This is a genomic window from Streptomyces sp. NPDC005774 (assembly GCF_042871645.1).
Classification (GTDB): domain Bacteria; phylum Actinomycetota; class Actinomycetes; order Streptomycetales; family Streptomycetaceae; genus Streptomyces; species Streptomyces pratens.
In genome coordinates this window covers 1-56,193 of sequence record NZ_JBIAIV010000040.1, presented here as the reverse complement: position 1 = coordinate 56,193, position 56,193 = coordinate 1, and the positions used below count along the sequence as shown (strand labels likewise).

Annotated in this window: 53 protein-coding genes and 4 pseudogenes (1 of these 57 only partly in view); 43 read left to right on the top strand and 14 right to left on the bottom strand. The window is 69.9% G+C overall.

What is annotated here, in order from left to right:
• Together ACFYQA_RS28825 and ACFYQA_RS28820 are read left to right on the top strand one after the other, a co-directional pair.
• A protein-coding gene (locus tag ACFYQA_RS28825) for a helix-turn-helix transcriptional regulator (RefSeq protein WP_388923788.1) crosses the window boundary here: on the top strand, window positions 1-39 show its 3' end. Its footprint begins 174 nt before the window's first position; the window shows 39 of its 213 coding nt (coding positions 175-213); its start codon lies off the left edge, out of view; it ends in the stop codon at window positions 37-39.
• The gene (locus ACFYQA_RS28820; RefSeq protein ID WP_388923785.1) at window positions 32-544 is read left to right on the top strand and encodes a hypothetical protein; all 513 of its coding nucleotides are present in this window, start codon (window positions 32-34) and stop codon (window positions 542-544) included. Before ACFYQA_RS28825 ends, ACFYQA_RS28820 begins: the two co-directional genes overlap by 8 nt.
• 287 nt (window positions 545-831) lie before the next feature.
• Here the strand turns inward: ACFYQA_RS28820 and ACFYQA_RS28815 are convergent, their stop codons facing one another.
• The 4 genes and pseudogenes from ACFYQA_RS28815 to ACFYQA_RS28800 form a co-directional block, all read right to left on the bottom strand.
• Window positions 832-1,569, bottom strand: a complete 738-nt coding sequence (locus ACFYQA_RS28815) for a DUF5701 family protein (protein ID WP_388923829.1) — start codon at window positions 1,567-1,569, stop codon at window positions 832-834.
• A 141-nt stretch (window positions 1,570-1,710) separates the two neighbouring features.
• Window positions 1,711-1,860, bottom strand: a pseudogene (locus ACFYQA_RS28810) (carboxylesterase family protein); the annotation flags it as partial.
• Window positions 1,861-2,336: 476 nt separating this feature from the next.
• Window positions 2,337-2,498 (bottom strand): DUF397 domain-containing protein, encoded by a 162-nt coding sequence (locus ACFYQA_RS28805; RefSeq protein WP_388923782.1) that lies wholly within the window; start codon window positions 2,496-2,498, stop codon window positions 2,337-2,339.
• Window positions 2,495-3,297: pseudogene (locus tag ACFYQA_RS28800) on the bottom strand (DUF5753 domain-containing protein). The gene ACFYQA_RS28805 and the pseudogene ACFYQA_RS28800 overlap by 4 nt, the downstream one beginning before the upstream one ends.
• On the opposite strand from ACFYQA_RS28800, the gene ACFYQA_RS28795 reads away from it, so the two are divergent.
• Window positions 3,265-3,621 carry an alpha/beta hydrolase gene (locus ACFYQA_RS28795; protein WP_388923826.1) on the top strand — a complete coding sequence of 119 codons (357 nt, stop codon included), beginning with the start codon at window positions 3,265-3,267 and terminating at the stop codon, window positions 3,619-3,621. The pseudogene ACFYQA_RS28800 and the gene ACFYQA_RS28795 sit on opposite strands and share 33 nt — an antisense overlap.
• 131 nt (window positions 3,622-3,752) lie before the next feature.
• The gene (locus tag ACFYQA_RS28790) at window positions 3,753-4,292 is read left to right on the top strand and encodes an SET domain-containing protein-lysine N-methyltransferase (protein ID WP_388923779.1); all 540 of its coding nucleotides are present in this window, start codon (window positions 3,753-3,755) and stop codon (window positions 4,290-4,292) included.
• Window positions 4,293-4,705: 413 nt separating this feature from the next.
• On the opposite strand, the gene ACFYQA_RS28785 is transcribed toward ACFYQA_RS28790, so the two are convergent.
• Together ACFYQA_RS28785 and ACFYQA_RS28780 are read right to left on the bottom strand one after the other, a co-directional pair.
• Window positions 4,706-4,912, bottom strand: a complete 207-nt coding sequence (locus ACFYQA_RS28785; protein ID WP_388923776.1) for a DUF397 domain-containing protein — start codon at window positions 4,910-4,912, stop codon at window positions 4,706-4,708.
• Window positions 4,909-5,741 (bottom strand): annotated as a pseudogene (locus tag ACFYQA_RS28780) (helix-turn-helix domain-containing protein). The gene ACFYQA_RS28785 and the pseudogene ACFYQA_RS28780 overlap by 4 nt, the downstream one beginning before the upstream one ends.
• 204 nt (window positions 5,742-5,945) lie before the next feature.
• Between ACFYQA_RS28780 and ACFYQA_RS28775 the strand changes: the two are divergent.
• From ACFYQA_RS28775 to ACFYQA_RS28760, 4 genes are all read left to right on the top strand, one after another.
• Window positions 5,946-6,212: a putative ATP-grasp-modified RiPP gene (locus tag ACFYQA_RS28775; protein ID WP_388923774.1), complete on the top strand. Its 267-nt coding sequence runs from the start codon at window positions 5,946-5,948 to the stop codon at window positions 6,210-6,212.
• Between the two features lie 3 nt (window positions 6,213-6,215).
• Window positions 6,216-7,196 (top strand): ATP-grasp ribosomal peptide maturase, encoded by a 981-nt coding sequence (tgmB, locus tag ACFYQA_RS28770; protein ID WP_388923771.1) that lies wholly within the window; start codon window positions 6,216-6,218, stop codon window positions 7,194-7,196.
• Window positions 7,193-8,404, top strand: a complete 1,212-nt coding sequence (tgmC, locus tag ACFYQA_RS28765) for an ATP-grasp peptide maturase system methyltransferase (protein ID WP_388923768.1) — start codon at window positions 7,193-7,195, stop codon at window positions 8,402-8,404. Before tgmB ends, tgmC begins: the two co-directional genes overlap by 4 nt.
• 136 nt (window positions 8,405-8,540) lie before the next feature.
• Window positions 8,541-8,969: an ATP-binding protein gene (locus ACFYQA_RS28760; RefSeq protein WP_388923764.1), complete on the top strand. Its 429-nt coding sequence runs from the start codon at window positions 8,541-8,543 to the stop codon at window positions 8,967-8,969.
• Window positions 8,970-8,971: 2 nt separating this feature from the next.
• On the opposite strand, the gene ACFYQA_RS28755 is transcribed toward ACFYQA_RS28760, so the two are convergent.
• Together ACFYQA_RS28755 and helR are read right to left on the bottom strand one after the other, a co-directional pair.
• Window positions 8,972-9,499 (bottom strand): SMI1/KNR4 family protein, encoded by a 528-nt coding sequence (locus ACFYQA_RS28755; protein ID WP_388923761.1) that lies wholly within the window; start codon window positions 9,497-9,499, stop codon window positions 8,972-8,974.
• A gap of 316 nt (window positions 9,500-9,815) precedes the next feature.
• On the bottom strand, window positions 9,816-11,993 hold the full coding sequence (helR, locus tag ACFYQA_RS28750; protein ID WP_388923758.1) for an RNA polymerase recycling motor ATPase HelR: 2,178 nt from the start codon (window positions 11,991-11,993) through the stop codon (window positions 9,816-9,818).
• A 712-nt stretch (window positions 11,994-12,705) separates the two neighbouring features.
• Between helR and ACFYQA_RS28745 the strand changes: the two genes are divergently transcribed.
• From ACFYQA_RS28745 to ACFYQA_RS28735, 3 genes are all read left to right on the top strand, one after another.
• The gene (locus tag ACFYQA_RS28745) at window positions 12,706-13,341 is read left to right on the top strand and encodes a lamin tail domain-containing protein (RefSeq protein WP_388923756.1); all 636 of its coding nucleotides are present in this window, start codon (window positions 12,706-12,708) and stop codon (window positions 13,339-13,341) included.
• A 187-nt stretch (window positions 13,342-13,528) separates the two neighbouring features.
• Window positions 13,529-14,413 (top strand): DNA-processing protein DprA, encoded by an 885-nt coding sequence (locus ACFYQA_RS28740; RefSeq protein ID WP_388923754.1) that lies wholly within the window; start codon window positions 13,529-13,531, stop codon window positions 14,411-14,413.
• Between the two features lie 12 nt (window positions 14,414-14,425).
• Window positions 14,426-15,175 (top strand): hypothetical protein, encoded by a 750-nt coding sequence (locus ACFYQA_RS28735; protein ID WP_388923751.1) that lies wholly within the window; start codon window positions 14,426-14,428, stop codon window positions 15,173-15,175.
• An 8-nt stretch (window positions 15,176-15,183) separates the two neighbouring features.
• On the opposite strand, the gene ACFYQA_RS28730 is transcribed toward ACFYQA_RS28735, so the two are convergent.
• Window positions 15,184-16,521, bottom strand: a complete 1,338-nt coding sequence (locus ACFYQA_RS28730) for an NAD-dependent succinate-semialdehyde dehydrogenase (RefSeq protein ID WP_388923748.1) — start codon at window positions 16,519-16,521, stop codon at window positions 15,184-15,186.
• Between the two features lie 120 nt (window positions 16,522-16,641).
• On the opposite strand from ACFYQA_RS28730, the gene ACFYQA_RS28725 reads away from it, so the two are divergent.
• The 19 genes from ACFYQA_RS28725 (at window position 16,642) to ACFYQA_RS28635 (ending at window position 39,353) form a co-directional block, all read left to right on the top strand.
• A complete protein-coding gene (locus ACFYQA_RS28725) occupies window positions 16,642-17,280 on the top strand; it encodes a TetR/AcrR family transcriptional regulator (RefSeq protein WP_388183935.1) in 639 nt (212 codons plus the stop codon).
• Between the two features lie 442 nt (window positions 17,281-17,722).
• Entirely contained in the window at window positions 17,723-18,286 is a 564-nt protein-coding gene (locus ACFYQA_RS28720; RefSeq protein WP_388923745.1) for an amino acid synthesis family protein, read from the top strand.
• A 49-nt stretch (window positions 18,287-18,335) separates the two neighbouring features.
• The gene (locus ACFYQA_RS28715; protein ID WP_055594308.1) at window positions 18,336-19,694 is read left to right on the top strand and encodes an aminotransferase class III-fold pyridoxal phosphate-dependent enzyme; all 1,359 of its coding nucleotides are present in this window, start codon (window positions 18,336-18,338) and stop codon (window positions 19,692-19,694) included.
• A gap of 50 nt (window positions 19,695-19,744) precedes the next feature.
• Window positions 19,745-21,166, top strand: coding sequence for a dihydropyrimidinase (hydA, locus tag ACFYQA_RS28710; RefSeq protein ID WP_360033297.1), 1,422 nt, complete (start codon window positions 19,745-19,747; stop codon window positions 21,164-21,166).
• A gap of 122 nt (window positions 21,167-21,288) precedes the next feature.
• Window positions 21,289-22,296 carry an LLM class flavin-dependent oxidoreductase gene (locus ACFYQA_RS28705; RefSeq protein WP_055594306.1) on the top strand — a complete coding sequence of 336 codons (1,008 nt, stop codon included), beginning with the start codon at window positions 21,289-21,291 and terminating at the stop codon, window positions 22,294-22,296.
• Window positions 22,297-22,301: 5 nt separating this feature from the next.
• The gene (gene npdG / locus ACFYQA_RS28700) at window positions 22,302-23,003 is read left to right on the top strand and encodes an NADPH-dependent F420 reductase (protein ID WP_360033300.1); all 702 of its coding nucleotides are present in this window, start codon (window positions 22,302-22,304) and stop codon (window positions 23,001-23,003) included.
• Window positions 23,000-23,833 carry a nitrilase-related carbon-nitrogen hydrolase gene (locus ACFYQA_RS28695; RefSeq protein ID WP_388923740.1) on the top strand — a complete coding sequence of 278 codons (834 nt, stop codon included), beginning with the start codon at window positions 23,000-23,002 and terminating at the stop codon, window positions 23,831-23,833. The genes npdG and ACFYQA_RS28695 overlap by 4 nt, the downstream gene beginning before the upstream one ends.
• 19 nt (window positions 23,834-23,852) lie before the next feature.
• A complete protein-coding gene (locus tag ACFYQA_RS28690; RefSeq protein WP_360033304.1) occupies window positions 23,853-24,536 on the top strand; it encodes a hypothetical protein in 684 nt (227 codons plus the stop codon).
• Between the two features lie 29 nt (window positions 24,537-24,565).
• Window positions 24,566-27,163 carry a bifunctional FO biosynthesis protein CofGH gene (locus ACFYQA_RS28685; RefSeq protein ID WP_388215220.1) on the top strand — a complete coding sequence of 866 codons (2,598 nt, stop codon included), beginning with the start codon at window positions 24,566-24,568 and terminating at the stop codon, window positions 27,161-27,163.
• A 405-nt stretch (window positions 27,164-27,568) separates the two neighbouring features.
• Window positions 27,569-28,513, top strand: a complete 945-nt coding sequence (locus ACFYQA_RS28680) for an ABC transporter permease subunit (RefSeq protein ID WP_350856862.1) — start codon at window positions 27,569-27,571, stop codon at window positions 28,511-28,513.
• A gap of 29 nt (window positions 28,514-28,542) precedes the next feature.
• Window positions 28,543-29,337 (top strand): ABC transporter ATP-binding protein, encoded by a 795-nt coding sequence (locus ACFYQA_RS28675; RefSeq protein ID WP_055594301.1) that lies wholly within the window; start codon window positions 28,543-28,545, stop codon window positions 29,335-29,337.
• A complete protein-coding gene (locus tag ACFYQA_RS28670; protein WP_360033310.1) occupies window positions 29,334-30,149 on the top strand; it encodes an ABC transporter permease subunit in 816 nt (271 codons plus the stop codon). Before ACFYQA_RS28675 ends, ACFYQA_RS28670 begins: the two co-directional genes overlap by 4 nt.
• A 176-nt stretch (window positions 30,150-30,325) precedes the next feature.
• Window positions 30,326-31,390, top strand: a complete 1,065-nt coding sequence (locus ACFYQA_RS28665; protein WP_388215224.1) for an ABC transporter substrate-binding protein — start codon at window positions 30,326-30,328, stop codon at window positions 31,388-31,390.
• A gap of 111 nt (window positions 31,391-31,501) precedes the next feature.
• Window positions 31,502-32,293, top strand: a complete 792-nt coding sequence (locus ACFYQA_RS28660) for an IclR family transcriptional regulator (protein WP_388923733.1) — start codon at window positions 31,502-31,504, stop codon at window positions 32,291-32,293.
• Between the two features lie 55 nt (window positions 32,294-32,348).
• Window positions 32,349-33,833, top strand: a complete 1,485-nt coding sequence (locus ACFYQA_RS28655; protein ID WP_388923730.1) for an NAD-dependent succinate-semialdehyde dehydrogenase — start codon at window positions 32,349-32,351, stop codon at window positions 33,831-33,833.
• On the top strand, window positions 33,830-34,702 hold the full coding sequence (locus ACFYQA_RS28650) for a nitrilase family protein (RefSeq protein ID WP_360033322.1): 873 nt from the start codon (window positions 33,830-33,832) through the stop codon (window positions 34,700-34,702). The genes ACFYQA_RS28655 and ACFYQA_RS28650 overlap by 4 nt, the downstream gene beginning before the upstream one ends.
• 255 nt (window positions 34,703-34,957) lie before the next feature.
• A complete protein-coding gene (locus ACFYQA_RS28645) occupies window positions 34,958-36,496 on the top strand; it encodes an NCS1 family nucleobase:cation symporter-1 (protein WP_360033325.1) in 1,539 nt (512 codons plus the stop codon).
• 147 nt (window positions 36,497-36,643) lie between these two features.
• A complete protein-coding gene (locus ACFYQA_RS28640) occupies window positions 36,644-37,765 on the top strand; it encodes a Zn-dependent alcohol dehydrogenase (protein ID WP_388923727.1) in 1,122 nt (373 codons plus the stop codon).
• A 49-nt stretch (window positions 37,766-37,814) separates the two neighbouring features.
• Window positions 37,815-39,353 (top strand): aldehyde dehydrogenase, encoded by a 1,539-nt coding sequence (locus ACFYQA_RS28635; protein ID WP_388923723.1) that lies wholly within the window; start codon window positions 37,815-37,817, stop codon window positions 39,351-39,353.
• On the opposite strand, the gene ACFYQA_RS28630 is transcribed toward ACFYQA_RS28635, so the two are convergent.
• The gene (locus ACFYQA_RS28630; protein ID WP_388923720.1) at window positions 39,350-39,634 is read right to left on the bottom strand and encodes a hypothetical protein; all 285 of its coding nucleotides are present in this window, start codon (window positions 39,632-39,634) and stop codon (window positions 39,350-39,352) included. The genes ACFYQA_RS28635 and ACFYQA_RS28630 overlap by 4 nt on opposite strands.
• Window positions 39,635-39,805: 171 nt before the next feature.
• Window positions 39,806-40,102: pseudogene (locus ACFYQA_RS28625) on the bottom strand (transposase); the annotation flags it as partial.
• Between the two features lie 421 nt (window positions 40,103-40,523).
• Between ACFYQA_RS28625 and ACFYQA_RS28620 the strand changes: the two are divergent.
• The 11 genes from ACFYQA_RS28620 (at window position 40,524) to hemB (ending at window position 50,238) form a co-directional block, all read left to right on the top strand.
• The gene (locus tag ACFYQA_RS28620) at window positions 40,524-41,303 is read left to right on the top strand and encodes an ABC transporter ATP-binding protein (RefSeq protein ID WP_360034894.1); all 780 of its coding nucleotides are present in this window, start codon (window positions 40,524-40,526) and stop codon (window positions 41,301-41,303) included.
• 1 nt (window position 41,304) lies between these two features.
• A complete protein-coding gene (locus tag ACFYQA_RS28615) occupies window positions 41,305-42,144 on the top strand; it encodes an ABC transporter permease (protein WP_388923717.1) in 840 nt (279 codons plus the stop codon).
• A gap of 62 nt (window positions 42,145-42,206) precedes the next feature.
• Entirely contained in the window at window positions 42,207-43,265 is a 1,059-nt protein-coding gene (locus ACFYQA_RS28610) for an ABC transporter substrate-binding protein (RefSeq protein WP_388923714.1), read from the top strand.
• Window positions 43,266-43,314: 49 nt separating this feature from the next.
• Complete coding sequence (locus tag ACFYQA_RS28605; RefSeq protein ID WP_388923711.1) at window positions 43,315-44,454, top strand: FAD-dependent oxidoreductase; 1,140 nt, start codon at window positions 43,315-43,317, stop codon at window positions 44,452-44,454.
• Between the two features lie 17 nt (window positions 44,455-44,471).
• Complete coding sequence (locus ACFYQA_RS28600; protein ID WP_359889503.1) at window positions 44,472-45,068, top strand: amino acid synthesis family protein; 597 nt, start codon at window positions 44,472-44,474, stop codon at window positions 45,066-45,068.
• Between the two features lie 82 nt (window positions 45,069-45,150).
• Window positions 45,151-45,891, top strand: a complete 741-nt coding sequence (locus tag ACFYQA_RS28595; protein WP_388923708.1) for a class II aldolase/adducin family protein — start codon at window positions 45,151-45,153, stop codon at window positions 45,889-45,891.
• 75 nt (window positions 45,892-45,966) lie between these two features.
• Window positions 45,967-46,899: a 3-hydroxyacyl-CoA dehydrogenase NAD-binding domain-containing protein gene (locus ACFYQA_RS28590; protein WP_055625573.1), complete on the top strand. Its 933-nt coding sequence runs from the start codon at window positions 45,967-45,969 to the stop codon at window positions 46,897-46,899.
• 35 nt (window positions 46,900-46,934) lie between these two features.
• The gene (locus ACFYQA_RS28585) at window positions 46,935-47,750 is read left to right on the top strand and encodes an alpha/beta hydrolase (protein ID WP_360034882.1); all 816 of its coding nucleotides are present in this window, start codon (window positions 46,935-46,937) and stop codon (window positions 47,748-47,750) included.
• A 58-nt stretch (window positions 47,751-47,808) separates the two neighbouring features.
• The gene (locus tag ACFYQA_RS28580; protein WP_388923703.1) at window positions 47,809-48,267 is read left to right on the top strand and encodes a YbhB/YbcL family Raf kinase inhibitor-like protein; all 459 of its coding nucleotides are present in this window, start codon (window positions 47,809-47,811) and stop codon (window positions 48,265-48,267) included.
• A gap of 111 nt (window positions 48,268-48,378) precedes the next feature.
• Entirely contained in the window at window positions 48,379-49,113 is a 735-nt protein-coding gene (locus tag ACFYQA_RS28575) for an IclR family transcriptional regulator (RefSeq protein ID WP_388923700.1), read from the top strand.
• Window positions 49,114-49,242: 129 nt separating this feature from the next.
• Window positions 49,243-50,238 (top strand): porphobilinogen synthase, encoded by a 996-nt coding sequence (gene hemB, locus ACFYQA_RS28570; RefSeq protein WP_359731452.1) that lies wholly within the window; start codon window positions 49,243-49,245, stop codon window positions 50,236-50,238.
• 40 nt (window positions 50,239-50,278) lie between these two features.
• Here the strand turns inward: hemB and ACFYQA_RS28565 are convergent, their stop codons facing one another.
• Window positions 50,279-50,962 (bottom strand): helix-turn-helix domain-containing protein, encoded by a 684-nt coding sequence (locus ACFYQA_RS28565; RefSeq protein ID WP_388923697.1) that lies wholly within the window; start codon window positions 50,960-50,962, stop codon window positions 50,279-50,281.
• Entirely contained in the window at window positions 50,959-51,813 is an 855-nt protein-coding gene (locus ACFYQA_RS28560; RefSeq protein ID WP_388923694.1) for a peptidoglycan-binding protein, read from the bottom strand. The genes ACFYQA_RS28565 and ACFYQA_RS28560 overlap by 4 nt, the downstream gene beginning before the upstream one ends.
• Before the next feature lie 287 nt (window positions 51,814-52,100).
• On the opposite strand from ACFYQA_RS28560, the gene ACFYQA_RS28555 reads away from it, so the two are divergent.
• A complete protein-coding gene (locus tag ACFYQA_RS28555) occupies window positions 52,101-52,562 on the top strand; it encodes a peptidoglycan-binding protein (RefSeq protein ID WP_055594290.1) in 462 nt (153 codons plus the stop codon).
• A gap of 108 nt (window positions 52,563-52,670) precedes the next feature.
• Here ACFYQA_RS28555 and argS read toward each other — a convergent pair whose 3' ends face one another.
• Window positions 52,671-54,446: an arginine--tRNA ligase gene (argS, locus tag ACFYQA_RS28550; RefSeq protein ID WP_388923691.1), complete on the bottom strand. Its 1,776-nt coding sequence runs from the start codon at window positions 54,444-54,446 to the stop codon at window positions 52,671-52,673.
• Between the two features lie 186 nt (window positions 54,447-54,632).
• On the opposite strand from argS, the gene lysS reads away from it, so the two are divergent.
• The coding region (gene lysS / locus ACFYQA_RS28545) for a lysine--tRNA ligase (protein WP_388923688.1) at window positions 54,633-56,193 on the top strand (1,561 nt) is incomplete at its 3' end.

The window sequence follows — 56,193 nt, the reverse complement described above, 5'->3', positions numbered from 1 at the left end:
CTGTTCTGGGAAGAAGGAGCGCACGGACACCATGGATGAGCGTCAGCACCTCAAGGCGGGCAGGTCAGCCCTCGTTGCTCTGGGTGCCGTCATGTTCGCAGCCCTCGGGGTGCTCGTCTGGGAGTACATCCGGACCAAGGAGGTGACGAACACCGCGGCGATTCTGGTCCTTGTCGGTGGCGCGGGAGTGTTCGCGCTGGTGCAGCGTGTGCTGGGTGCCGAGGCGCCCCGGTCGCTCATGGGGGTCGAGCTGCCCACCGGCGCGGACGCACCCAGTCGTCGCCGGAGGCGGCGTGCCTACCTGCGCGGAGCGCTTCTGTTCTCCGTGGGCCTCACCGTCCTCAGCCTTGCCGGCCTGGCGCTCGGGGACACGCAGGAGCTGACCTCCGCCCTTTCCTTCGAGGTCCAGGGCACGCTCGGGCTGGTGGCCCTCCTCGCAGCGGAGTTCCTGGCGCTGTTCGCGGTTTCCTATGCGATCGACTGGGCGCTGGGAGAGTGGAGCTCGAAGGCCGTCGAGCGGCAGTACGCGCGTCTGGACGGCTGACCGCCCAGCCCGTCGCCCACGTCGTCGTTGAGGTGCCGCTCGGCCCGGGCGCCGGCGCCCACCGCATCGGCTGCGTCGCCACCTGGGCCGAGGGGAACCCGATGCCGACGTGCACGGCGTCGGCGAGGACATCCACGGCACCGCCCGCCCGTGTGCTCCCCGCCGTCCACTCAGGCCGGGGCTGCCAGGCCGAGGATCGCCGGCACACGCTGTCGCCTGCTGGGCGGTCATCGGCGGAGACCTTATGTGATGACCATGCCTCTGCGGGTTCTGCGGGTTCTGCCGGCTCAGCGGCAGAGGCCGTCGATGTCGTCGGTGAAGGTCGGGAACTCGGCACGGGCCTCGGTGATGACGGCCCGGGCCGAGCGGCCCGTCGCGGAGGCGAAGCCCAGCCAGGTGTGCCGGTTGCCGGCCCAGCACCAGCCGACCTTGGCGGCGTTGCGGCGCTCACGGCCGTCCCGTCCGGTGCCGTTGCTGATCCAGATCGCCGGGGTGCGGGCGTCCAGGGCGCTGTTGGCTTTGCGCAGCCGGGAGCCGATGGTCATGAAGCAGTGGTTGCGCTCCAGGACGGCGGGCTGCTGCAGCACCCAGTGGATGCCCTCGGTGAGCAGCAACGGGGTGCGGGCCCTTGCCGTGAGGGCGGGCAGCGCCTCGTCCGGACTCCAGTCGGCCATGTGGTCGCCGCGGTCGAGGCCGGTCAGGAGATAGAGGGGGGTGTCGGGCAGCGCGACGGTGTCGAGCGGGGCGAAGTGGTCGACGTCGGTCATGTCGGTGACGACGAAGCCCGGTTTGCCGTCGCGGTGGAGCAGCGGTGCCAGGGAGGAGGCAGGGACCCGGTCCGGGTGCACGGCGAGCAGGGCGCCGTCGCCGCCCGCCGGGGCCTCGGCGGCCTCGGCGAAGGTACGAAGGTCGGCGGCGGGCAGCCCGGCGATCTTGTGCACCCCCAGCTCGATCAGTCGCTCGGCCTGCGCGCTCAGGGCCGGGAGCGCGGGGAGAACGGTGGAGGTGGCGGGTGTGGTGTCGATCACGATGCTCCCAGGGGCGGCGATGTGGACGGGCCCAGAGGGAACGAGGCGGCCTGCCGAAATGTTTCCGTTCGTTCGGCCGGTCACCACCGGCCGGCCGCGCTGGAAGCCGGTCGACGACCTGAGCCGTCCGGCGGTACCGGTCCGGCTCTGGGGGCAGGCGGCGCCGGGTGCGGTGGAGTTCTGGACGCCGTCCCATCTCCTGGCGGGAGCGGGGGGAGTCCAGCGGCGCCGGCCGGTGGGAGGGGCGGCGTAGGGGATGGCCTGGAAGACGCGCGCCGTGTCGGTCACCGTGCCCCGCGCGACGCTTTTGTCGATGCGTACTGACGCGGTGTTGCCGTGCTGCGCCGTACGGGCCGGGGGTGGCCGACGCTCCCGGGACCCCGGCGGTGGCCGCGATGCCCAGGGCGAGGGCGCCGGTGATGACCGCTTGTGCTGTCCGCTTCACCATGCGGATGAGCGTAGGAATTCCACGATCCCGTGAGCAGCCGACAACCCCCCGGTCATGGGGTGGTGTCAGCTCCACCTCGGCAGGGGAGGTCGCCTTGCGGTGATCGACACGGCTGTTCCGGTGAGTCGTCCTGGCGAAAGCCGACTCGGGAGCCGTCGCCCTACGGCCCCGGGTGCCGGTAGGCCTTGCGGAATCGATGACACTTACCGGCCGACTGTTGGGTATGCGTACATGTGAGCGGGATGCGTACAGATCGGTGCCAAGTGCTCACGTCGAGCGAGGTGGGTGGCCGGGTGCTCGGCCTACGCCTGATGTGTCAGTGCCCGGAAACGTAGGGGAGGAAGGACGCCCAGGTGGTGGGGGCGAGGGCGAGGCGGGGGCCGCGGGGGTTCTTGGAGTCGCGGACGAGGATGTGGTCGGGGACGGCGGCCACCTCGACGTAGTCGGGCCCCTCGTCCGTGCTGTAGCTGCTCTTCATCCACTCGGAGTCGGAACTGACGCTGCCGGACGGCTTGAAGTTCTTGTCTCTCCCAGTACTTTCTCGATGAGGGACAGTGACTCTCGTGGGGTGAGAGCTTGTGCCCGGATGACTCCGTAGCGCATATCGAGGAGTTGCACCTCTTTCGGATCAGCGATCACACGGCTGATGTGCTGGACTTCGAGGTGCCCGACCGTGGCGCCGTCCTTGAGCCTGAGCAACCTGAACGAGCCGGCGAGACCCGGGTTCTCCTCGCGGCCCAACGGCAGCACTTGAAGATCGACGTTGCGGAACTCGGCTACCTCCGACAGACGTTCGAGTTGCCTGCGCAATACCATCCTGCCTCCGGTGGGCCGGCGAAGTGTCGACTCGCACTGGACAAAACTGAAGACGGGCTGTGGCGTCGATGATCTCCTGACGCGCTACCCGAGCTGTTGCCCGCTGTTCCAGCTCCTCTGCGCCGAGGGGAGGGCGACGCACGCTGAACACCGCTCGTGCGTACTCCTCCGTCTGCAACAACCCATGGATGACCGAGTTGTTGTACGCAAGCAGCTCGACGGCCTCCGCTTCCAGCTTCTTCAGGTCCCGTACCTTCTTCGGGTACCGGGCCTCCGCCACGTCCCCCTTCATTGCCGCGATCCTGCCGTCCGCGCCCAGGACCTCGTCCGCCGCGTCCAGGTACTCGGGGCGGGGGATGCGACGGCCCTGTTCCACGGAGGAGACGAGTTCCTGCCCGTAGCCGATCGCCGGCCGGCCAGCCCGGTACCTGCTTTCCTTCGACCGCCGTGGCCCCGGACAGGCCCCGGTCACCGAGATTCTCGGCGACCTCGCGCACGCCGACCGCGTCGCCGTCCTGGTCCCCGGTTCCGACGCCTCCGGCCTCGACGCCTCCGGCCGGTTCCACCGTGGTGCGGAGGGCGCGCGGGCTGGGCGTCCGGCCCCGTGCGGTCCGTCACCGGCACGGAGTACCGGCAACCGCTCGACGGCGTGGTGCCGTTCCGTCGCGCCGGGAACGCCGGGAACAGGCGTCCGAGCAGGGCTTGCGTGGCCATGCGGGCCCTGCCCGTTCCGGGATGGCCGGATATCAGGCGCGAAGCAGTATCGTGCGGTGCCGTTCGGCTGAGTACCTTTCAGGTGATCAGTCCGAAAAATCATGTGCGCCCCTCTGGTGGAGGATCCCGGGGCCGGGGTGTCCGCTTCATCCGTGAACGGCCGGCTCGCGGGCAGAGCCGATTTTTGAGAGAGCAGGCCAACGTGAGCGGCGGCTACGAGCTCCAACGAACCGAGGCCAAGGGTGAAGGCGTTTTCGCCACCCGGTTTTTTCAGGCAGGCGAGACGGTGATGGTCGGTACCATCGACCGTGAGCTGGACCACAACCATGCACACGCCTCCCAGGTCAGCGAGGGACGGTTCGTGCTGCACGGCGGGCTCATCCCCAAGGTGAACCACTCGTGCGAGCCGAACTGCGGAATCCGCCTCAACGCCGACGGCGCGCACGACCTCGTCGCGCGTCGGCCCATCCCGGCAGAAGACGAGATCACGTTCGACTACGCCATGCGGAATTACTCGGTCGATCACTTCGCCGCCCACTGCCGGTGCGGCTCACCACGCTGTCGTGACCGCATCACCGGCTGGAAGGATCTCCCGGCCGAGCGCAAGGCGGCTTACCTGGGTTTCACCGCCCCGTATCTCATCGACCATGACAGCCGCCACGCCACCGAGTCCGCCGGCCGACTCGCGCGGTCCGCCGGTGCCAGCCAGCCACCGCTGGCCGAGGTGGCCAACCACGATTGAGATCGCCGACGGCTCCCGCCAGGGCGGTCGCGCCGGTGCGGCGGGAGCTTGCCGCGAAGAGCTCCGAGCCTTGCCGCTCACCCGAGACCTGCCCCGAACCGCCGGGTGGCGGCGGTTCGGGGCAGGTCTCGGGTGTCGGTAGTCCTTGCGGAATCGATGACACTTGCCACTCAACTGTTGCTTGTGCGCACATATGAGCGGGATACGTACAAGGTGAGGCAAAGTGCTCACACCGAACGGGGTGAGGGTGTCGGGGAGCCGCTTGAGTTCGTTGGCGACCGCCGAACCCGGTCGGCCCGGTCGGCGGGACGTCGCCCGCGGCCGGGACTCTCGTACGCCGGAGCCCGGAGGATGGTGCCGCGGCTGCCGTATCGCCGCAGTCGCGGCCGACATCAGTAGCTCGTTTCGCTCCGTCAGTGACCGGAGGCGTACGGCAGGAAGGTCGCCCAGGTGGTGGGGGTGAGGGCGAGGCGGGAACCGTCCGGGATCTTGGAGTCGCGCACGTGGACGGTTGCCAAGGTAGTGGCGATCTCTACGCAGGAAGGACCGTCGTCCGAGCTGTAGCTGCTCTTTATCCACTCCAGCTTGCCATCGGCTCCGTCAGCGGGCTTGAGGGTCATGACTCTCCCAGCGCTTTCTCGATGAAGGCCAGCGACTCTCGTGGTGTGAGAGCCTGCGCCCGGATGATCCCATAGCGCATGTCGAGGACCGTGGTCTCTTTCGGGTCGGTGATCACGCGGTTGGTGAGCTGGACTTCGTTCAGACCCACGGCCGCCCCGCCCTTGAGCTTGAGCAGTCGGAAGGGGCCGCCGAGGCCCGAGTTCTCCTCCCGACTCAGAGGCAGGACCTGTAGGTCGACGTTCCGCAGCTGGGCTACTTCCAACAACCGTTCGAGCTGGCTACGCATCACCATCTTGCCCCCGATCAGGCGGCGTAGCGTCGCTTCGCACAGCACAAAGCTGAAAAGAGGGCGGGCTGTTGGGGTGCAGAAGATCTCCTGACGATCCAGCCGAGCGGCTACCCGCTGCTCCAACTCTTCTTCCGCGAACTGCGGTCGCCGAGAGCTGAACACTGCTCGCGCATATACCTCGGTCTGCAACAGCCCATCGATGACGCAGTTGTTGTAGGAGCAGATCTCGACGGCTTCCGCTTCCAGGCGCTTCACGTCCCGTACTTTCTTCGGGTACCTGGCTTCCGCCACGTCCCCCTTCATCGCAGCGATCCTGCCGCCCGCCCCAGCACCTCGTCCGCCGCGTCCAAGTACTCCGGCCGGGGAATCCGCCGCCCCCGCTCCACGCAGGAGACCGTCTCCTCCCCGTACTTGATCGCCGCCCCGAACTCCGCCTGGGTGAGGCCGGCTGCCTCGCGCCACAGCTTCAACTGCCGTACGACCGTCCGCATCACGGCTCCGGCCTCTTCGTCGTCCAGTCCCGCTTCCCACTCGCTCATGTCCGCCGCCCTTCCGTCGCGCGCCCTTCCCCGGACCAACTCCGGCCGTCCGCACCCGGACACCCCGGTCAGCCCGGACGAAAACCGGACAGTCACGTACAACCGCCGGTCGTACGCCCCATCATTCTTCACTCAGAATGCATGTGTGAGCACACTGGGTGACGTGGATCAGGGAAACTCCACACCACAGAGAAGGGACACCGCATGACGACGCTCACCCCCGAGGCCCCCTGGGTGCTGTGCCTGGTCACCGATCGGCTGCCGGTCGGGCCGCCGCCGTACGCGACGGTGACGCTCGACCCCGTCACGCAGACCGCCCGCTACACCGACGCGGCCGGGCGGCCGGTCGAGATGGGCAAGCACGGGACGTCGAGGACGACCGGTACCGCGTCCGTGTCCGGGGGCGGTGACGGGAACGGTCCGCAGTCCCAGAAGCAGGACGACAGCACCACCGACTACGAGTCGGACTGACCGATGGCCTTCACCGTCCTGGTCGTCACCGCGCTGGAGGACGTCACTGCGGACCGGGTCGTCGCCGCGTTGAACGAGCGCGGGGTGCCCGTCGTCCGCGTCGACCCCGCTGACATCGGGCCCGCCCTGACGTTCGGCTTCCGTATCGACGCGGACCGTTCGGCGTGGAGCGGGTGGCTGCGTACGGCGAGCCGGGAGGTGGAGGCGGGGGAGGTGGCGGCGGTGTACTACCGCCGCCCCACTCCGTACGGCGCCCGGTTCGCGCATCTGCCCCGGCAGCAGAGGGACTTCGCCGCCGCCGAGGCGAGAAACGGGCTCGGCGGCGTCCTGAACGCCCTGCCCGGCGCCCGGTACGTCAACCACCCGGCCGCGGTCGCCCGTGCGGAGTTCAAGCCCGCCCAGCTCCGGAGGTTCGCCGGGATCGGGCTGAGGATTCCTCCGACGCTGATCACCAACGACCCGAAGACAGCAGAGGAGTTCGCCGCCCTCCACGGACCCGTGGTCTGCAAGACGTTCCGGGGCCTGCCCGCCGACGACGGCGGGCACACCGGAGCGATCTGGACTCAGCGGGTCGCCCCGGAGACCTTCGACGACACGCTCGCTGTGACCGCGCACCTGTTCCAGGCCGAGATCCCCAAGACCGGTGACGTACGCGTCACCGTGGTCGGCCGTCGTGTCTTCGCGCAGCAGATCGCCGCGCCCGACGGCGCGCTGGACTGGCGCCGGGGTGACTGGGGCGCCCTGCTCCACGCGCCCATCACCGTGCCGCCGCCCGTCGAGGCGGCGCTGCACACCTACCTGGCCTCGTTCGGTCTGGTCTTCGGCTGTTTCGACTTCGCGCTCACCGGTGACGGGGACGACCCGGAACACTGGACGGCGATCGAGTGCAACCCGAACGGGCAGTGGGGATGGCTTCCCGACGCCGAGGACATCACCGAGGCGTTCGCCGACCTCCTCACCGTGGAAAGAGAGGGCCGTCCATGACGATGCCTGTCGACCTCGAAACCGATGCCGCACGGCTGCGCGGGGCCATGGCGAAGGACCTCGCCGCGCGCGGGTTCCTGGATGATCCGGCCTGGCGCTCGGCCGTGGAGACGGTGCCCCGACACCGGTTCGTGCCCGGCTTCTACCTGCCCGCCGATGACGAGAATGACAGGCAGGGGCTGACCCGGTGGCAGCCGGTCACCGCCGCGCTCGACCACGGGCGCTGGCTGGCCGCCGCGTACTCCGACGCCACGCTCATCACCCAGTTCGACGGTGACGAACCCGACTGGGAGAACCCTGTCGAGCGGTACGGAGGGGCCCCGACCTCGTCCTCCACCCTGCCGTCGCTCGTGCTGCGGATGTGGGCCGACGCCGATGTGCGGGAGGGGCACACGGTGCTGGAGATCGGCACGGGGACGGGCTACTCGACCGCGCTCGCCTGCGAACGCCTCGGTTCCGGCGGCGTCACGAGCATCGAGGTGGACCCGCACCGGCTGGAGCGGGCCGCGAGCGCGCTGCACGCCTGCGGGTACACGCCGACGCTCGCGGTCGCGGACGGGCTGTACGGGTACTGGCCCGAGGCGCGGTTCGACCGGATCGTGGCGGCCTGCTCCTTCCGGGCCGTGCCACCGGCCCTGGTCGCCCAGACCCGGCCGGGAGGCAAGATCCTCCTGACGCTCTCCGGCTGGCTCTACGGGTACGCCCGCGTGCTGCTCACGGTCGCCGGGGACGGTACCGCCGAGGGCCGCCTGCTGGGCGGCACCGTCTCCTTCATGTCGGCCCGTACGCACGCGGCGCCGGCGTTCGGCAACCCCGCCCACTGGGCGGCCGGGCTGCCGGGAAGGCCACGGGTCGCCCGGCATGGTCCCGAGCGGGTCACCGCCGCGACCGAGGAGGCCTTCTACCTGCGCTTCCTCGTGCAGAGCGCGGTACCTGACGCGCAACTGACCGCCGTCGGCGACGTCGTGCACCTGGTCGACGTGGTCAGCGGATCGGCCGCCACGCTGACCCCGGACGGCGACGGCGACGGTGGTTGGCGGGTGCGGGAGGGCGGGCCGATCGGGCTGTGGGAGAGCGTCGAGCGCGTTCTCGACGTCTACGACTCGGCCGGACGGCCGGGAGCGGAGACCTTCACCCTGTGCGTCCACGACGGCGGACAGCACCTGCGGCACCCGCGGTTGCCCTGCCTGTCACTGCCGTCGCCCTGAGGGGTGAGGACCCCGCGCCGCCCGGCGCCCCGCCACGCCGGGCAGCCCGGACGGGACCGGGCACACCACGGACAGCCGCCGGTCGCACGGGCCGCCCGCCTTCACAAAGGGCGCGTGGGTTAACACGCTGAGTGACGTGAATCGAGAAACCGTCGCACCGCGCGCCCCGCTCCACCAGTTCACCGTGCCGCTCTCCGCCACCCGCCGGGGCGCCCGTCTCGCCCGCCTGCTCGCCGCCGAGCAACTGGACGCCTGGGGGCTGCCCTTGGACCCGGCCCGGCTGATTGTCGCCGAACTCGCCGCGAACGCCGTCGTGCACGGCCGTGTCCCCGGCCGGGGCTTCCGGCTCACCCTCACCGTCACCGCGCACGGGATGCTGCGCATCGAGGTGACCGACCCCAGGGGCGAGGAGGTACCCGCGCGCGGGAGCGCTTCGCCGGAGCCCGCCGAGTCAGGCTACGGCCTGCTGTTGGTTGAGGAGTCGGCCGACGACTGGGGCGTACTGCCGGAGCCGTTTCCGTGCAAGACCGTGTGGGCCGAGCTGGAGCTCGGCTGCTTCCGGTGACCTCAGCGGCAGAGGGCGTCGATGTCCTCGGCGAAGGTCGGGAACTCGGCGCGGGCCTCGGTGAGGATGGCGTGGGCCGGGCGGCGGGGGGTGGTGGCGTGGCGTTCGGCGAGTGCGGTGAGGGCCGCGTCGGGGCGTGACGCGTCGACCCCGAACAGCACGGCTTCCAAGGGGCCGTAGCCGTCGGCCAGCATCCACAGGAAGTCGGACAGGTTCCCGGCCACCACGCCGCACTGGCCCTCCGAGCCCATGAACACCACGGGCTGCTCGGCCAGGGGGCGGCCGGGCCGCCCGTACCAGACGGCTGCGAGACCGCCGGAGCCGTCCTGCCCGAACAGCCGGTAGGCGTCGCCGTCGAGCTCGGGGTTTCCGGTCCACTGGCGCAGCCGGTCGGTGGCCTCCTCGGCCGGGCAGAAGGCCTCGTAGAGCTCGAAGTCGATTCCGTCACCGTCGGCGTAGTCGATTCCGACGCGGGCCACGTCGGCGAGGGCGGGTGGAAGGCGGCGGTCGTCACCGGTCAACTCGTTCACGGGCGTACCGTAACCGCCCGCACTGACATGCGGCCTTCGCATCGGCGTGCCGGGCAGGGGGCCCGCCGATGCCCGGAACACGGGACCCGGTGAGTCCCGCGCCACGACGACGGCCCAGGGCGACGAGCTGTCCGGGCCCTGCCCCATGACGGACTGCGAGGGCGGATGCAACCGGGTCTTCCGCGCGCCATGGCCCGGGGCATGGCGCCGCGACTGCCGGGCCGCCGCACTCGCGGCCGGGCGGGTCCCGCCTGCGCCGCCCGGCACGGTCTGATGCCGTCGGGCCCCGGCCGAGCGCCACTCCTCCTGTACGCGACTAGGAAGTGAGGACGACCAGTTGCTGCGTCGCCCGGGTCATCGCCACGTAGCGGTCGACCGCTCCCTCGATGCCCTTGCCGAACCTGTCCGGGTCGACGAGGACCACCAGGTCGAACTCCAGGCCCTTCGACAGCTCCGGGGTCAGTGACTGGACGCGGGACGTGCCCCGGAACGTGGGGTCGCCGATGACGCAGGCGATTCCGTTGCCCTCGGCGTGCTCGGCGAGCCAGGTGTCGAGGATCGTCTCCAGGTCGGAGACCGGGCCGTGGACGACGGGGAGGCCGCCTGCGCGGATGGAGGTCGGGACGTTGGCGTCCGGGAGGGCGGCGCGGATGACCGGCTCGGCTTCCGCCATCACCTCTTGCGGTGTGCGGTAGTTGATGTTCAGGGAGGCGACGTCGATGCGGTCGAGGCCGATGCGCTGGAGCCGTTCCTGCCATGATTCCGTGAAGCCGTGCCGGGCCTGGGCGCGGTCTCCGACGATGGTGAAGCTGCGGGACGGGCAGCGCAGGAGCAGCATCTGCCATTCCGCGTCGGTGAGTTCCTGGGCCTCGTCCACCACGACATGCGCGAACGGGCCTGCGAGCACGTCCGGTTCGGGGGTGGGCAGGGCGCTCCTGTCGATCAGGCTGTCCCGCAGGTCCTGGCCGTGCAGCATGGTCACCGCGCCCTCGCCGTCGTCGTCGGAGGCGATGACGTTGTCGATGACGCCGGCCATGCGTTCGCGCTGGGCGGCGACGGAGGCGTCGTGGCGGCGCTTGCGCAGGGACGACTTCGGGTCGCCGAGCCGCTGCCGGGCCGCGTCCAGGAGCGGGAGGTCGGACACCGTCCAGGACTGGGCGTCCTCGCCCCCGCGCCGCAGGCGCTCGACTTCGTCGGGTCCGAGCCAGGGAGCGCACATCCGCAGGTAGGCAGGGACCGACCACAGGTCGGAGACGATGTCGGTGGGTTCGAGGAGCGGCCAGTGGTCGTTGAGGGTTTTGACCAGTTCGTGGTGGGCGCGCAGTGCCCGCTGGAACAGGTTCGGCGGGACGTCGTCGCCGTGTTTGTCTTCGAGGATCGTGACCAGCTCGTCCCAGATCTGCTCGCGCGCCTCATTGTGCGGAGTGCCGGGTTCCACCGCCTGGAACGCCTCGGCCCAGTCCTCGGCGGTCAGGGGGACGGAAGCCCAGGGGGTGGTCACCGTCATGCCCCGGGCGGGCGGGTCCTCGTAGAACCGTACGGCCGTCTCGATCGCCCCCACCATGTCCGCGGACGACTTCAGGCGGGCCACCTCCGGGTCGGTCTCGGCCGCCGCCCCGGCCCCCTCGGGGACGAGGTCGCGCAGGGTGCAGGTCTGCACGCCCTCCTCGCCGAGGCTGGGCAGGACGTCGGCGACGTACGCCAGGTACGGCTGGTGCGGGCCGACGAACAGCACGCCGCCCCGGCGGTGACCGAGGCGGGGGTCGGAGTAGAGCAGGTATGCGGAGCGGTGCAGGGCGACGACGGTCTTGCCCGTTCCCGGGCCGCCGTCGACGACCAGGGCGCCGCGCGAGCCCGCGCGGATGATGGCGTCCTGGTCGGCCTGGATGGTGCCGAGCACGTCCCGCATCCGGGCCGACCGGTCGCCGCCCAGGCTGGCGACGAAGGCGGAGTGGTCGTCGAGCGCGGCGGCGTGCCCTTCGAGGCCGTCGGCGGTGAACACCTCGTCCCAGTAGTCGCTGATCCGGCCGCCGGTCCACCGGTACCTGCGGCGGCTCGCCAGCCCCATCGGATCGGCGTGGGTCGCCGCGAAGAACGGCTCCGCCGCGGGGGAACGCCAGTCGAGCAGCAGGCGGCGGCCCGTGCTGTCGGTGAGGCCGAGCCGTCCGATGTACACGGGCTCGGGGTCGTCCGCGCTCACGATGTGCCCCAGGCACAGGTCCAGGCCGAAGCGGCGCAGGGCGCGCAGGCGGGCGGAGAGCCGGTGCACCTCCAGGTCCCGGTCCATCGCCTCCCGCCCCACGCCACCGGGCGCCCTGAGCGTGGCGTCCCGGAGGTCGGACAGCTCGGCGATCGCCTGCTCCAGGCTCTCCGCGATGGCCGCGAAGTGCGCCTCGTCGCCGGCGATCAGCTTCGGGTCGGCCTTGGCGGAAAGACGCTCGGGGAGATCGAACACGCTGGTAGGGCTGATGGTCGGGTGGTTAATCGGCTTCACGAGGATCGATTCTGCGCCATGCCGGGGGCCTTGCCGCAAGCCCCCCGGTGCGCTATAGGTTGAGAGTGGCAAGGAGTGGGTTCGCCTCCTTGTCTTTTGCGGTCCTCCCACGGCGCTTCCTCGCCGGCCCTCGCTCGCCCCGCGCCGGCCCTTGTCGCCGCCTCGATCGTCACCGCGGGCGGACAAGCCCTTCTCGCCATGGGGTGGTGCCTCGGGCGTGCCTCCTGTGCTCACGTCCTTCAGCGCTCACTCGACGTCTCCGGACACGGTGTGCCCTTCGGCACCGGGGCCCCGCAGCCCGGGACGGTCCGGCGGCGCACGCCGCTCCTGTCCCTGCGGAACCGGGTGAAGGGAAGGCATTCACCCCCCGTGTTCCGCCGGCCCTGTTACCCACTTTCGGGTGGACGCCAGGGTGGCGTGCGTGGTGGCGCACCAGGGCGCGACCCTGGCTGAACTACGACGGACCCGGACAGGCCATGGGCCGATGCGTGACGCACCGATTCGAACTCTGTAATCGAATGATATGTGTGCATCTAGCAACCAAGCGTTTCGGACATGTCCGCATTACGTCCCCAGTGGGGGAACTTCCTATGAAAGAACACGCTACGGCGGCAGAGTGTGGGACCTCGGCAGTCAGCCGGGACGTACCACTCGGAGAGCGCCGCCCGTCCCTACGCCGGGTGGGCCGGCGCACGAATGCGAAGGGGACCACGTGTCTGCTTCTTCCGCCGCTCGCCGTCTGACCGCTGTCGCCCTGGTGACCGGTTCCGTCGTGGCGGCCGCCGCCCTGCCGGCGTCCGCCGACCAGAACAGGGCCCCCGACCGTCAGCGGGTCGTCATCAGCGACGTCCAGTACAACGCTCCCGGCCCGGACAACCGCAGCAACCGTTCGCTGAACGGCGAGTGGGTGAACATCACCAACCGGTCCCGCCAGAGCGTCGACCTGAAGGGCTGGACCCTGCGCAACAGCGAGGGCGACAGGTACACCTTCCGCCACCTGCGGTTGGACGGCCGCTCGACGGTCAAGGTGCACACGGGAGTCGGCCGTGACACCCGCCATGACGTCTACCAGGACCGCCGCAATCACATCTGGGACAACCGCTCCGACCGGGCCACCCTGTCGAACCGCCGTGGCTCGGTCGTCGACACCGAGAGCTGGGGCCGTTTCCGCGGCAACGACCGCGACGACCGCCGTAACGACCGTGGCGACGACCGCCGCAACGATCGCGACGACCGCCGTGACGACCGCCGTGACGACCGCCGTGACGACCGCCGTGACGACCGCCGTGACGACCGAGGCAACGACCGTAACGACCGAGGCAACGACCGCGGCAACCAGCAGCGCTGATTCACCGTCCCGAGGGCGTGTCACGGCAGCCGGCCGTGACACGCCCTCCGGCGTTCCTCCGGTTCCTCGGGACGGCCTGTGCGGCGGGCCCCGACGGCCCGTACGGCGCCATGAGGAGCCCCTGCCGAGGCGCAGGCCTGCTCACACGACGGCGCGGCGCCCCGGGCGTGCCTTCTATACTCACGGTATGGACCAGGAACTGGACCGAGCCGCGCTCGTCGCACTACTGCGGCGCGACGACCGTTCCTGGCCTGAACTCACCGACCAGATCGAGACCGTCGGCAGCGCACGCGAAGTCCTCGAGAGTTTGCTCGATGCCTCAGGACAGGGTGCGCTCTTCGACACCGGACCCGCAGCAGACCTGGACGGTATCGCCGCCGAGATCGCCGGCTGGGAGCGTGAAGGGCTGCGGCTCGTGACGATTCTGGACGAGGACTACCCCCTCTACCTGAGACTGGTCCACCAACGCCCGCCGTTCCTTTTTCTGCGTGGGACACCGGTCGAGGACGATCTGCGCGTCGCCGTTGTCGGGACCCGTACGCCGACGCCGGAGGGCATCGCGCACGCCCGTGCCATCGCGGGCGGTCTGGCCGAGCGCGGGGTCACGGTGGTCAGCGGGCTGGCAGCCGGGATCGACACCGCTGCCCACGCCACCGCCCTCGCCGTCGGCGGCCGTACGGTCGCTGTCGTCGGCACTGGCCTGCGACGGGCCTACCCCGCGCAGAACGCACGCCTTCAGGAGGAGATCGCCGAGCGGGGACTGCTCATCTCCCAGTTCTGGCCGGACGCCCCGCCGTCGAAGGTGTCCTTTCCGATGCGGAACGCTGTGATGAGCGGCTACAGCCTGGCCACGGTCGTGATCGAGGCGGCCTACCGCAGCGGCGCGCGCATGCAGGCCCGTCTCGCGCTGGAGCACGGTCGCCGGATCTTCCTCATGCGCTCCCTCATGATTCACGAGTGGGCGAGGGAATACGCCGCCAGGCCGAACACCACCGTCATCGACGGCCCGGACGAAGTCTTCAGCCACCTGAACTCTCTCGTCCCCGCCACGGGCGAGCTGACCTGGGCCTAGTGGGCCGGCCAGATGACAACTGTCGTCGGGTTGTCCGCCCGCTACGCCAACTTCCTCGTCCATCCGCTGCTTCCCGGCTCGGGTGTGTGCCAGACCTGCTGCGGCCCGGCCAAGACCGGATACCCGACATGTTGGCCGTGTCATGAAACCGGCAGGATCCTCGGCACGGGAGTGGCCGACACCGTTGTACCGGTCAGCCTGGCCCTCAAGGGTGAGCAGTACGCGAACGAGCTGTGGCGCTACAAGAACACCGCGGGGCCTCAGCAGCAGTACTTCCGCACAGGGCTGGCAGCCGTCCTCTGGCGTTTTCTCGCGCTGCACGAGGCATGCATCGCCAAGCACTGCGCCGTTCCCGGATTCGACGTCATCACCACGGTGCCCAGTACAAGTGGTCGTGCGGATCACCCTCTGCACACCATGGTCGCCACCATGGTCGGCGTCACACGCGACCGCCACCGTGACCTGCTCAGGCCGACGCCCGCAGCGGCTGCCCTCGGCCGTGGCGCGTCGTCCGCACGCTATGCGTCGTCGGTGCTCTGGGGAGAGAACGTCCTGCTCATCGACGACACCTGGACCACCGGCAACCATGCCCGGTCCGCGGCCACCGCGCTGAAGGCCGCCGGTGCGGGCAGCGTGGCCGTGGTCATCCTCGGACGTCACCTCAACGTCGGCTACGGAGACACGGCCACGCACGTCGAACAAGCGCGATTACGGCGCTTCTCCTGGGACGTTTGCCCGCTGCGGGCCTGGGCCCACGGCTGACAGCGTGGCTAGGACACCGTGCGGATGAGCTTCTTGTTGACGAATTCCTCGGTGCCCGGGCGGCCGAGCTCGCGGCCGAAGCCGGAGCGCTTGATGCCGCCGAAGGGGAGTTCCGCGCCCTCGGCGCCGACGCCGTTGACGAAGACCATGCCGGCCTCGATGCGGTCGGCGACGCGTTCGGCCTGGGCGGGGTCCGTGGTGAAGAGGTAGGAGCCGAGACCGTACGGGGTGTCGTTGGCGATGCGCAGGGCGTCGTCCTCGTCGGTGGCCGGGAAGACCATGGCGACCGGGCCGAAGAGCTCCTGGCGGGCGGCCGCGTGGTCGGTGGTGAGGCCGGTGAGGACGCCGGCCGGGAAGTACGCGCCGTGGCGCTCGCCCTCGGTGTGCAGCGTGGCGCCCTCGGCGACCGCCGCGTCGACCTGGCGGCCCAGGTTCTCGGCCGCCGCCGCCGAGGACAGGGGTGCGCCGGTCGCGCCGGCCAGCAGGCGGGCGGTGAACTTCTCCACGAACGCGTCGTAGAGGTCCTGGACGACGACGAACCGCTTGGCCGCGTTGCACGCCTGACCGGTGTTGTCGAGGCGCGCGGCGACGGCGGAGTCGACGACCGAGTCCAGGTCGTCGGTGGACAGCACGATGAACGGGTCGGAGCCGCCCAGCTCCAGCACGACCTTCTTCAGGTGGCGCCCGGCGATCTCCGCGACGGCCGAGCCGGCCCGCTCCGAGCCGGTGAGCGAGACGCCCTGCACGCGCGGGTCGGCGATCACGTCGGCGATCTGCTCGTTGGTCGCGTACACGTTGACGTACGCGCCCTCCGGGAAGCCCGCCTTCGTGAACAGCCGCTCCAGCAGGGCCGCCGTGGCCGGGCACTGCGGGGCGTGCTTGAGCACGATGGTGTTGCCGATGGCGAGGTTCGGGGCGGCGAACCGGGCCACCTGGTACGCCGGGAAGTTCCACGGCATGATGCCCAGCAGGACGCCCAGCGGGCTGCGCCGGACGACGGCGCTGCCGGGGCCGGAGGTGACGTCGAGCGGTTCGTCGGCGAGGAACTCCTCGGCGTGGTCGGCGTAGTAGTGGTAGATGTCGACGCAGAAGCCGACCTCGCCCTCGGCCTCCGCGAGCGGCTTGCCCATCTCGCGCACGATGCTCGCCGCCAGCTCCTCGCTGTGTTCCTGGTGCAGGTCGCCGATCCTGCGCAGCAGCGCCGCGCGCTCGGCCACGGTGCTTTTGCGGCCCCACGCGGTGGCCGCGTGGGTGGCGGCGGTCAGTGCCGCCTCGACCTCGGCGTCACTGGCGGTCGGGTAGAGCTCGGCGACTTCGCCGGTGGTGGGGTCGGTGACGGCGTACATCAGCGCTCCGGAGAGTGGGGTGCGGGTGGCGTGGCAGCGGTGCTGTGGGGCGGCTGAGGCCGCACATATTGCTGTATGCCCCATTGTCTTATTGGCCACTCACTCAATAACATCCCCGGCATGACGTCAAGGGGCCCGGAAAAGCGTGTCCGCAAGGCGCCGGCCGAGCGCCGCAGCGAGATGGTCACCGCCGCCGCGCGGGTCGGGCTCGCGGAAGGACTGGAGTGCGTCACCCTGCGCCGGGTCGCCGACGAGCTCGGCGTCCGGTCCGGGCTCGTCGGCCACTACTTCCCCGCGGCGGACAGACTCGTCGCCGAGGCTTTCACCAGCGCCACCATGGCGGAGCTCGACAGCCTGCTGCCGGAGATATCCGCCGACCCCGGGCCCGGCGGTGCGGTGCGTGCGTTGCGGCGGCTCTTCTCGCTCACCTCGAGCACCGACTTCGACAACGTCAGCAGGCTCTGGCTCAACGCCCGGCATCTGGCACGCTACCGGCCCGTGCTCCGCGATCACGTCATCGAGCAGGACATGCTCTGGTGCCGGCGTATCGAGCGGGTCGTCGCCGCCGGGGTGGAGGCGCGGGACTTCCACTGCGCCGACCCCTGGGCCGCGGCCGTGCGCATCCTCGTCGCGATCGACGGGGCCAGCGCCTACGTCAACACCGGCGCCGGGCGCCGTGCCGCCCCGCTCGCCGACATGGCCCGTACCCTCGCGGAGACCGAACTCGGCCTGCCGGTCGGCACGCTCGAGTCCTCCTGATGCGGCGTCAGTCAGGCTGACCGGTCTCTGACTCGGTTCTCCGCCCGGCGAGGATCTCACCTCTGCCGGGGCGTCCCGGCGGGCGGCTGTAGCTCGCTCGCCGGGCGGCGGCCCTCGCCACCCGTGTACGGATTTCTTGCTGTCGCATGCCGCCGCCCGGTCGGCCGCCGGCCGCCTCGATCGGCTCTCTGCCGGCCCCTGGAGCCCGTGGGGCCTGTGCGCGGCCGGCCTCCGAGCGCTGCCCGATGCCACTGATGCGCCCCTTGGTGGCGGTGGTCCTGCGGTGCCTCCGCCCGGCTCTCCGGGGGCCGTTTTCGGCGAGCCCCGTTGTTCCGGCGGACCACTCCTCGGTCGACCTCTTGACACCCGGATCGGCGCTCAGGAGGATGTGAACCATTGGTTCGCTTACTGAACCAGCGAGCCTGATCCTTGGAGGAGAGCCGTGCGTATTCGGGTCCGCAAGATCATCAAGCACATCGACGAGACGAGGCTAGAGAACGGCTGTGTCGTGGACCCGGTGCACCGGGTCGCGTTCGTCGGGGCCGTCATCGAGAACCCGTACCCCAGCGAGTACGTCCAGGACCTCGTCACCCTCGCCGACGAGCTGGGCGAGGAGATCGGCAAGCTGGTCGGCCCCGCCTGTGTGGAGCTGCTGGGCGGCCCGGTCGAGGCCTTCGGCAAGGCCGCGCTCGTCGGCATCGACGGAGAGGTCGAGCACGGCTCGGCGCTCATCCACAACCTGCGCTTCGGCAACGTCTTCCGCACCGCCGCCGACGGCACCGAGCTGTTGCCGGCCGCCGAGAAGGTCGGTCTCCCGGGCAGCCCGATCGACATCCCGCTCAAGCACAAGAAGGACGCCAAGACGCGCTCCCACCACCAGACGGTGACGCTCCAGGTCGCCGATGTCCCCCGGCCGCGCGAGATCTTCGTCGTCTGCGCCGCCGCGAACGCCGGCCGCCCTCTGGCCCGTCTCGCCGCCTTCGGCGCCGAGACGAAGAACCAGTAGCCGACCCGGTGCGCAGCAGCAGCCGACGAACGACGAGGAGGGCAGTTCGTTGACCATCACCGAGACCGATACGTGGACCGGGCAGCGCGTCAAGGAAGCCGACACCGAATACGTCATCCACTCCTGGTCCGTCCAGGGCGCGCTCAACCCCATCCCGGTGGCCGGCGGTTCCGGGTCCTGGTTCTGGGACTACGAGGGGAACCGATACCTCGACTTCCAGTCCCAGCTCGTCAACCTCAACCTGGGCCACCAGCACCCGAAGTTGGTCGAGGCCATCCGCGAGCAGGCCGACAAGCTCTGCTACATCGGTCCCGGCTTCGCCGAACGCTCCCGCGCCGAACTGGCCGAGATGCTGGCCGGGCTCACCCCCGGTGACCTGAAGATGAGCTTCTTCACCACCGGCGGCGCCGCGGCCAACGAGAACGCGATCCGGCTCGCCCGCCATGTGACCGGACGCCACAAGGTGATCGCCCGCTACCGCTCCTACCACGGCGCCACCGCCGGGGCGATGTCGCTGACCGGCGACCCCCGCCGCTGGTCCGCCGAACCGGGCGGGATGCCCGGCGTGGTGCGGATGCTCGACCCGTACACCTACCGCTGCCCGGCCGGACACCCGGACCCCTGCCCGGTCTGCTCCGGGGGGCCGCACCTGGAGGAGATCCTCCAGTACGAGAACCCGAACACCGTCGCCGCCGTGATCGTCGAGCCGGTCACCGGCACCAACGGGCTGCTCTACCCGCCGGACGGCTATCTGCGCTCGCTGCGCGAGGTCTGTGACCGGTACGGCATCCTGCTCATCTTCGACGAGGTCATGGCCGGCTTCGGCCGCACCGGTGAGTGGTTCGCCTGCAACCACTGGGACGTCACCCCCGACATCCTCACCACCGCCAAGGGCCTGAACTCGGGATACGTCCCGCTCGGTGCGATGACCGTCTCGGCCCGCGTCTCCGAGTGGCTCAGGGACAACATGTTCTGGGGCGGACTCACCTACGCCGGACACCCGCTGGCCTGCGCCTCCGGCGTCGCCTCCCTGCGCATCATGCAGGAGGAGAACATCGTGGAGAACGCGCGGGCGCGCGGCGAGCACCTCGGTGCCGGACTGGCCAAGCTCGCCGAGAAGCACCCGAGCATCGGCGAGATCCGCGGGCGCGGCCTGTTCTACGGCGTCGAACTGGTGAAGAACCGGGAGACCCGCGAACCGCTGGTGCCGTTCAACGCGAAGGGCCCGGCCGCCGCCCCGGTCGGCCGGATCGTGAAGGAGGCCATGGCCCGCGGCCTCTACCTCACGGCCAACTTCAACGTGCTCCGGCTGACCCCTCCGCTCGTCATCACGGATTCCGAGATCGATGTCGCGCTCGGTGTGCTGGACGACGTCCTGAGCCTCGCCGACGAGCACTACGTAGGGTGAGGCGTAGTGGTCAGGAGCACGCAGAAGCGCTCTGGGAAGGGGAGGGCAGCATGGGGTCCACGCTGATCAAGGGCGGTACGGTCGTCAACGCCGACGCCGCCGTCCGGGCCGACGTACTGATCCGCGACGGGGTCGTCGCCGCGCTCGGCACGGGCACGGACGACTGGAGCGCCGACCGGGTGATCGACGCGGAGGGGATGCTCGTGATGCCCGGTGGCATCGACGCGCACACCCACCTCGAATATCCCATCGACGGCTTCACCACCCGCACCGCGGACGACTTCCACACCGGGACGGTGGCCGCCGCCCACGGCGGGACGACCACGGTCCTGGACTTCGTGAAGAAGGAACCGGAACGGAGCCTGCTCGACACCTACCGGTCCCGGCGCGACGTCGCCGCGGCCAAGGCGGTGGTCGACTTCGGGCTGCACGCGATCGTCCCGCCCCGCGAACAGCAGCCCGACGTCCTCGACGACCTGCGGAAGCTCGCCGGGGAAGGCGCCACGAGCTGGAAGTTCTTCATGGCCTACCCCGGCACCCAGATGGTGGACGACGGGGAGCTGCTGGAGGGTTTCGAACTCGCCCTGGAGCACGGCGTGCTGCCGATGGTGCACGCCGAGAACGGCCACATGATCGCCCGGGAGACCCAGCGGCTGCTGGCCGACGGCCGCACCGCCGAGATCTTCCACGCCACCGCCCACGGCCACGACGCCGAGGCGGAGGCCGTGCACCGCGCGGTGGTGCTCGCCGAGTCCGTCGGCGCCCCGCTCTACGTCGTGCACGTCTCCAGCGCCGCCGCGGCCGACGAGATCAGCCGGGCCAGGGCAGCCGGGGCCCGGGTGTGGGGCGAGACCTGCCCCCAGTACCTGGCCGTCGCCTACGAGGACTACGCCGAACTCGGCGAGAAGGCCGCCGCCTACCTCTGCTCGCCCCCGATCCGGGAGCGCGGCAACCAGGAGGGACTGTGGCGGTCCCTGGTCACCGGGGCGATGTCGACGGTGGCCACCGACCACGCCGGCTTCTGCCTCCACCAGCCCGAGGACCTGCCGCCGCAGAAGCTGCGCAGCCCCGGGTACTTCCCGAAGGTCCCCAACGGGGTCCCCGGGATCGAGGACCGGCTCATGGTGCTCTGGGAGACCGGGGTCGCGAGCGGCCGGTTCGACGCGTGCCGGTTCGTGGACCTGGTCTCCACCCGCCCGGCCAAACTGTTCGGGATGTTCCCGCACAAGGGCGCCGTCGCCGTGGGCGCCGACGCCGACCTGCTCGTGTGGGACCCGGACGCCGACCATGTGATCACCGCGGCCGGGAGCCACATGCGCACCGACTACAACCTCTACGAGGGCATGCGCGTGACCGGCCGCCCGGTCCGCGTCTTCTCCCGGGGCGAGCAACTCGTGGGCCCCGACGGGTCCTTCGACGGGGCCGCGGGCCGAGGACGCTTCCTCACCCGGGGCAAGCCCCAGCTGCACTGAGAACACCCCCCCACACTCTTGACGCTTACGCCAACTGACACGTGTCCATGGTGCGGAACCCCCGGCAGGCGGGTTCCGCACCCCGGGCGCGCGTCACGCAACACGAACGGAACGGTGGCTCGATGAAACTCCCCCTGGGCATCCACGTCGGCGAACGGCTGAGCCTGGAGCAGACGTACTGGCAGGCCGAGCTGGCCGACCAGAACGGGTTCGAATCCGTGTGGGTCGCGGAGGGACGGCTGGCGCGCGACGGCATCGTCCCCGCCGCCGTCATCGCCAGCAAGACCCGCAACGTCAAGATCGGCACCGGCGTCGTCAACAACAAGAGCCGGAACGCCTCCCTGATGGCGGTCACCTTCAAGACCCTCGACGAGCTGGCCCCCGGCCGTGCCATCCTCGGCATCGGCGCCTGGTGGGAGCCGCTGGCCACCAAGGTCGGCCAGCCGCTGCGCAAGCCCGTCGCCTCGATGCGCGAGTACATCACCGTGCTGCAGACCTTCTTCCGCAACGAAGTCGTCTCCTTCGACGGCGAGTTCGTGCAGATGCAGGACGTGCGCTTCGACAGCATGTACCGGGAGAACAAGCCGGTCGACATCCCCATCTACATCGGCGCCGTCGGCCCGCGCATGCTGGAGCTGGCCGGTGAGATCAGCGACGGCGTGCACATGGACTTCCTGCTGCCGCCCTCGTACCTGGTGGGCGCGAAGGAGGCGATCGACAAGGGCATTGCCAAGCGGACCGACGGCAAGGACTCGATCGACCTCACGCAGATCGTCGCCTGCAGCGTCAACGACGACGACCCGCAGGAGGCGATCGACGCCTGCAAGGCGTTCCTCACCCTCTACCTCGCCCAGCAGCCGCACATCGCCGAGCACTGCGGTGTGGAACGCGAACTGGTGGACCGCATCCAGGAGCGGGCCGGCTGGCCCGCCACCCCCGAGGCGATCAAGAAGGCCATGCCGCTGGTCCCCAACAGCCTGGTGCAGAACGTCACCGCCTGCGGCACCACGGACGAGGTGTTCGCGAAGCTCATGGAGTACCACGAGGCCGGGGTCCGCTGCCCGGTCGTCTCCACCCTGGGCGACAAGGAGCAGACCCTGACCCGTATCGCCCAGGCTGCGAAGGGCTGAGGACGATGAGCGACTTCTCCTCCGCCGCGATCGCCGTGGTCGGGGGCACCGGCCCCCAGGGCAAGGGCCTGGCCTACCGGCTCGCCCGCGCCGGCCACCCGGTGGTGCTCGGTTCGCGCGACGCGGGCCGGGCCGCCGAGGCGGCCGAGGCGTTGCGCGCCCTGCCGGGTGTGGCCGCGCCGATCGAGGGGGCCGGCAACGAGGACGCCGTCCGGCAGGCCGGAACCGTCCTGCTGGCCGTCCCCTACCAGGGCCACGCCGAACTGGTGGCCTCGCTGGCCGACGGCCTCGCCGGCAAGGTGGTCATCTCCTGCGTCAACCCGTTGGGCTTCGACAAGGGCGGCCCCTACGGTCTGCCCGTCGCGGCCGGAAGCGCTGCCGAGGAGGCCGCCGGGATCGTCCCGTCCGCCACCCTCGTCGGCGCCTTCCATCACCTGGCCGCCCCGCTGCTGCTCGACCCCGAGGCCGATCTGCGCCATGAGGACGTCCTGGTCTGCGGGGACGACGCCGACGCGAAGGCCCGGGTGCTGGCTCTGGCCGCCGACGTCACCGGGGGCCGGGCGGTGGACGCGGGCCGGCTGCGGCTGGCCGCCCAGCTCGAACCGCTCACCGCGGTGCTGATCTCCGTCAACAAGCGCTACAAGACCAGGTCCGGTGTCGCCCTCACCGGCCTGGCCCCCGCCGCCGCCAAGGAGGAAGTGGCATGAAACTCGCCGCAGTCCAGCTTCGGGCCACCGACGACCGGGCCGAGACCGTCGAACGCGCCGGCGACCTGGTGGACGCCGCCGTCGACCAGGGCGCCGGGATCGTCCTGCTGCCCGAGCTGTTCGCCGTCCCGTTCGTCCAGCCCGACCCCGACCCGGAGTACTTCCGGCTCGCCGAGAGCATCGACGGACCGTCCAACACCATGGCGGCGGAACGTTCCCGCAGGGCCGGTATCACCGTCGTCTCCTCCATCTTCGAGGAGGGCGAGGTGCCCGGCGTCTACTACAACACCGCCTGCACCTACGTACGCGGCGAACTGAAGTCGGTCTACCGCAAGTCCCATCTGCCGTTCTCCAACGGCTTTCCCGAGAAGTTCTACTTCCGGCCCGGCGGGACCGAGCCCGAGGTCGTGGACACCGGCGAGACCGGCGTCGGCACGATCATCTGCTACGAACGGCACTTCCCCGAGCTGAGCCGGATCGTCGCCCTGCGCGGCGGCTCCGTGCTCTGCGTGCCGGTGGCCTCGGCGAGCGCGCCGATGCGCGAGGTGTTCCAGCTCGAACTGCGCGCCCACGCCGTCTTCAACGGGATGTTCGTCATCTGCTCCAACCGCGTCGGCACGGAGGGCGTCAAGGAGTACTTCGGGCTCAGTGCCGTCTACGGCCCCGACGGTGACGTCCTCGCCCAGGCCGCCGACGACCGCGACGACGTCGCCGTCGCCGAGGTCGACCTGGAGCGCGTGGCGGCCACCCGGCGCAGCCGCCCGTTCCTGCGCGACCGCCGCCCGGAACTGTACGGCCGGCTGACCGGCATGGACCCGGCGACGTCATGACCGTGCCGCGGACCGCGCCATGACCACCGAGTGGATCGCCCTCGTACCGGCCAAGGCCTTCACCCGGGCCAAGAGCCGGTGTGTCGGGCTCACCCCCGACGCCCGGCGTCTGCTGGCCAGGGCCATGCTGACCGATACGGTGCGGCGGCTGCGTGCGGTGCCCGCCGTCCGCTCGGTCGTGGTGGTGACGACGGACCCCGAGGTGACGGGCCTGGCCCTCGCCGAGGGGGCCGCCGTCACCGGCTCGGGACGCTTCCCCGGACTCAACGGCGAGGCCGGGGAAGCCCTCGAGCTGATCGGTGGTACCGCCCCCGCTGCCGCACTCGTCCTGATCATGGGCGACCTCGCGGGGGCGGGTACCGCCGACCACACGAGGGCCCTCGCCCTGGCCGCCCGCCACCGGCGGGCGGTCGTCGGGGACGCCGACGGCACCGGGACGACCCTGCTCACCCTGCGCGAGGCGGCGGACTTCCGGCCGTTCCTCGGCCCCGGTTCCCTCGCCCGGTTCCACGCCTCCGGATACCACCACCTCGGTGTGGGACCCGCGTCCCCGCTGCGCCGGGACGTCGACACCGTCGACCACCTGCTGGCGCTGCCCCCGCACACGCTCGGTCCCGCCACCCGGGAATGGCTCACCGCCTTCCGGCCCGACGGACCCCAGCCGCGCACGACCGCGCACGAACGAAAGGTCGGAGCACTGTGAACGGCCTTCCCAGTCCCACCCGCTCGGCCATGAACCGGGCACTGCGCCGGGCCACCGACGCCGTGACGCTCGACGCCGCCGAGGCCGAGGTCCTGCTGCACGCCCGCGGCGCCGACCTCGACCGGCTCTGCGCCGCGGCGAGCCGGGTACGCGACGCCGGCCTCGAGGCCGCGGGCCGGCCTGGCGTGATCACCTACTCCCGCAAGGTGTTCATCCCGCTCACCCGGTTGTGCCGGGACCGCTGCCACTACTGCACCTTCGCCACCGTCCCGGGGCGGCTGGCCGCGCCCTACCTCAGCCCCGACGAGGTGCTGGACATCGCCCGCGCGGGAGCGGCGGCGGGGTGCAAGGAAGCGCTGTTCACCCTGGGCGACCGGCCCGAGGAACGCTGGCCCGCGGCCCGCGCCTGGCTGGACGCGCACGGCTACGACGACACGCTCAGCTACGTACGGGCCATGGCGATCCGGGTGCTGGAGGAGACCGGCCTGCTGCCGCACCTCAACCCCGGGGTGCTGTCCTGGACCGACCTCCAGCGGCTGAAGCCGGTCGCGCCCAGCATGGGCATGATGCTGGAGACCACGGCGACCCGGCTGTGGTCCGAGCCCGGAGGCCCGCACTACGGCTCACCCGACAAGGAGCCCGCCGTGCGGCTGCGGGTGCTCGAGGACGCGGGCCGCAGCAACGTGCCGTTCACCACCGGCATCCTCATCGGCATCGGGGAGACCCCCGCCGAACGGATCGACGCCCTGCGGGAGATCCGCCGGATCTCCCGGACGTACGGCGGGATCCAGGAAGTGATCGTGCAGAACTTCCGGGCCAAGCCGGACACGGCGATGCGCGACGCGCCCGATGCCGACCCGTCCGAACTGGCCGCCGCCGTCGCGGTGGCGCGCCTGCTGCTCGGCCCCGCCGCCCGCATCCAGGCACCGCCGAACCTGGTGGGCGAGGAGTTCGCCCTGATGCTGCGGGCCGGCATCGACGACTGGGGCGGGGTGTCCCCGGTGACCGACGACCACGTCAACCCCGAGCGGCCCTGGCCGGTGATCGAGGAACTGGCCGCACACACCGAGGCCGAGGGCTTCACCCTCCGCGAGCGGCTGACGGTCCACCCCGAGCACCTGCGGCGCGGTGAGCCCTGGCTCGACCCCCGGCTGGCTCCCCATGTGGCGGCGCTCGCCGATCCCGTGACCGGCCTGGCGGCCGACGGGGTGCGACCCCGCGGCCTGCCCTGGCAGGAACCGGAGACCCCGCTCGTCGCCGCCGGCCGCACCGACCTGTTCGCCGCCATCGACACCGAGGGCCGCACCACCGACCGGCGGGCGGACTTCGACGAGGTGTACGGGGACTGGACGGCGATCGCCCAGGCGGTGCCCGAGGCCGCGCGGGCCTCCGGGCGGCCGGGCGGCGAGGACGGGTCCGTGCCGTCCCCGGCCGGCCGGCCGGAGCGGCTGCGTCCGGAGTTCGCGGCGGCGCTGCGGGCGGCGGAGGCCGATCCCGCGGGGCTCGCCTCCGGGGCCGCCCTGACCCTGCTCGGTGCCGCGCCGGGAGCGGAGATCGAGGCGCTGGCCGCGCTCGCGGACGCACTGCGGGCCGAGGCGGCCGGGAACGAGATCACCTATGTGGTCACCCGCAACATCAACTTCACCAACGTCTGTTACACCGGCTGCCGCTTCTGCGCCTTCGCCCAGCGCCGCACCGACGCCGACGCCTACACCCTCTCCCTGGAGCAGATCGGTGTGCGGGCCGAGGAGGCGTGGGCGGTCGGGGCGAGCGAGGTCTGCCTCCAGGGCGGGATCCACCCGGACCTGCCGGGCAGCGCGTACTTCGACATCGCCGCCGAGGTCAAACGGCGTACCCCGGACATGCACGTGCACGCCTTCTCGCCGATGGAGGTCGTCAACGGCGCGACCCGGATGGACCTGTCGGTACGGGAGTGGCTCCAGGCGGCTCGGGAAGCAGGTGTCGACTCGCTGCCCGGCACGGCTGCCGAGATCCTCGACGACGAGGTCCGCTGGGTGCTCACCAAGGGGAAACTCCCCGCGGCCCAGTGGATCGACGTGGTCACCACCGCCCACACGCTGGGCATACCGACGACGGCGACGATGATGTACGGCCATGTGGACACCCCGCGCCACTGGGTGGACCACATCAAGCTGATCGGACGGTTGCAGGAGGAGACGGGAGGCTTCACCGAGTTCGTCCTGCTGCCGTTCGTCCATACCAACTCCCCGGTCTATCTGGCCGGAATCGCCCGGTCGGGGCCGACCGCCCTGGAGAACCGGGCGGTGCACGCCCTGGCGCGGATCCTCCTCCACGGCAGGATCCGCAACATCCAGACGAGCTGGGTGAAGCTGGCGCGCCACAGCGTCCTCGACGTCCTGCGGGGCGGGGTCAACGACCTCGGCGGAACGCTGATGGAGGAGACCATCAGCCGGATGGCGGGCTCGGAGCAGGGCAGCCACAAGAGCATCACCGACCTGGAGGCGCTGGCCCGCGACGCCGGCCGTCCGTCCCGGATGAGGACGACCACCTATGGCACCGTCAGCGCGGAGCGGGAGGCGGTGGCCCGCACGCACGACGGAGTGTGGCGGCCGTCGAGGCCACCGCTGACCCTGCTGAATTCCTAGCGGACGGCCGTCCCGCTCAACTGCCGGGACGGCCGTGCTCCACCGGGCGCCACGGAAATCGGACAACCCCCGTGGATTCGCCCGGGTATCCCGGTGGATTCCCTTCGTCGACGCCCCGCGGATTCTCTGTGCATCGTCCTGCCCATTGCCCCTGGAGCAGTGGCCGACACGTATGGCCGTGCCGTGATTCGACCGTGTTCCGAAGCTCCGGGAACGCGGGATTCAGTTCCTTGCAGAAACCGGTCGCGCATTTCGGCCAAACCGTTGACGGGAACCAGACCTGGCTCTAGCGTGAACCATCAGTTCACTCAGTGATCCAGTGGCTGAGTGCCCCGACAGGTTGGCAGGGCGACGTAGATCCCCTCCCTGGACGACACATCCGAAGGATTCGGAGAGTGCCTGAGCATGACTGCGACCAACATCTCTGCATCGCCCAGACCACCCGCGGCTCGTGAGGAGCAGGCGGATCCAGCGGCACTCCGTGGGCGGGGGCGCGGCGGCGCCCTCGCGCGTCGACTCGTCGATCCGCTCGGCGCGCTCCTTGTCGTGGTCGTCCTCGCCGGACTGTGGGAGGGGTACAAGGCGCTCGGCCGGGCCGTCGACGACCGGATCCTCGGGATCGGCCTGCCGGTCGCCACCGACGACCTGTCGATGCCGCACCTGTGGACGATCTTCGGCTCGCTCACCGCGCCGGCCCGCGCGGGCGACCCGACCTCGCTCGCGGTGTACCTCATCGGCGAGACCACCGTGACGCTCCGCGAAGCCCTCTACGGCCTGACGGCCGGATCGCTCCTCGGTCTCGCGCTCGCGGTGCTCTTCCTTCATCTGGCACCGGTGAGCAGGGGCCTGATGCCCTGGCTGGTCGCCTCCCAGACGGTTCCGCTGGTCGCCATCGCCCCGATGATCGTGATCTGGGGCGGCAAGGCCGGTCTGCAGCCGTGGGTCGCGGTCACCGGCATCGCCGCGTACCTCGCGTTCTTCCCCGTCACCATCAACTCCCTGCGCGGACTGAAGTCCCCGCCGAAGGTGCAGCTCGAGTTCATGCGCAGTGTGGGCGCCGGGCGCGCCCGGGTGCTGTGGTCGCTCCGGTTCCCGGCGGCCCTTCCGTACGTCTTCGCCGGGCTGCGGCTCGCCGCCACCGCGAGCGTGGTGGGCGCCATCGTGGGCGAGCTGTCGGCCGGCACCGGCCGCGGTATCGGCCGCGCCATCCTCACCTCCGCCTACTACTACTCGAACGGCCCGGAGAAGCTGTACGCCGCCGTCCTCGTCGCCGCGATCGCCGGAATCCTCTTCGTGCAGGTCCTCGCCCTGCTGGAGCGGTTCGCGCTCCGCAACCGGCACGCCCGCTAGCCGAGCATCCACAACCTCTGGAGCCTCTGATGGCCGAGCACGCAATCATCTCCGTCCGCGGAGTCGACAAAGTCTTCAACAGCGGTTCCGACCGCGCGGTCACCGCTCTGCAGGACATCGACCTGACCATAGGGCGGGGCGAGTTCATCTCCCTGCTGGGGCCCAGCGGCTGCGGCAAGTCCACTCTGCTGCGGGTGATGGCGGACCTCACCGGACCCACGAGCGGCACTGTCACCGTCAACGGCAAGACGCCGGGCGCGGCCCGCGCCGACCGCGACTACGGCATGGTTTTCCAGCAGGCCGGACTCTTCGAGTGGCGCAATGTGCTGCGCAACGTCGAACTGCCGCTCCAGGTGGCAGGGGTGAAGAAGGAGGTCCACCGGGCCAAGGCCCTGGAGATGCTGGAACTGGTCCGCCTCAGCGATTTCGCCGGCCACTACCCCTGGCAGCTCTCCGGCGGTATGCAGCAGCGCGTCGCGATCGCCCGCGCCCTCTCCGCAGACCCCGAGATCCTCTTCATGGACGAACCGCTCGGGGCCCTCGACGAGATGAACCGCGAACGACTTCAGGGAGAACTGCTGCGTATCTGGGGCGACACCCGCACGACCGTCGTGTTCGTCACGCACAGCATCTCCGAGGCCGTTTTCCTCTCCTCGCGGGTGGTGGTGATGTCCGCGCGGCCCGGCCGGGTCGCGGCCTGCATCGACGTGGACCTGCCCCACCCCAGGACCGCCGAGACTCGCACCACGCCGGAGTTCTTCGAGAAGGTGAAGGAAGTCCGCCAGGCCCTCCACGGGGCTCCGAGCGAGCAGGCGGCGGCATGAGCACCGTCCAGCTCTCCCGCCCCGGCCGCCCCGCGCTCACGTCACGAGCCCTGCGGCTCACGCCGGTCGCGGTGACCGCCGTACTCCTGCTCGGCCTGTGGCAATCGGTCGTCGTGCTGTTCGACGTGCCCGTGTTCATCATGCCTAGCCCGGTCATGATCGCCGAAGCGTTCCAGCAGGACTTCGGGACGATCATGTCCGCATCCCGGTCCACCGTCGAGTCCGTCCTGCTCGGACTCGTCCTGGGCTCCCTCGGAGGTGTCGCCGTGGCGCTCGTCGTCAGCCGCTTCCCCCGGATGTCGGGTCCGGTCCTCAACACCGCCGTGCTGGTCAACTGCGCGCCCATCGTGGCCCTGGCCCCGATCTTCAACAACTGGTTCGGCGTGACCAGCATGCTCTCCAAGGCCGGGGTGGCAGCCGTCATGGTGTTCTTCCCGGTGTTCGTCAACACCACCCGGGGGCTCCTCCAGATCGCGCCCCTGCACGTGGAGATCATGGAGTCCCTCGCGGCCCGCCCGCGCCAGGTGGCCCTCCTGCTGCGACTGCCCAATGCCCTCCCGTTCATCTTCAACGCACTGAAGCTCGGCACCACGCTCGCCGTCATCGGCGTGATCGTCAGCGAATACTTCGGTGGCAGCACCGAGGCGCTCGGTGTGTACATCGCCTATCAGGCGGCCCTTCCCCGTTTTGATTACGCCTGGGCCGGAATTCTGGTGTCCGGTGCGCTGGGACTCGCCATGTTCGGATGCGTGACGCTCCTGGAGCGATTCCTCATGCCCTGGCACGAATCCCTGCACGAAGAAGAGTCCTGATCGCGGCAGCGGCATTCCCGCATTCTCCTTTTCGGTTCTTTCCGTCCACTCTCTTTTCCTTCCCCTGCGGAGGTAACGTGTCCAGAAACCGAGCACCATTTTCCAGAACCCGCCGTCGCGTCCGGGCGGCCGCGGGTCTCTCCTCCGCGATGCTGCTGCTCTCCGCCTGCGGAGGCATGTCCGACTCGGCCGGCGAGGCCGCCGCCGGGGCCGGCAAGGACTGCGAGAGCCGGACGAAGGTCCGCGTCGTGCTCCAGTGGGTCGCCCAGGCCCAGTTCGCCGGGTACTACGCGGCGAAGGAGAAGGGCTACTACGACAAGGCGTGCCTCGACGTGACGATTCAGGAAGGCGGGGTGAACATCGTGCCCCAGCAGGTCCTGTCGGCGGGCAACGCCGAGTTCGCCGTCTCCCACGTCACCAAGACCATGGTCACCCGCGAGCAGGGCGCCGATCTGGTCAACATCGGCCAGGCGTTCCAGCGCGGCGCCTACCTCCAGGTCGCCTGGGCCGACTCCGGCATCAAGACCCTCGCCGACCTCAAGGGCAAGCGGGTCGGAAGCTGGGGCTACGGCAACGAACTGACCCTCTTCGCGGCGATGCGGGGTTCCGGCGTCGACCCGAAGAAGGGCGCCGAGATCATCCAGCAGCCGTTCGACATGTCCCTGCTGCTCAAGCGGGAGGTCGACGCGGCCCAGGCCAAGACCTACAACGAGTACGCACAGCTCCTGGAGACCACGAACCCCAAGACGGGGAAGCTCTACCAGCCGTCGGACTTCGTCGCGATCAACATCCAGGACGCCGGGTACCAGACGCTGGAGGACGGCGTCTACGCCAAGGAGGACTGGCTGACGAAGAAGGAGAACCAGGAGACCGCGGTCAGGTTCCTCAAGGCCACCTACGAGGGCTGGGGTTACTGCCGGGACGAACCCAAGGGCTGTGTCGACGTCGTGCTCAAGAACGGCAGCGCGCTCGGCGAGGGCCACCAGACCTGGATGCTCAACGAGGTCAACAAGCTCGTCTGGCCCTCCGAGAACGGCATCGGGGCGATGGACAAGGCCGCCTGGGACCAGACCATCGACATCGCGGTGCAGGCCGGCGTCCTCAAGGCACCGCCCACGGACGGGGCGTACCGCACCGACCTGACCGAGCGGGCGCTCAAGGAGCTGAAGGCCGAAGGGTTCGACATCACCGGTGAGTCCTACAAGCCGGAAACGGTCACCGTCACCCCGGGTGGCAAATAAGAGATGCCCCGCCGCACGCCGGGTCCCGCGGCACACGGCAGCAGGGTCGGGCTTCCCTGCCAGGATGGTCGGACCGCCCGCAGTGATCTCGACGTGACAGACGGAGGAACAATGGCACCCAGTGAAGCAGGTCTCGTTCGAAGGACGATCTGGCTGCTACGTACGGTCGCGGCGCACCCGGACGGGGTCGGTCTCAGCGAGATCGCGCGGGAGTCCGGCATCCCCAAGGCCACCTGCTACCGGGTCCTCACCGTCCTCGAACGCGAGAGCTGGCTGAACCTGGACCCGGTCACCCGCCGTTACCGCGTCTCGCTGGGCCTGCTGTCCATCGTCGGCGGACTGCTGGACGGTGGCGGCGCCTACGGGCACATGCGGGACGTGCTGCGGGATCTGGCGAAGGAGACCAGGGAGACCGCCGGCTTCGACGTCCTGCTCGCCCCCAACGTCATGGTCGTCGCCCAGGTGCCGGGCCCGTCCCTGATCGGACAGACCCTCAAACCCGTACCGAGGACCCAGCCCGTCTGGGCCACCTCCACCGGCAAGGTCCTGCTCAGCGCGCTCGACCCGGCACAAGTCCGCGCCGAGTTCGGCGAGGAGTTCGAGGCCAACGCGCCCGAACAACTCGGCGGGCTCGACGCGTTCATCGACTCCATGGCCGAGGTGTGGGCCCGCGGCTACGCCCTCGCCTACGACGAACTGGAGATGGGTGCGGCCTCCGTCGCCGCCCCGGTCCGTGTCGGCGACGCCACCACCTATGCCGTGTGGATCGGTGGACCCACCTACCGGCTGACCCGCACGCGCATCGACGAGGTCGCCGAATCCGTGATGAAAGCGGCCCGTCAGCTCAGCGAGCTGCTGAGCGTCACCGGCATCGAACTGCCCACGGGATTCACCGAGCACTAGGGCACCACCGAGAGCAACCACCGCCCAGCGCGGTGGCCCGATCAGGAGGAAGCGAATGACGGCACTTCAGGAGCGGCTCCACGCCGCCCGAGCGGTCGTGGACCGGATACCCAAGGGCCTGTACATCGACGGCGAATGGCGCCCGTCCCGCAGCGGTGCGACGGTCTCCGTCGAGGACCCGGGCACCGGAACGGTGATCGCCGAGGTCGCCGACGCCGGCCCGGCGGACGCCGTGGACGCCCTCGACGCCGCCGTACGGGCGCAGGCATCCTGGGCGGCGACGCCTCCCCGCGAGCGCGGCGAGGTGCTGAGCCGGGCCTTCGAGACGATCATGGCGCGCAAGGACGACCTGGCCCTGCTGATGACCCTGGAGATGGGCAAGCCTTTCGCCGAGTCCCAGGCCGAGGTGGCCTACGCCGCAGAGTTCCTGCGCTGGTTCTCCGAGGAGGCCGTGCGGATCGACGGCGGATACATGACCGCCCCGGGAGGTGGCTCCCGGGTGGTGACGATGCGCCAGCCGGTGGGTCCTTGTCTGCTGGTCACCCCGTGGAACTTCCCCATGGCGATGGGCACTCGCAAGATCGGTCCGGCGCTCGCGGCGGGCTGCACCGTCGTCGTCAAACCGGCCAAGCAGACCCCGCTGTCCATGCTGGCCCTGGTGGACATCCTGCGGGAGGCCGGGGCACCCGCCGGCGTGGTGAACGTCTTCACCACCAACCGCTCGGGCGAGGTCACCGACCATCTGCTGAACGACCCCCGGCTGCGCAAGCTGTCCTTCACCGGGTCCACCGAGGTCGGCCGCGCGCTGCTCGCCGCATCGTCGCGGAACGTGCTGCGCACGTCCATGGAACTCGGCGGCAACGCCCCCTTCCTGGTCTTCGCCGACGCCGACCTCGACGCGGCGGTGGAGGGCGCGTTCCAGGCGAAGATGCGCAACATCGGTGAGGCGTGCACGGCCGCCAACCGGTTCTACGTCCACTCCTCGGTCGCCGACGAGTTCGGCCGCCGCCTGGCCGAACGGCTGGCCGCGCTGACGGTCGGCCACGGCTTGGACCCGGCTACCCAGGTCGGTCCGCTGATCGATGCCAACGCAGTGAAGAACGTCACCGACCTGGTCTCCGAGGCTGCCGCCGCCGGGGCCACCGTCCTCACCGGGGGTACGGAAGTCGCCTCGGACGGCCACTTCTTCGCGCCGACCGTGCTCAGTGGCGTACCGCTCGGAGCGCGCACGCTCACCGAGGAGATCTTCGGACCGGTCGCGCCGATCGTCGCCTTCGACGACGAGGACACGGCGGTGGCCCTGGCGAACGACTCCGAGTACGGCCTCGCCGGCTATCTCTTCACCGAGAGCCTCAGCCGTGGCCTGCGGGTGAGCGAGCGGCTGGAGTGCGGCATGGTCGGACTCAACCAGGGGATCATCTCCAACCCCGCCGCGCCCTTCGGCGGAGTCAAGCAGTCCGGGCTCGGCCGCGAGGGCGGTGCGGTGGGCATCGACGAATACCTGAGCATCAAGTACCTGGCGATCAAGGCGGACCGATGACGGGCTTCATCCTGGCGGGCATCCAGTTCGAACCCGCTTTCGGCGATCCCGCGGCGAACATCGAGACGTCCTCGCGGCTGATCCGCGAGGCGGCGGCCGCCGGGGCTCGGCTGGTCGTCCTGCCCGAAGCCGCCTCGGCCGGATACATGTTCACCGACCGTGCGGACGCCCGCAGGAACGCCGAGCCCGTCCCCGACGGTCCGGTCTGCTCGGCCTGGGCCGCGCTCGCCGCCGAACTGGACCTGTGGATCGTCGCCGGGATCATCGAGCTGGCGGGCGAGAAGGTGTACAACGCGGCGGTCCTGATCGGCCCCGAGGGGCACGTCGGCACCTTCCGCAAGGCGCACCTGTGGAACTTCGAGAAGGAGCTCTACGACCGTCAGGAGGACGGCTTCCCCGTCTTCCGCACCCCGCTCGGCAACATCGCCATCGGCATCTGCTACGACGCGTGGTTCCCGGAGACGTTCCGCAGTGCCGCGCTCGGCGGAGCCGACCTGCTGGCCCTTCCGTCGAACTGGGTGCCCGTACCCGGGCAGCCCGAGGACGCGCCGGTGATGGCCAACCTGATGTGCATGACCGCAGCGCACAGCAACCAGTTCTTCGTCGCCGGGGTCAGCCGTGTCGGTACCGAGCGCGACCAGCCCTTCATCGGCCGGTCGCTGATCGTGGGCCCAGACGGCTGGCCGCTGGCCGGACCGGCCGGCGGTGACGAGGAGGCCATCGTCCTGGCCGAGGTGGATTTGATCGGCTCGCGCAAGGAACGGCTGGGCAACCCCTTCAACCAGCCGCTCGGCGACCGGCGCACGGACGTCTACCGCACCGGCGACTTCACTCCGGACTCCTCGGACCTCACCGGTAACACCGCCTGACCACAGGGGCTCCGGCCCCTTTCCCGGGCCTGTTCCGGGCGCCCTCACCCTCGGGGCGCCCGGACGCCCTCCCGTTCCCGCGCACCCCCGGGAACCATGGGCGCCCGTCCACGCCCAACACGGGCGTCGCACACCCCACTCTTCCTCCTTGCAGGGGACACACCGGCATCCATTGACAGGTCGGTGGCCCTCACACAGACTTTCTCCCACCCTCTGAACCCATGGTTCACTGAATGGACCAAAAGGTGAACGGCAATGCGAGCGATCGAGCGCACCGGCGCACAGGTGGAGCTCTCCGACCCGAGCAGCATCAAGGGGAGCCCGCTCTACAACGAGGACCTGGCGCCCGTACCCCTGTTCCGCAGGACCTGGGGCACGTACAACTACGCGGCGCTGTGGATGGGCATCGCCCACGGCATCCCCACGTACTACCTGGCCAGTGGCCTCATCGGCCTCGGTATGAGCTGGTACCAGGCGGTCATGACGATCGCCCTGGGCAACCTGATCGTCCTGGGTCCCATCCTGCTCAACAGCCACGCCGGCACCAAGTACGGCATCCCCTACCCCGTCTTCGCCCGTGCCGCCTTCGGCACCCTCGGCGCCAACGTGCCCGCCCTGATGCGCGCTCTGTCCGCGTGCGGCTGGTTCGGCATTCAGACCTGGATCGGCGGCCAGGCCATCTACACCATCACCGGTGCCTTCGCCGGTGACGCGTGGCTCAATGCGGGCGAGGTGTGGGGCCACCCCAAGACCCTCTGGCTGTCCTTCGCGGTCTTCTGGCTGCTGCAGATCGCCCTCATCGTCCGCGGCATCGAATCCATCCGTCGCCTCGAGAACTGGTCCGCGCCGCTCATCCTGGTCGTTGCCGCGTTCCTACTGGTCTGGATGGTCATCCAGGCCGACGGCTTCGGCCCGCTCGCCACCGAGCCGTCCAAGCTCGGCTGGGGCGCCGACTTCTGGCTGCTGTTCGCGCCCTCCCTGATGGGCATGATCGCGTACTTCGCCACCATGTCCGTCAACATCGCGGACTTCACCCGCTACTCCAAGGGGCAGCGGGAACAGATGATCGGTCAGTCGCTGGGTCTGCCCCCGACGATCACCCTGTTCTCCATGATCGGCGCCCTCACCACCTCGGCCACCATCGTCGTCTACGGACACGCGATCTGGGACCCCGTCGAGCTGGTCAGCCGCTTCTCCAACCCGGTCGTCGTCGTCTTCGCCCTGCTGTGCGTCATCGTGGCCACCATCGCCGTCAACGTCGCGGCCAACGTCGTGGGCCCCGCCTTCGACTTCTCCAACGCCCTGCCGCGCCTCATCAGCTTCCGCACCGGCGGCATCATCGCCGGCGTCATCGGCATCCTGATGCAGCCCTGGCGGCTGCTCTCCTCGCCCGAGCTGTACATCTTCAGCTGGCTCGGTGTGACCGGTGCCGTCCTCGGCAGCGTCGCCGGCGTTCTCACCGCCGAGTACTGGCTGCTGCGCAAGCGTCAGCTCGACCTCGTCGGGCTGTACACGCGCGGCGGACCGTACGAGTACGCCAAGGGCTTCAACTGGCGTTCCCTCCTCACGCTCGCGATCGTCCTGTTCCTGTCCCTCGCCGGCGCGTACTCCGAGAACGGGAACGGACCCTTCCCGGCGGACGGACTCATCCCCTTCCTCAAGCCGCTGTTCGACTACGGCTGGGCCGTCGCCTTCCTCGGCGGCATCGCCCTGCACACCGCGTTCAGCAGACTCTTCCCGCACCGCGCCGCTGTTCCGGCGGCGGTGGAGGAGAAGGACCGGGTCACGGTCTGATCCGACGGGGCAGGCCGGCGCGCGCCGGTCTGCCCCGTCCCGTCCGCGTTCGCCTGTCGTCCGTTCCACCGTCCTCTGCTCCACCGTTCTTCCGTGTGTACGCCACTGTCAAGGTGCCTACGCCGCCGTCCCCCTGAAGGGCCCCCGATGAAGACCCGTGCCGCCGTCATGACCGCCCCCGGCAAGGACTGGGAGATCACCGAACTCGAACTCGCCCCGCCCCAGGCGGGCGAGGTCCTGGTCCGCTTCACCCACGCCGGACTCTGCTTCTCCGACGAGCACGTACGCACCGGCAACATGGCGCCGCTGCCCATCATCGGCGGACACGAGGGCGCGGGGATCGTCGAAGCCGTCGGCGAGGGCGTGTCCAAGCTGGTCCCCGGCGACCACGTGGCCGCCTCCTTCAAACCGTCCTGCGGACACTGCCGCTGGTGTGCCTCCGGCCGCTCCAACCTGTGCGACGCCGCGGCCTTCGGCCCCGAGGGCAAACTCCCCGACGGCACCTACCGGTTCACCGGCCCCGACGGGCCCATCGGCGCCAACTGCTCGCTGGGCACCTTCGCCGAGCACTCCGTCGTCTCCCAGGACTCCCTCGTACGCGTCGACCCCGACATACCGCTCTCGGTGGTCGCGCTGGTGAGCTGCGGCGTCCTCACCGGCTGGGGTGCCGCCGTGTACGCCGCCGATCCCGAGCCCGGCGACACCGTCATCGTCGTCGGCGCGGGCGGCGTCGGCATCAACGCCGTACAGGGAGCCCGGCTCTCCGGCGCCGGCAACGTCATCCTGGTCGACCCCAACGAGGCCAAGCACGCTCTCGCCCGCGACCTCGGGGCCTCGCACGTCTGCCGCACCCTCGACGAGGCGGCGGCCCTTGCCGCGGACCTCAACCCCAGCGCGGGGGGCGCCGACTCCACCCTCGTCTGCACCGGCGAGACCACCGCCGACATCGTCCGCGCCGCCTTCGAGGCCACCGGCAAGGGCGGCACCATCGTCCTCGCCGGAATGACCGAGGACGTCCACGCGATCAACGTCCAGCTCCCCGGAACCCAGCTCGTCTTCGCCGAGAAGCGCCTCCAGGGGACCATCTTCGGCTCGTGCAGCCCCATCCGGGACGTGCCCCGGGTGCTGTCCCTGTACCGCCAGGGCCTGATCAAGCTCGACGAGCTGGTCAGCCGCACCTACAGCCTCGACGAGATCAACCAGGGCTTCGAGGACCTGCGGTCCGGTCGCAACCTGCGCGGCATCGTCGCCCACGGCCCCGCGCAGTGAACCGGAGCCCCGAGAGCCCCGAGAGCAACGAGAGCAACGAGAGCACCCCATGCGAGTACAGCAGGATCAGCGGCAAGAGCTGCACCTGAAGGAGCAGAAGGAGCACCCCGCCATGTCCCACGGGACCGACCGTGACACGCTCTACATCGACGGCGACTGGCGCATCCCCGCCACCGACCGCATGTTCACCGCGGTCAGCGCCGCCACCGAGGAGCCCTTCGGCGTCTTTCCCGAGGCCGACCGCGCCGACGTCGACGTCGCCGTCGCCGCCGCACGCCGCGCCCTGGGCGGCGTCCGCGGGTGGGGTTCGGCCGAGGAGCGGGCCGCCGCGATGGAACGCCTGGCCCTCGCCCTGGAGTCCCGCACCGAAGCCCTCGGCACCGTGATCGCCCAGGAGGTCGGCACGCCCCTGGCACGGGCGATCGAAGCCAACGTCGGAGCCGCGGCCGGACTGCTCCGCTTCTACGCCCCGCTCGCCGACGTCATGTACGCGGAGGAGCTGCGTCCCGCCGGGGTGGGCCACAGCCTGGTCCGCCGTGAGCCGGTCGGCGTGGTCGCCATGATCGCGCCGTGGAACTACCCGCTCAGCACCCTGTTCTTCAAACTGGCGCCCGCGCTGGCCATGGGCTGCACCGCCGTGATCAAGCCCTCACCCACCACCGGGCTCGACTCGTTCCTCGTCGCCGACGCGGTCCACGAGGCGGGATTCCCTCCGGGCGTGATCAACGTCCTGCCCGCCGAGCGGGAGGTGGGGGAGTACCTGGTCACCCACCCCGGAGTGGACAAGGTCGCCTTCACCGGCTCCACCGCGGCCGGACGCCGCCTCGGCGCCCTCTGCGGCGAACTGCTGCGCCCGGTCACCCTGGAACTGGGCGGCAAGTCCGCCGCGATCCTCCTGGAGGACGCGCCGCTGCCCCTCTTCCTCGACCACCTGCTCGGGCTGTCGTTCAACAACAACGGCCAGACCTGCACCAACAACACCCGTCTGCTGGTGCCCCGCTCGCGCTACGACGAGATCGTGGACGCCGTCACCGCGACGGTCGAGGGCTGGACGGTCGGCGACCCGCTGGATCCGTCCACGGTGATCGGCCCGGTCGCCGGGGCCGCGCACCGCGACCGGATCGAGGGCTACCTCCGCAAGGGCCGGGAGGAAGGGGCGCGCGTCACCACCGGCGGCGGCCGTCCCGCCGGCCTCGACCGGGGCTTCTACATCGCGCCCACGGTCTTCGCCGACGTGGACCCCGCGATGGTCGTCGCCCGGGAGGAGATCTTCGGCCCCGTCGTGACCATCTCCGCCTACGACGGCTCCGTCGAGGGTGCCGTCGCCATGGCCAACGACTCCGACTACGGCCTGGCCGGCAGCGTCTGGACGGCCGACGAGGCGCTGGGGCGCCAGGTGGCCCGCGCGGTGGACACCGGAACCTTCAGCGTCAACCACGCCAACTTCGACATCGGCGCACCCATGGGCGGGCGGAAGGACAGCGGTCTGGGCCTCGAACTGGGGCGCGAGGCGATCGAGGCGTACATCCAGTACAAGACGATCTTCGTGACCGAGCCGCCCACGGACGACGACGCACGGGCGGCCTAACGCACGGTCAGCACCGCACCCTCGGGCAGCAGCCGGCGCACGATCAGATGGGGCAGCGAGATGCCCAGGATGTCCGGGTTCCGGCGAGCGCGGGAGAAGAAGGCGTGAGCACGGTCGTGGGACCGGGCCCTCGTCAACCCCGCGCCGGTGAGCACCCCGGTCACCGTGCACCGCCCGGTCTGCGCGATCAGCCTCGTGGCCGGCGCGGCGAAGGTGCGAAAGATCGGCGCGGTGAAGGTGCCCCGCACCAACTCCAGGACGGCGAGCGGTGAAGCGGGCACGGTCGGATCCGGAAGCATCGGCAGGTCCCTCGCAGCAGGCGACGTCAGCACTGCCGATGCTTCTCCGCTGTCCACACCCCACGCGGTCGGATGACGCCACATCGCCCACCTGAGCGACCCCGACGGTGATCAACGAAAACGTCGAAAGCCGAGGGTGGGCATGAGTGGTCGTGAATCCACGCCGGCCAGGGACAAGTCCGTCTTGCCCCGGCGGGCGGCCTCGGCGATCAACCCCTCCAGCGGGGAGGTGAGGACACCGGCGTTCCGCCGGACCCGGAAGCGTCCGTAAACGGTCGGCCAGGGCCCGAACTCTCCCGGCGTCTCACGCCACTGGGCGCCCGGCCTGAACCGCCGGATCACCTCCTCGAACTGATCCCGCAGTTGCTCGGGATGCGGGTCGTACTCGCCCATCGGCAGGTACGTCTTGATCAACCTCCACTGCTCATAGGCGAGTTGACGATGCGCCAGGATCGACTTCCGGCCGGATCCGCCTTCCGCGCGGATCTGGATCGGCAAGATCGATCACGCCTTCACACAGGTCCCGGGCCCTGCCGTCGTGGCGGGGGAGCAGCAGGTGCGGGGCGGGTCGGGAGACCCGCCCCGCACCTTTCGTATGTCAAGACACCTGTACGAGCGGTCCGTTGCCGGCCGACGCGGTGCCCGGATGCGTCCGGCCACGAGCGGAACCCGTCGGCCGGGGCGGCGGCGGCGACCTTCCCCGTTCGGCGCCCGTCTTTCCGCGAAAGGAATTTCCTGTCCAAGGTCTTGACTCCCCGGGTAGCCGCCCGTACGGTCATCGCACATCGCGTGATAGAGCGTTATTACGCCTTGATAAGACGCCGCTCGACCGTTCCCCGGTTGCTCCCGGTGTGCAGGTAGGAGTTAGTGCATGGAAAACATGAGTATTTCTGCGCGTCATATCGGGATGCGTTTCGGGCGTCGCGGCTCGGAACAGACGGTCTTGGAGAGTCTCGATATCGACATTGCGCCCGGAAGTTTTGTGACTCTACTCGGGCCTTCCGGTTGCGGGAAAAGCACCCTGCTCAAGATCTTGGGCGGGATCCTTGCTCCCACCACGGGCGAGGTGCTCATCGGCGGGCAACCGGCGGCAGCCGCCGTCCGCCGCCGGCAGATCGGCCTGGTACCGCAGCGTCCGGCGCTGCTGCCCTGGAAGTCGGCCCTGCAGAACGCGAGCATGCTGCGCCAACTCGCCACCGGCGAGCGGTTCGCCGACGCCGCTCCGGCCGCGGAACGCGCCCTTGAACTGGTAGGCCTCGTCGAGGCACGCGACAAACTGCCCCACGAACTGTCCGGCGGCATGGCCCAGCGCGTGTCCATCGCCCGGGCCCTCGCCATGGACCCGGCCATCCTGCTGATGGACGAGCCCTTCGGGGCACTGGACGCCATCACCCGCGACCAGATGAACGAGAACCTGGCCGAGATCTGGGCGGCCACGGGCAAGACCATCCTCTTCGTCACCCACTCGATCTCCGAGGCCATCTTCCTGTCCGACACGGTGCACGTGATGGGCGTCAAGCCCGGACGCATCGTGGAGACGCTGGAGGTCGGCCTGGGCAGGCCGCGCACCCGCCAGGTCTTCGACGACCCCCTGTTCAGTGAGTACGCCGCTCGGTCACGCGAGCTTCTCGAACCGAAAGTGACGGTCTGACATGGCGACCGCACAGCAGACCCGCCCGAAGGCGGAGACCGCACCCAAGGGTCCCGGCGGCGAAGAGTTCCGCGCGTGGCTCTCCCGGACCTGGCCGAGCGTGCTGGTACTCATCGGCGCTTTGCTCGCCTGGGAACTGGCCGTGGAGATATTCAATGTCTCCAGCTTCGTGCTCGCCAAGCCGAGCGAGTTCATCGCCGCCACCATCGAACAGCGCGAATTGTTGCTTGCGGCCACATGGGTGACGACCGAGGAAATCCTCTACGGATTCCTGCTGAGTGTTGTCGTCGGCGTCGTACTCGCCGTCGCAATCGCCCGGTTCCCGTGGCTGGAGCGCGCGGTCTACCCGTTGGTCGTCCTTTTCCAGGTCGTGCCGAAGGTCGCTCTGGCGCCCATCTTCATCCTCTGGTTCGGCTACGGACTCGCGCCCAAACTTCTGCTGATCGTGGTGATAGCGTTCTTCCCGATCACACTCAACATGATCGTGGGACTGAAGGCGGTCGACCAGGACCTGCTCCTGCTCATGAAGTCGGTGGGCTCCAGCCGCAACCAGATCATGGCCAGAATTCAGTTTCCCACCTCACTGCCCTACCTCTTCGCCGGCATGCGCATCGCCATCACCCTGGCCGTCATCGGCGCTGTGGTGGCGGAGTTCGCCGGAGCCAAGGACGGACTGGGCTACCTCATCCAGTTCGCCTCCACCCAGCTCGACACCCCGCTGATGTTCGCCGCGCTCACGCTCGTGTCTCTGCTCGGGCTCGTCCTGTACTACGGGATGTCTCTCCTGGAGTTCCTCCTGCGCAGGCGGTTCCCCCACCTCAAGTCTCCCGAGAGCGCCTGACCGGCTGAGCCCCCTTCGCATCCACCCTCGAACACCAAGGAATGCCCATGCCTTCGTCAAGCATGCCTTCAACCAGAAAGAAGAGAGCCGTCGCGTTCACCGCCGCAGCGATGCTGGCCCTTGCGGCCTGCGGCGGAGAGTCGGGGGACGACGGCGAGTCCACCTCGTCCGGCAAGCTCGACACCGTCACCGTCCAACTCGACTACCAGCTGCGCGGCAACCACGGAATCTTCCACGTTGCCAAGGAGATGGGCTACTTCGAGGACGAGGGCATCAAGGTCGAGGACATCGCCACCGGCACCGGCTCACCGGACGCCCTGCGCATCGTCGGCACGGGGAAGGCCGACTTCGGCTTCGGTGACCTGCCCTCGCTGGTGACCGCGCGCTCCCAGAACGTCCCGGTCAAGGCCCTGGCCGCCGTCAACCAGGTCTCGCCACTGGGCATGTGCTCGGTGAAGAAGCGGACCGAGCTGGGCAAGATCGACGACCTCAAGGGCAGGACGGTGGGTGTGCACCCCGCCGGTTCGACCTTCATCTTCTACCAGGCGCTGCTCGCCGCGAACGACATGAAGCGCAGTGACGTGGAAGAGGTCACGGTGACTCCGCCGTATGAGAACTACCTGGTCTCCGGCAAGGTCGACGCCGTCGTCTGCTACATCGACGCCGAGGTTCCGCTGCTGGAGGACGCTGCGGGCGGACCGGGATCGCTCAGTATCCTTCTCGGCTCGGACGCCGGCTACAACGCCTACGGCTCCGGCCTGTTCACCAGCGACAAAATGATCAAGGAGAGGCCGGACGTCGTCCAGCGCTTCACCAACGCCTACCTCAAGGCCTTCGACCACGTCCTGAAGAACCCGGACAAGACGGCTGACCTGCTCGCCAAGACCTCCCCGGAGTTCGCCGAGAAGGCACCGGTGTTCAAGCGCCAACTGCAGGCGGACGTCGATCACACCTTCACCAGTGGCGTCACCGACAAGCAGGGGCTGGGCGCGATGGACGAAGCCCGGTGGAAGGCGACCATCGACGTCCTCGCCGACCAGGGAGTACTCAAGGGCGAGGCGCCCGCGACCAAGGACGTGTACGACCCGACCTTCGTCGAGAAGCACAACACCAGCAAGTGACGGCGCGTCAGCAGCAGCCGGAATGCCGGGAGATAGCGAGAGCGAGAGAATGAGCAGCACGATTGACCGCAACGGGCGCCACGCCGAGATCTCGGGGGCGGGTTTCGCCGGCCTGACCGCCGCTGCCGCGCTGGCGCAGCGCGGCTGGACGGTACGGGTCCATGAGAAGGGCAAGGAGCTTCGGGAACAGGGCGCCGGCATCGTCCTGTGGCACAACAGCCTGCAGGTACTGAAGGCCATCGGCGCCTGGGACCGGGCCCTGGCCGACTCGATGCTCCCGCCGTTCTACGAGACGCGGGTGCAGGGCAGGACCGTCTCCCAGGAGGACTTCAGCGGTCTGTCCTGGCGCACAATGACGCGTCCCCACCTGCACAAGGCACTGCTGGAGACGGCACTCGAGGCAGGGGTGGAGATCCGCACCGACTCGGAGGTCGTCTCGGCGGACCCGCGCGGCGAGGTCACCCTGGCCTCGGGCGAGACGCTGAAGGCGGATCTGGTCGTCGGTGCCGACGGGGTGAAGTCCGCGGTGCGCGAATCGATCGGGTTCGAGCAGGAGCGGTGGAAGTCACGGGACGGGATCACCCGGTTCCTGGTGCCCAGGTGCAAGGACGAGCTCGGGCCCGGTGAGTGGGACAACGTCATCGACTTCTGGAACCTGGAGCCCCGCTACCTGAGGGTGCTGTACGTCCCCTGCAACGAGCGCGAGCTGTACATCGCGCTGGGCGCGCCGCGGGACGACGAACAGGGCAGCCGCACGCCGATCGACCTCGACCTGTGGACCTCGGCCTTCCCGGAGCTGACCCCCGTTCTGAAGGAAGCCGCGGTGGCCGACGACCCCAAGTACTACGGCTACGAGACCACCGTGGTGAGCGAGTGGAGCCGGGGCCGGGCGGCCCTGGTGGGCGACTCGGCGCACGCGATGTGCCCGGCCCTGGCCCAGGGCGCCGGTACCGCGATGACCAACGCCTACACCCTCGCCGTAGCGGCCTCCGAGGCGGCCGACGCCGACTTCGAGGACGCGCTCACCCGGTGGTGGCGCACCGAGAGGCCGATCACCGACCGCGTGCAGAAACGTTCCGCCGACTACGCGGCAACCCGTGGGATGTCCAAGGGCAACCAGTTCGACGAGGTGAACCTGGAGACCGCCCAGTACGACCCCACGGACATCAACCGCCACGCCACGGCATGAGAAACAGGAGTGAAGCGATGAACGCCGACGACGCTGTTCGCAGCGCCTACCAGGTTCGCCGCTGGGTGGGCCTGGTCGAGGAGACCTATCACGAGGGAGGCGCGGTCGGAGACGAACCGCTGGTCAAGGCTGTCGCCGGCGTGGTCGTCAAGAACCCGTTCGCCGGCCGCTACGAGGCCGACCTGTCCCCGCTGATCGACCCGAGTCCGGCACTGGGCACCGCGCTGGGCAAGCGGGCGGTCGCCCTGCTCGGCGGGCGCGAGGTCCAAAGCTACGGCAAGGCCGGGATCGCCGGCCTGGCCGGCGAGCAGGAGCACGTCGTGGCCTGCGTCACCACCGTCTTCGGCAACGCCTTCCGTGAGGCCGTGGGCGGCGCCGCCGCCTGGATCTCCTCGACCACCAAGACTGCCTCGGCCGGGGCGGGCATCGACATCCCGCTCGCCTTCAAGGACGAGGTCTACGTCCGCTCGCACTACGACGCGATCCACGTGGCCGTCCCGGACGTGCCGCGCCCCGACGAGCTGTTCATCTGCGTGGCGGTCGCCAGCGGCGGCCGGCTCCACCACCGCGTCGGCGGGATGACCGCCGAAGAGGCACACGCCGCCAAGGCCTGAGAGTCCACGGCCCGTCCATCCGGGCGCCCGCCGCCGGCGGGCGCCCGTCCAGCACACCACCACTGATCGCGAGAGGTTCCACGTGTCGGACAACGACAGCCTGTACCACCAGGACGACTCCACCGAGAACGTCCTCCACCACCTGGCCCGGGCCCACCGGATCCTGGAGCTCGAAGGCCACGGCGACATGTCGATGGGCCACCTGTCCTACCGCGACCCGCACGGGCGCGGTATCTGGCTCAAGCGCGGCAACCTGGCACTGCGCGAGGTCACCGCGGCGGACTTCATCCTCATCGACTTCGACGGCAACGTCCTGGAGGGACAGGGGCTGCGCCACCTGGAGTGGCCGCTGCACACCGAGATCATGCTCGCCCGCCCCGACGTCAACGTGGTCGGACACTCGCACCCCCACTACGCGACCGTCTTCGGCGCCACCAAGGCCGAGTTGGGCCCGTACAACAACCATGGCGTGTGGTTCGCCGACCACGGGGCCCCCCGGTTCGACTCCACCAGCCACATCATCACCACGCAGGACCTCGGCAAGGAGCTCGCCCGGACCCTCGGGTCCGCCTACGCGGTGCTGCAGGCCAACCATGGTGCCTCGTTCGTCGGCGCCGACGTCAAGGACGCACTGCTGTCCGGGATCTTCCTGGAGAAGGCGGCGAAGTTCCAGCTCGACCTGGCCTCCTCCGGCCTCGAACACGACCGGCCGGACCACGACGAGACCGTCGAGAAGAACCGCAGGATCTACCCCGAGCGGGCCCGGCAGAACTACTGGATGTACTTCAACCGCACGCTTGACGCCCACGAGGGCCGCGCCTGACGGCTCCTCGCGCTCTCCACGGGCGGCGCGTCACCGCCGCCGCAAGCAGACCACCGAGAAGAAGAGGGATCAGTCATGAGCATTCCCAAGGTCGCTACCGTCATCGGTGCGGGAAGCATGGGACCGGGCATCGCCGCGCTGCTCGCACGCTACGGCTCCCAGGTCCGCGTCAACGACATCAGCGAGGAAGTCCTCGCCCGGGCGGAGAAGGTGGCCGCGGGTGCGAGTGCGACGCTGGACGAGCTGGACGTCCCGACGGTGCCCGGCGGCTCGATCGTCTTCGAAGCCGACCAGGCCAAGGCGCTCGACGGCACTGAGCTGGTGATCGAGGCGATCCCGGAGAGGATCGAGCTGAAGAAGACCCTGCTGGCGCAGGTCGAGGCGGTCGTCGGCGACGACGTCATCATCGCCACCAACACCTCCGGCATCCCGATCTCGGACATGGGCAAGGAGATGGCCCATCCCGAGCGGCTGATCGGCATGCACTGGTCCAACCCGCCGCACCTGATCCCCATGATCGAGGTGATCAAGGGCGAGCACACCACCGACGCGGTGCAGGACAAGCTCATCGAGATCGTCAAGGCCTTCGGCTACGAGGCGGTCGTTGAGAAGGAGGTGCCCGGCTTCATCGAGAACCGGGTGCTGTACGCGATCATGCGCGAGTGCCTGTCCCTCATCGAGCAGGGCGTGGCCACCCAGCGGGACCTGGACACCTGCATCAAGTGGGGCATCGGCTACAAGCTCGCCGTCATCGGCCCGATGCGCCTGCTGGACATGGCCGGACTCGACATCTACGAGTCCGTGGCGAGCTACCTCAACCAGGACCTGTCGAACGAGTCCGGTGTCTCCACCCGAATCGCCGAGCTGACCAGCCAGAAGAAGCTCGGCATGAAGACCGGGGAAGGCATGTACACCTACGGCGAGGGCGAGGTTGACGCCAAGCGGGACGACATCGTCCGCGGCCTTGTCGCCACGCGCAAGGTGCTGTCCGAGATCAAGCCGGTCTGATCGGCATGACGACCGGCACTCCGGAGGAGGGGAGCATGCTGAACGGCCTTCGGCGCATCCGTGTGGGAGAGGTCGAGCTGTGCCTGCGCGACCGTGGATCAGGGCACGTGGTCGTCCTGCTTCATGGAACCACGGCGAATCTCGGGGTGTGGGACGCGGTCGTGGACCGGCTGGGCGACGGCGTCAGGACCATCGCCGTCGACCAGCGCGGCCACGGCCGCAGCTCCAAGCCCGCCTCCGGCTACGGCGCGGCCGAGTACTGCGGTGACGTCACGGCGCTGATCGAGGCGCTGGGATGCGGCCCGGTGGTCCTGGCCGGTCACTCGCTGGGAGCCCGCAACTCCGTGGTCGTCGGCGCGCGGCGGCCGGACCTGGTCACGGGCGTCGTGGCGGTGGACTACACCCCGTTCGTCGAACCCGAAGTCCTGGACGAACTGGGGACCAGGGTGCGCGGCGGGGACCGCACCTTCGCCTCGGCCGGCGAGATCGAAGAGTACCTGCGGGCCCGCTACCCCCTCATGCCCGCCGACGCCGTACGGCGCCGGACCGCCTACGGGTACGTCCTGGAGGGGGAGGCCTATCGACCGCTGGCCGACCCCGGGGCCATGGCGGGCACTGTCGAGGGCCTCAGGGCGGACTTCGACGGTGCCGCCCGGGACATCGGGGTGCCGGTCACCCTGGTCCGCGGCGAGCACAGCAGGATCGTTTCCGAGCGGGCGTTCGCCGCCACCGGGGAACTGCGCCCGGACTTCCGCGCCGTCACCGTCCTGGGCGCCGACCACTACGTACCCGAGGAGGCCCCGGACACCGTGGCCGACGAGATCGCCCGAATGCTCAAGCAGGTCGGCTGAGCACGCGACCGAGTGTGCGTCGCCGACCGTCCGTTCCACCCGTTGTGAAGTGAGGAAAATGCCACTCAACATCAAGGACCTTGCGATCAAGGCCCGTGACTTCGGTACAGGAGAGCGCATCCCGGACCGGTACGCCGCCGACCACGGCAACCTGGTACCGGAGCTGGAGATCAGTGGAGTGCCCGAGGGCACGGTCGAACTCGCGCTGGTCGTGAACGACCCCGACGCCCCGTTGCCCAACGGCTTCACCCACTGGGTCGTCTACGGCATCGACCCCGCTGCCAGGATTATCGGAGGCCAGGCGAAGGGAACGTGGCGCGAGGGCCCCAACGGGATCGGGCAGAAGGCCTACACAGGTCCTCAACCGCCTGCGGGGCACGGCACCCATCACTACTATTTCTGGCTGTACGCGCTTGACACCTCTGTCTCCGGAGAACCCACACGGGAGGAGTTCCTGGCCGCGTACGGGAACAACATCATCGAGCAGAACAGGACAGTGGGTACCTTCTCCGCCTGACCCAGCGGGCCGGCCCGCAGATTCGGGCCGGCCCGCTGCCGTTCCGGCGCCCAGACAACGAGGAAACGAAGCGTGAAAGGCACAACGGAGCCCCGAGGCCGAACCCCTGGCGTGGACAGCGCCAGGCGGGTCCTCAAGATCCTCCTGCTGTTCTCCGAGGAACGGCCAGGGCTGAGTGTGGAGGAGATCGCCCAAGAGGTCGACATCTCCATCCCCTCCGCTTACCGCTTCCTGTCCCTGCTGCGCGAGATGGAGCTCGTCGAGGACAACGGAGACGGTACCTGCATCCTCTCGCCGAGGATCCTTCTGCTGGCCCGAAGCGCGGAGAAGAGCCTGCAGATCGGCAAGCCCCTGCGCCCGCTGATCGAACGGCTCACGCGGTCCACCGGTGAGGCGGCACTGGTGATCCAGCGAGTCGGTGACTACGCCACCTGCGTGGAGATATGCCAGACCGACAACCTCATCCGACTGTCCTTCACCCCCGGCCAGATCATGAGCCTGTACCGGGGCGCGGGACCGAAGGTCCTCCTCGCGGCCATGGGCGAGAGCTGGGCGCTGCGCTACTTCGAGCGGCTCAACCCGTTCCCGCCGCAGCAGGAGCGGGAAGCGTTCCTGGCGGAGATCGCCGCCATCACCGCACAGGGATGGTCGAAGAGCGCGGCCGAAGTCGACGAAGGCGTATGGGCCGTGGCGGCACCGATCAAGATCGCGGACAGGGTGGTGGCCGCCCTGTCGGTCGCCGGACCGCAGTTCCGCATCGACGAGCAGCGTGCCGGCCACATCCTCAAGGAGGTGCTGTCGAGCGCCGCTGAGGCATCGCGGACCCTGACCACTCGGGCCGGCTGATCCGCAAGCACATCCGCGGCGCCGACGGCAGGCCCTGGAGCGGGGACGACGACACGGGGTGCCGGTGGCCGTCCCGGGCCGACTCGGCGTCGGTAAAGGTATGGGGCGGGCGGGCGTAGCGTGGGAGGTATGACGACGTACGGATCTTTTCCCGGTACCCGCCCCCGGCGTCTGCGGACCACCCCCGCCATGCGTCGGATGGTCGCCGAGACGCGGCTGCATCCCGCCGACCTCATCCTCCCGGCCTTCGTCCGCGAGGGGGTCACCGAGCCGGTGCCGATCGAGGCGATGCCGGGCGTGGTGCAGCACACGCGCGACACCCTGAAGAAGGCGGCGGCCGAGGCCGTGGCGGCCGGGGTCTCCGGCATCATGCTGTTCGGCGTTCCGGAGGAGTCGAAGAAGGACGCCCTGGGCACGGCGGGCACCGACCCTGACGGGATTCTCCAGGTCGCCCTGCGGGACGTACGGGCCGAGGTCGGGGACGAGCTGCTCGTCATGTCCGACCTCTGTCTCGACGAGACGACGGATCACGGTCACTGCGGGGTACTGGACGGCCAGGGGCGTGTCGACAACGACGCGACGCTCGAGCGGTACGCCGAGATGGCGCAGGTGCAGGCCGACGCGGGGGCCCATGTCGTCGGGCCCAGCGGGATGATGGACGGGCAGATCGGCGTCATCCGTGACGCCCTCGACCAGATCGGCCGCGAGGACGTCGCGATCCTCGCCTACACCGCCAAGTACGCCTCCGCCTTCTACGGGCCGTTCCGCGAGGCCGTCGGGTCGTCGCTTCGGGGCGACCGCAAGACGTATCAGCAGGACCCGGCCAACGTCCGCGAATCAATGCGGGAGTTGGCACTCGACCTGGAGGAGGGCGCCGACCTGGTGATGGTCAAGCCGGCCGGGCCCTACCTCGACATCCTCGCCAAGGTCGCCGACGCCGTGGACGTGCCGGTGGCCGCGTACCAGATCTCCGGTGAGTACTCGATGATCGAGGCCGCCGCCGAGAAGGGCTGGATCGACCGCGACCGGGCGATCCTGGAGACCTTGACCGGCATCAAGCGGGCCGGTGCGCAGAACATTCTCACCTACTGGGCCACCGAGTTCGCCCGGAAGCTCGACGTGTAGCGCGGAGGACGGAGGGCGGAAGGCAGGACGGCGGCGCGGGTCAGCGTACGGTCGCCTCGAAGCACTCCTCCCGCCGTGTCTGCCCGGCGGGGTGGAAGCAGGCCCGTACGAGAGTGCCCGGAGCCTTTCTCGTCATCGGGGTGTAGACGTACGCCTTCGCGTCCAGGGCGTCCGCGATCTCGGCGGAGCGGGGCGGGCCGGCCGCGGTCAGCTCGACACGGTCGCCCACCCGGGTGCCCCGGACGCGGCCCCAACTCGTCCCGCACTTGGGGCTGCACCGCACTTGCAGGTCGGCGCCGGAGGCGGTGCGGTGCTCGAGGAGGGTGTCCAGAGGGATGCCGCAGAGCATGTTCACCGGGTCCCTGCCCTCGCAGGCGGTCCCCTGGCAGCGGGGCGGGGCGGGGCGGGGCGGGGCAGGGGCCGGGGCCGGGGCCGCCCGGCCGCTGCTCTCCGACTCCGCGAGCTCCCACAGGGCCAGGCAGTGCGCGTCCGGTTCACCCGCCAGGCGGCACAGTTCCCGCACGGCATCTCGGGGCGGCAGCGTCTCGCCCTTGAGAGAGCGGCCCCAGGAGGACTTGCTGAACGGCGTGCGTTCCTCCAGCCCGGTCAGGCTCAGGCCCGCGCGTTCCTTGAGGCCCCGCAGGGCGGCGGTCAGCCGGGCGCGCTCCGGTGACGGTGTACTCGGCGGGCGCCGCGTGTCCCCGGAACCGTTCGGCGCCCTCATCCCCGTAAGGCCCCCCAGGTGTGCGGGCCGACGATGCCGTCCACGACCAACTCGGCGTCCTTTTGCAGGCGTTTGACGGCACGCTCGGTCAACGGGCCGAAGATGCCGTCGATGTCGCCCGGTGAGTAACCCGCCCGTTCCAGCAGGCACTGCACCTCGGCGACCTCCGGTCCGGCGTAGCCGTTCGCCAGGATCTTGTCCCGCGTATCGCTCTGACCGGCGTACCAGAGGCCGTCGATCCGCTCCACCCGGCAGGTGTACGCGGGTGCGGACCGCTGTGACACCGCTGGTGCGGCCGAGGAGACGAGCGGCGCGACGGCACCGTGATCACGGTCCGCGCCCGCCCTGCCGACCAGCACCCCCACCGCCGACGCGGCCAGTACGAGGGCGACCACCCCGGCGACGGCCGCCACGTGGAAGGCCCGCCCGCGTGTCGGTTCAGCGCCGGGGGCGGCGGGACCGATCGGTTCGACGGGTTCGAGGGGTTCCGCCCTGCCGGGTTCCGCCACCGATTCCGGAGCCTGATCCCGAGCCCCGACCGGAGGGGCACCCGCGATCGGACCCGCGGGCGCCGTCGCCGTGCGGCCGCTCCACGCCTCCGCCGCGACCTCCCACACGGCCAGCAGCCGGGTCGGCTCCTCGCCGGTGACCGACGCCAGCGCCTCGACGGCGTCCCGGGGCGGCAGCGCCCTGCCGCCGAGGTAGCGCTCCCACGACGAAGAGCTGTACCCGGTCTTCGCCGCGAGCTGACGCAGACTCAGCCCGCTGTGGTCCTTCAGGCGCCGTAATCGCACCACCAAGTTCCGCACGCTCGGGTCGAGTTCTGTGGGCAGGCCCTTCCAACGCGACATGTTCCCCCACTCGCGTGTGCATGGTTCCGTCCCCGTCGCCTTGTGCAACAGCATCCACAGTGTGCCCGGTGACGCGGTTCTCGCACCCGTATCGATTCGGCCATCGCCCGTCCCGCCCCGTCCCGCGGCACCGTCCCGGCGGGACGAGGCCCCGCAGGTCGCGGGGTAGGGCGTCCCATGCCGTCGTCACTTCAGCGGCAAGCATGGCCGGACCCGGCCCCGACCCGGCAGTCTCGTCGTCGAGCCGGCCGCTCCGGTCGGCGCCGCCCATTCGAAGGGGGACAAGCATGCGAGCCATGACCAAGGCGCTCGTCAGCGTCACTACGGCCGTGGGGATCGCCGCCGGCGGCCTGGCCACCGCGGGCACCAGCTTCGCGGCTCCGACGCAGGACACCAAGGCCGTGGCGAGTGCCGAGGCGGTCGCTCCGCTCGCGGTGGTCAACCTCGGTCTGAACGCCACCCAGGCCAAGGGCGTCCAGCGCTGGCTGCGGGCGCACTGGAGCTACACCGACTCGATCGACGGCGAACTCGGCCCCAACAGCTGGAAGGCGTTCCAGCGCATGCTCAAGGCGCACCACGGCTACACCGGCGCCATCGACGGATCCGTCGGCAGCGGCACGGTCTCGGCGCTGCAGCGCTTCCTGAAGAACAACGGCTGGGGCTACACCGGCGCGATCGACGGAATCGCCGGCTCGGGCACCCAGGCGGCGTTCAAGACCTTCGCCAACTGGTGCGTCGACACGTACTAGGCACCACCGGCACCACCGGCACCACCGGCACCGACGGCCGCGGCCCGTCCTCCCAGCGGGGGAGAGGACGGGCCGCGTGCGTGCGTGTGCGTCGTGCTTTCAGGGCGCTCAGAGCCGCTCGGGCGTCCTGATGCCCAGCAGGGCCATGCCCCGGTGCAGCGTGCGGGCCGTGATGTCGCACAGGAACAGGCGGTTGGCCACCTGGTCCGGCGACTCGGCCTTCAGTACCGGGCACTTGTCGTAGAACGACGTGTACAGGGAGGCGAGTTGGTACAGGTACGCGGCCAGCTTGTGAGGGGCGTACTCGCGTGCCGCGTCCGCCACCGTCTCCGCGAACGCGTCCACGTGCAGGCCCAGCGCCCGCTCGGCCTCGTGCAGGGCCAACTCCGGGTGCGCGGAAGGGCGTACGCCCTCGGGAGCCTTGCGCAGGATCGACTGGATACGGGCGTAGGCGTACTGGAGGTACACCGACGTGTCGCCGTTCAGCGAGACCATCTGGTCGAGGTCGAACTTGTAGTCCCGGTTCGCCGACGTCGACAGGTCCGCGTACTTCACCGCGCCGACGCCCACCTGGGTGCCCCGCTCGGCGATCTCCTCCTCGGACAGGTCCTGCGCCTTCTCCCTGACCACCGCGGAGGCGCGGTCGATCGCCTCGTCCAGCAGGTCCACCAGCTTCACCGTCTCGCCCTCACGGGTCTTGAACGGCTTGCCGTCCTTGCCGAGGACCGTACCGAACGCGAGCTGGACCGCCTTCACGTCGTCGCCGAGCCAGCCGGCCCGGCGCGCGGTCTCGAAGACCATCTTGAAGTGCAGGGCCTGCCGCGCGTCCACCACGTACAGCAGGGTGTCCGCCTTCAGGTGGAACACGCGGTCCCGGATCGCGGACAGGTCGGTCGCCGCGTAGCCGTAGCCGCCGTCCGACTTCTGGACGATCAGCGGGACCTGCTTGCCGTCCGGGCCCAGGACGTCCTCGAAGAACACGCACAGCGCGCCTTCGGAGCGGACCGCGACACCCGACTCCTCCAGCAGGCGGCAGGTCTCGGCGAGCATGTCGTTGTAGCCGGACTCGCCGACGATGTCCGCGTCCTGGATCTCCATGTCCAGCTTCTCGAAGACGGAGAAGAAGTAGATCTTCGACTCGTCGACGAACTTCTGCCAGATGGAGAGCGTGTGCGGATCGCCTGCCTGGAGGTCGACCACCCGGCGCCGGGAACGCGTCTTGAACTCCTCGTCGGAGTCGAACAGCTTCCGCGCGGTCTTGTAGAGGCGGTCCAGGTTCGACATCGCCTCCTCGCCGGAGATCGCGCCGTCCTCGGAGGACTTGTGGTCCAGTTCGTGCGGGTGCTCGTCCAGATACTGGATGAGCATGCCGAACTGGGTCCCCCAGTCGCCGATGTGGTGGCGGCGCACCACGTTCTCCCCGGTGAACTCCAGGAGCTGGACCACCGAGTCGCCGATCACCGCGGACCGCAGATGGCCGACGTGCATCTCCTTCGCCACGTTCGGCTGGGCGTAGTCGATCACCGTGGTGCCGGGGTTCGCGGTCACCGGCACGCCGAGGCGCTCGGTGTCCGCGTACCGCGCGGCGAGGTTCGCGGTGATCGCCCGGTCGGCGATCGTGATGTTGAGGAAGCCGGGGCCGGAGACCTCGACGTCCTTGATCAGCTCGTCACCGGTGATGACGTGCGAGACGACCTCGGCGGCCAGCTCCCGCGGGTTCGCCTTCGCCTTCTTGGCCAGCGCCAGGATGCCGTTGGCCTGGTAGTCCGCCCGGTCGCTGCGTCGCAGCAGCGGGTCCGCGCCGGCGGCCTCGGGCCGGGTGGCCGAGAGCGCGGACGCGAGATGCTGCTGGACGGAGTCGCTGAGGGACGTGACCGAGGCCATGGGGTGGCTGCCGTTCTGCTCGGGTTTCGGAGCTGTTGACTGCTACAGGGGGACTACTGCAGGTGACTACTGTTGAAGCCGAGTATCCCACGTGCTGAAAAGCGGTTTTCGCGGATGCGGTCCGGGCTGGGAGAATGAAGGGGTCAGCCGTGCGACCGTACGGGCTGCCCGAGCAGAAAGAAGGACGTGCCGATCGTGGCTCAGAGCACCGAGACCACCGACTGGGTCTCCCGTTTCGCGGACGAGGTCATCGCCGAGTCGGAGCAGCGTGCCCTGGGCGCGAAAACATCAGTCGCTACCGCTCCGGTTGTGGTCGTCGCGTCCGGACTGTCCCCCTCGGGCCCGATCCACCTGGGCAACCTTCGTGAGGTCATGACCCCGCACCTGGTCGCCGACGAGATCCGCCGCCGCGGCCACCAGGTCCGCCACCTGATCTCCTGGGACGACTACGACCGGTACCGCAAGGTCCCGGCCGGGGTCGAGGGCGTCGACGAGACGTGGTCCGAGCACATCGGCAAGCCGCTCACCTCGGTCCCCGCCCCCAAGGGCTCCCCGTACCCGAGCTGGGCCGAGCACTTCAAGGCCACCATGGTCGAGTCGCTCGCAGAGCTGGGCGTGACGTTCGACGGGATCAGCCAGACGGAGCAGTACACCTCCGGTGTCTACCGCGAGCAGATCCTGCACGCCATGAAGCACCGCGGCGACATCGACGCGATCCTCGACCAGTACCGCACCAAGAAGGCCCCGGCGAAGAAGCAGCAGCAGAAGGCGGTCGACGAGGCCGAGCTGGAGGCGGCGGAGGGCTCCGGCGCCGCCGCCGAGGACGACGGCAGCACCGGCTCCGCCGGCTACTTCCCGTACAAGCCGTACTGCGGCAACTGCGAGAAGGACCTCACCACCGTCACCTCCTACGACGACGACAGCACCGAGCTGACCTACTCCTGCACCGCCTGCGGCTTCTCGGAGACGGTCCGGCTCAGCGAGTTCAACCGCGGCAAGCTGGTCTGGAAGGTCGACTGGCCGATGCGCTGGGCCTACGAGGGCGTGGTCTTCGAGCCGAGCGGCGTCGACCACTCCTCGCCCGGCTCGTCGTTCCAGGTCGGCGGGCAGATCGTCGGCATCTTCGGCGGCAAGCAGCCCATCGGCCCCATGTACGCCTTCGTCGGCATCAGCGGCATGGCCAAGATGTCGTCCTCACGCGGCGGTGTGCCCACGCCCGCCGACGCCCTGAAGATCATGGAACCCCAGCTGCTGCGCTGGCTGTACGCGCGGCGCCGGCCCAACCAGTCCTTCAAGGTCGCCTTCGACCAGGAGATCCAGCGCCTCTACGACGAGTGGGACCGGCTCGACGCCAAGGTCGCGGAGGGTTCCGCGCTGCCCGGCGACATCGCCGCGCACTCCCGCGCGGTGGGCACGGCGGGCGGCGCCCTGCCCAGGACGCCCAGGCCGCTGCCGTACCGCACCCTCGCCTCCGTCGCCGACATCACCGGCGGGCACCCGGACCAGGCGCTGCGCATCCTCAGCGACTTCGACCCCGCCCACCCGCTCGCCTCGCTCGACGAGGCGCGGCCGCGCTACGACAAGGCCGAGGCGTGGATCTCCCTCCACGTCCCGGCCGACCAGCGCACCATCGTGCGTACGGAGCCGGACGAGGAGCTGCTGAAGTCCCTCGACGAGCAGGGCCGCCGGTCGCTGCGGCTGCTGGTCGACGGGCTGGCCGACCACTGGTCGCTGGACGGGCTGACCC

Bases quoted from the DNA above. Each gene is read 5' to 3' on its own strand.
- ACFYQA_RS28585 (WP_360034882.1), top strand. From the start codon at position 46,935: ATGCTGAACGGCCTTCGGCGCATCCGTGTGGGAGAGGTCGAGCTGTGC.
- ACFYQA_RS28645 (WP_360033325.1), top strand. From the start codon at position 34,958: ATGCGAGCGATCGAGCGCACCGGCGCACAGGTGGAGCTCTCCGACCCG.
- ACFYQA_RS28635 (WP_388923723.1), top strand. From the start codon at position 37,815: ATGCGAGTACAGCAGGATCAGCGGCAAGAGCTGCACCTGAAGGAGCAG.
- ACFYQA_RS28690 (WP_360033304.1), top strand. From the start codon at position 23,853: ATGACCACCGAGTGGATCGCCCTCGTACCGGCCAAGGCCTTCACCCGG.
- ACFYQA_RS28660 (WP_388923733.1), top strand. From the start codon at position 31,502: ATGGCACCCAGTGAAGCAGGTCTCGTTCGAAGGACGATCTGGCTGCTA.
- tgmC (WP_388923768.1), top strand. From the start codon at position 7,193: ATGACGATGCCTGTCGACCTCGAAACCGATGCCGCACGGCTGCGCGGG.
- ACFYQA_RS28565 (WP_388923697.1), bottom strand. From the start codon at position 50,962: ATGAGGGCGCCGAACGGTTCCGGGGACACGCGGCGCCCGCCGAGTACA.
- ACFYQA_RS28775 (WP_388923774.1), top strand. From the start codon at position 5,946: ATGACGACGCTCACCCCCGAGGCCCCCTGGGTGCTGTGCCTGGTCACC.
- ACFYQA_RS28730 (WP_388923748.1), bottom strand. From the start codon at position 16,521: ATGTACGCCGTCACCGACCCCACCACCGGCGAAGTCGCCGAGCTCTAC.
- hydA (WP_360033297.1), top strand. From the start codon at position 19,745: ATGGGGTCCACGCTGATCAAGGGCGGTACGGTCGTCAACGCCGACGCC.
- ACFYQA_RS28785 (WP_388923776.1), bottom strand. From the start codon at position 4,912: ATGACCCTCAAGCCCGCTGACGGAGCCGATGGCAAGCTGGAGTGGATA.
- ACFYQA_RS28590 (WP_055625573.1), top strand. From the start codon at position 45,967: ATGAGCATTCCCAAGGTCGCTACCGTCATCGGTGCGGGAAGCATGGGA.
- ACFYQA_RS28665 (WP_388215224.1), top strand. From the start codon at position 30,326: ATGTCCGACTCGGCCGGCGAGGCCGCCGCCGGGGCCGGCAAGGACTGC.
- ACFYQA_RS28640 (WP_388923727.1), top strand. From the start codon at position 36,644: ATGAAGACCCGTGCCGCCGTCATGACCGCCCCCGGCAAGGACTGGGAG.
- ACFYQA_RS28820 (WP_388923785.1), top strand. From the start codon at position 32: ATGGATGAGCGTCAGCACCTCAAGGCGGGCAGGTCAGCCCTCGTTGCT.
- ACFYQA_RS28650 (WP_360033322.1), top strand. From the start codon at position 33,830: ATGACGGGCTTCATCCTGGCGGGCATCCAGTTCGAACCCGCTTTCGGC.
- hemB (WP_359731452.1), top strand. From the start codon at position 49,243: ATGACGACGTACGGATCTTTTCCCGGTACCCGCCCCCGGCGTCTGCGG.
- ACFYQA_RS28560 (WP_388923694.1), bottom strand. From the start codon at position 51,813: ATGTCGCGTTGGAAGGGCCTGCCCACAGAACTCGACCCGAGCGTGCGG.
- ACFYQA_RS28695 (WP_388923740.1), top strand. From the start codon at position 23,000: ATGAAACTCGCCGCAGTCCAGCTTCGGGCCACCGACGACCGGGCCGAG.
- npdG (WP_360033300.1), top strand. From the start codon at position 22,302: ATGAGCGACTTCTCCTCCGCCGCGATCGCCGTGGTCGGGGGCACCGGC.
- ACFYQA_RS28725 (WP_388183935.1), top strand. From the start codon at position 16,642: ATGACGTCAAGGGGCCCGGAAAAGCGTGTCCGCAAGGCGCCGGCCGAG.
- ACFYQA_RS28735 (WP_388923751.1), top strand. From the start codon at position 14,426: ATGACAACTGTCGTCGGGTTGTCCGCCCGCTACGCCAACTTCCTCGTC.
- ACFYQA_RS28605 (WP_388923711.1), top strand. From the start codon at position 43,315: ATGAGCAGCACGATTGACCGCAACGGGCGCCACGCCGAGATCTCGGGG.
- ACFYQA_RS28600 (WP_359889503.1), top strand. From the start codon at position 44,472: ATGAACGCCGACGACGCTGTTCGCAGCGCCTACCAGGTTCGCCGCTGG.
- ACFYQA_RS28805 (WP_388923782.1), bottom strand. From the start codon at position 2,498: ATGAAGAGCAGCTACAGCACGGACGAGGGGCCCGACTACGTCGAGGTG.
- ACFYQA_RS28580 (WP_388923703.1), top strand. From the start codon at position 47,809: ATGCCACTCAACATCAAGGACCTTGCGATCAAGGCCCGTGACTTCGGT.
- argS (WP_388923691.1), bottom strand. From the start codon at position 54,446: ATGGCCTCGGTCACGTCCCTCAGCGACTCCGTCCAGCAGCATCTCGCG.
- tgmB (WP_388923771.1), top strand. From the start codon at position 6,216: ATGGCCTTCACCGTCCTGGTCGTCACCGCGCTGGAGGACGTCACTGCG.
- ACFYQA_RS28705 (WP_055594306.1), top strand. From the start codon at position 21,289: ATGAAACTCCCCCTGGGCATCCACGTCGGCGAACGGCTGAGCCTGGAG.
- ACFYQA_RS28670 (WP_360033310.1), top strand. From the start codon at position 29,334: ATGAGCACCGTCCAGCTCTCCCGCCCCGGCCGCCCCGCGCTCACGTCA.
- ACFYQA_RS28610 (WP_388923714.1), top strand. From the start codon at position 42,207: ATGCCTTCAACCAGAAAGAAGAGAGCCGTCGCGTTCACCGCCGCAGCG.
- ACFYQA_RS28620 (WP_360034894.1), top strand. From the start codon at position 40,524: ATGGAAAACATGAGTATTTCTGCGCGTCATATCGGGATGCGTTTCGGG.
- ACFYQA_RS28685 (WP_388215220.1), top strand. From the start codon at position 24,566: ATGAACCGGGCACTGCGCCGGGCCACCGACGCCGTGACGCTCGACGCC.
- ACFYQA_RS28740 (WP_388923754.1), top strand. From the start codon at position 13,529: ATGGACCAGGAACTGGACCGAGCCGCGCTCGTCGCACTACTGCGGCGC.
- ACFYQA_RS28655 (WP_388923730.1), top strand. From the start codon at position 32,349: ATGACGGCACTTCAGGAGCGGCTCCACGCCGCCCGAGCGGTCGTGGAC.
- ACFYQA_RS28615 (WP_388923717.1), top strand. From the start codon at position 41,305: ATGGCGACCGCACAGCAGACCCGCCCGAAGGCGGAGACCGCACCCAAG.
- ACFYQA_RS28555 (WP_055594290.1), top strand. From the start codon at position 52,101: ATGCGAGCCATGACCAAGGCGCTCGTCAGCGTCACTACGGCCGTGGGG.
- ACFYQA_RS28675 (WP_055594301.1), top strand. From the start codon at position 28,543: ATGGCCGAGCACGCAATCATCTCCGTCCGCGGAGTCGACAAAGTCTTC.
- ACFYQA_RS28680 (WP_350856862.1), top strand. From the start codon at position 27,569: ATGACTGCGACCAACATCTCTGCATCGCCCAGACCACCCGCGGCTCGT.